General features: G+C 52.6%; 52 protein-coding genes. 18 read left to right on the forward strand and 34 right to left on the reverse strand.

The genetic code is table 11. From position 1 onward, the window contains the following. Positions 1-10: 10 nt before the first annotated feature. The 3 genes from A1332_RS24755 to A1332_RS09945 form a co-directional block, all read right to left on the reverse strand. Positions 11-133 (reverse strand): DUF433 domain-containing protein, encoded by a 123-nt coding sequence (locus A1332_RS24755; RefSeq protein WP_231890258.1) that lies wholly within the window; start codon positions 131-133, stop codon positions 11-13. 156 nt (positions 134-289) lie between these two features. Further along, positions 290-1,711 (reverse strand): Nramp family divalent metal transporter, encoded by a 1,422-nt coding sequence (locus tag A1332_RS09940; RefSeq protein ID WP_231890259.1) that lies wholly within the window; start codon positions 1,709-1,711, stop codon positions 290-292. Between the two features lie 297 nt (positions 1,712-2,008). Further along, the gene (locus A1332_RS09945; RefSeq protein ID WP_064008339.1) at positions 2,009-2,971 is read right to left on the reverse strand and encodes a helix-turn-helix transcriptional regulator; all 963 of its coding nucleotides are present in this window, start codon (positions 2,969-2,971) and stop codon (positions 2,009-2,011) included. A 321-nt stretch (positions 2,972-3,292) separates the two neighbouring features. Here A1332_RS09945 and A1332_RS09950 point away from each other — a divergent pair, with 321 nt between their 5' ends. Then, on the forward strand, positions 3,293-3,751 hold the full coding sequence (locus tag A1332_RS09950) for a hypothetical protein (RefSeq protein WP_064008340.1): 459 nt from the start codon (positions 3,293-3,295) through the stop codon (positions 3,749-3,751). A gap of 12 nt (positions 3,752-3,763) precedes the next feature. After that, positions 3,764-4,324, forward strand: coding sequence for a PEP-CTERM sorting domain-containing protein (locus tag A1332_RS09955; RefSeq protein ID WP_064008341.1), 561 nt, complete (start codon positions 3,764-3,766; stop codon positions 4,322-4,324). A 104-nt stretch (positions 4,325-4,428) separates the two neighbouring features. On the opposite strand, the gene A1332_RS09960 is transcribed toward A1332_RS09955, so the two are convergent. After that, positions 4,429-4,635, reverse strand: coding sequence for a DUF1289 domain-containing protein (locus tag A1332_RS09960; RefSeq protein ID WP_064008342.1), 207 nt, complete (start codon positions 4,633-4,635; stop codon positions 4,429-4,431). Positions 4,636-5,054: 419 nt separating this feature from the next. Here A1332_RS09960 and A1332_RS09965 point away from each other — a divergent pair, with 419 nt between their 5' ends. Beyond that, a complete protein-coding gene (locus A1332_RS09965) occupies positions 5,055-7,451 on the forward strand; it encodes a TonB-dependent receptor plug domain-containing protein (RefSeq protein ID WP_231890260.1) in 2,397 nt (798 codons plus the stop codon). A 55-nt stretch (positions 7,452-7,506) separates the two neighbouring features. On the opposite strand, the gene cysZ is transcribed toward A1332_RS09965, so the two are convergent. Together cysZ and mtnA are read right to left on the reverse strand one after the other, a co-directional pair. Further along, positions 7,507-8,250, reverse strand: coding sequence for a sulfate transporter CysZ (gene cysZ / locus A1332_RS09970; RefSeq protein ID WP_064008344.1), 744 nt, complete (start codon positions 8,248-8,250; stop codon positions 7,507-7,509). Beyond that, positions 8,244-9,281, reverse strand: a complete 1,038-nt coding sequence (gene mtnA, locus A1332_RS09975) for an S-methyl-5-thioribose-1-phosphate isomerase (RefSeq protein ID WP_064008407.1) — start codon at positions 9,279-9,281, stop codon at positions 8,244-8,246. Before mtnA ends, cysZ begins: the two co-directional genes overlap by 7 nt. A gap of 217 nt (positions 9,282-9,498) precedes the next feature. Between mtnA and A1332_RS09980 the strand changes: the two genes are divergently transcribed. From A1332_RS09980 to A1332_RS10005, 6 genes are all read left to right on the forward strand, one after another. Continuing rightward, positions 9,499-10,821 carry a TRZ/ATZ family hydrolase gene (locus A1332_RS09980; protein ID WP_064008408.1) on the forward strand — a complete coding sequence of 441 codons (1,323 nt, stop codon included), beginning with the start codon at positions 9,499-9,501 and terminating at the stop codon, positions 10,819-10,821. 142 nt (positions 10,822-10,963) lie between these two features. Continuing rightward, on the forward strand, positions 10,964-11,671 hold the full coding sequence (gene ubiG, locus A1332_RS09985; protein ID WP_082879629.1) for a bifunctional 2-polyprenyl-6-hydroxyphenol methylase/3-demethylubiquinol 3-O-methyltransferase UbiG: 708 nt from the start codon (positions 10,964-10,966) through the stop codon (positions 11,669-11,671). A gap of 6 nt (positions 11,672-11,677) precedes the next feature. Continuing rightward, a complete protein-coding gene (locus tag A1332_RS09990) occupies positions 11,678-12,349 on the forward strand; it encodes an HAD family hydrolase (protein WP_064008346.1) in 672 nt (223 codons plus the stop codon). Further along, complete coding sequence (locus A1332_RS09995; protein ID WP_064008347.1) at positions 12,340-13,068, forward strand: SDR family NAD(P)-dependent oxidoreductase; 729 nt, start codon at positions 12,340-12,342, stop codon at positions 13,066-13,068. Before A1332_RS09990 ends, A1332_RS09995 begins: the two co-directional genes overlap by 10 nt. A gap of 7 nt (positions 13,069-13,075) precedes the next feature. Next, entirely contained in the window at positions 13,076-13,624 is a 549-nt protein-coding gene (gene sufT / locus A1332_RS10000; protein WP_064008348.1) for a putative Fe-S cluster assembly protein SufT, read from the forward strand. 167 nt (positions 13,625-13,791) lie between these two features. After that, positions 13,792-14,679 carry a GGDEF domain-containing protein gene (locus A1332_RS10005; RefSeq protein WP_064008349.1) on the forward strand — a complete coding sequence of 296 codons (888 nt, stop codon included), beginning with the start codon at positions 13,792-13,794 and terminating at the stop codon, positions 14,677-14,679. A 41-nt stretch (positions 14,680-14,720) separates the two neighbouring features. Here A1332_RS10005 and A1332_RS10010 read toward each other — a convergent pair whose 3' ends face one another. The 11 genes from A1332_RS10010 to A1332_RS10065 all read right to left on the reverse strand — a co-directional run bounded on the left by A1332_RS10010 (position 14,721) and on the right by A1332_RS10065 (position 28,193). After that, positions 14,721-15,419 carry a response regulator gene (locus A1332_RS10010; protein WP_064008350.1) on the reverse strand — a complete coding sequence of 233 codons (699 nt, stop codon included), beginning with the start codon at positions 15,417-15,419 and terminating at the stop codon, positions 14,721-14,723. 24 nt (positions 15,420-15,443) lie between these two features. Continuing rightward, positions 15,444-18,182, reverse strand: coding sequence for a sensor histidine kinase (locus A1332_RS10015; protein WP_064008351.1), 2,739 nt, complete (start codon positions 18,180-18,182; stop codon positions 15,444-15,446). Next, positions 18,179-18,769: a potassium-transporting ATPase subunit KdpC gene (gene kdpC / locus A1332_RS10020; RefSeq protein ID WP_064008352.1), complete on the reverse strand. Its 591-nt coding sequence runs from the start codon at positions 18,767-18,769 to the stop codon at positions 18,179-18,181. Before kdpC ends, A1332_RS10015 begins: the two co-directional genes overlap by 4 nt. A gap of 10 nt (positions 18,770-18,779) precedes the next feature. Next, positions 18,780-20,852, reverse strand: a complete 2,073-nt coding sequence (gene kdpB / locus A1332_RS10025; RefSeq protein ID WP_064008353.1) for a potassium-transporting ATPase subunit KdpB — start codon at positions 20,850-20,852, stop codon at positions 18,780-18,782. 19 nt (positions 20,853-20,871) lie between these two features. Then, positions 20,872-22,680, reverse strand: a complete 1,809-nt coding sequence (kdpA, locus tag A1332_RS10030; protein ID WP_064008354.1) for a potassium-transporting ATPase subunit KdpA — start codon at positions 22,678-22,680, stop codon at positions 20,872-20,874. Next, positions 22,680-22,769, reverse strand: coding sequence for a potassium-transporting ATPase subunit F (locus A1332_RS10035; protein ID WP_064008355.1), 90 nt, complete (start codon positions 22,767-22,769; stop codon positions 22,680-22,682). The genes kdpA and A1332_RS10035 overlap by 1 nt, the downstream gene beginning before the upstream one ends. A gap of 427 nt (positions 22,770-23,196) precedes the next feature. Next, positions 23,197-23,853, reverse strand: coding sequence for a hypothetical protein (locus A1332_RS10040; RefSeq protein WP_064008356.1), 657 nt, complete (start codon positions 23,851-23,853; stop codon positions 23,197-23,199). 190 nt (positions 23,854-24,043) lie between these two features. Next, complete coding sequence (locus A1332_RS10045; RefSeq protein ID WP_064008357.1) at positions 24,044-24,223, reverse strand: hypothetical protein; 180 nt, start codon at positions 24,221-24,223, stop codon at positions 24,044-24,046. Positions 24,224-24,744: 521 nt separating this feature from the next. Next, complete coding sequence (locus tag A1332_RS10055; RefSeq protein WP_064008359.1) at positions 24,745-25,398, reverse strand: hypothetical protein; 654 nt, start codon at positions 25,396-25,398, stop codon at positions 24,745-24,747. A 628-nt stretch (positions 25,399-26,026) separates the two neighbouring features. Then, positions 26,027-27,154, reverse strand: coding sequence for an aminotransferase class V-fold PLP-dependent enzyme (locus tag A1332_RS10060; RefSeq protein WP_064008360.1), 1,128 nt, complete (start codon positions 27,152-27,154; stop codon positions 26,027-26,029). 244 nt (positions 27,155-27,398) lie between these two features. Beyond that, entirely contained in the window at positions 27,399-28,193 is a 795-nt protein-coding gene (locus A1332_RS10065) for a phytanoyl-CoA dioxygenase family protein (protein WP_231890261.1), read from the reverse strand. Here A1332_RS10065 and A1332_RS10070 point away from each other — a divergent pair. Both A1332_RS10070 and A1332_RS10075 read left to right on the forward strand, forming a co-directional pair. After that, entirely contained in the window at positions 28,192-28,512 is a 321-nt protein-coding gene (locus A1332_RS10070; protein ID WP_064008362.1) for a hypothetical protein, read from the forward strand. The genes A1332_RS10065 and A1332_RS10070 overlap by 2 nt on opposite strands. 27 nt (positions 28,513-28,539) lie before the next feature. Continuing rightward, on the forward strand, positions 28,540-30,090 hold the full coding sequence (locus A1332_RS10075) for a cation:proton antiporter family protein (RefSeq protein WP_064008409.1): 1,551 nt from the start codon (positions 28,540-28,542) through the stop codon (positions 30,088-30,090). 129 nt (positions 30,091-30,219) lie between these two features. Here the strand turns inward: A1332_RS10075 and A1332_RS10080 are convergent, their stop codons facing one another. Beyond that, positions 30,220-31,605 carry a DUF3999 family protein gene (locus A1332_RS10080; RefSeq protein WP_082879631.1) on the reverse strand — a complete coding sequence of 462 codons (1,386 nt, stop codon included), beginning with the start codon at positions 31,603-31,605 and terminating at the stop codon, positions 30,220-30,222. Further along, positions 31,602-34,118 carry a DUF2339 domain-containing protein gene (locus A1332_RS10085; protein ID WP_064008363.1) on the reverse strand — a complete coding sequence of 839 codons (2,517 nt, stop codon included), beginning with the start codon at positions 34,116-34,118 and terminating at the stop codon, positions 31,602-31,604. The genes A1332_RS10080 and A1332_RS10085 overlap by 4 nt, the downstream gene beginning before the upstream one ends. 322 nt (positions 34,119-34,440) lie before the next feature. Here A1332_RS10085 and A1332_RS10090 point away from each other — a divergent pair, with 322 nt between their 5' ends. Then, positions 34,441-36,048, forward strand: a complete 1,608-nt coding sequence (locus tag A1332_RS10090; RefSeq protein ID WP_064008364.1) for a methyl-accepting chemotaxis protein — start codon at positions 34,441-34,443, stop codon at positions 36,046-36,048. 46 nt (positions 36,049-36,094) lie between these two features. Here the strand turns inward: A1332_RS10090 and A1332_RS10095 are convergent, their stop codons facing one another. The 4 genes from A1332_RS10095 to A1332_RS10110 form a co-directional block, all read right to left on the reverse strand. Continuing rightward, positions 36,095-37,063 carry a sialate O-acetylesterase gene (locus tag A1332_RS10095; protein WP_064008365.1) on the reverse strand — a complete coding sequence of 323 codons (969 nt, stop codon included), beginning with the start codon at positions 37,061-37,063 and terminating at the stop codon, positions 36,095-36,097. Between the two features lie 16 nt (positions 37,064-37,079). Next, positions 37,080-38,189, reverse strand: a complete 1,110-nt coding sequence (locus tag A1332_RS10100) for an acyltransferase family protein (protein WP_197491433.1) — start codon at positions 38,187-38,189, stop codon at positions 37,080-37,082. An 84-nt stretch (positions 38,190-38,273) separates the two neighbouring features. Next, positions 38,274-39,944: a DNA repair protein RecN gene (gene recN / locus A1332_RS10105; RefSeq protein WP_064008367.1), complete on the reverse strand. Its 1,671-nt coding sequence runs from the start codon at positions 39,942-39,944 to the stop codon at positions 38,274-38,276. Between the two features lie 4 nt (positions 39,945-39,948). After that, a complete protein-coding gene (locus tag A1332_RS10110; protein WP_064008368.1) occupies positions 39,949-40,830 on the reverse strand; it encodes an NAD(+) kinase in 882 nt (293 codons plus the stop codon). A gap of 504 nt (positions 40,831-41,334) precedes the next feature. Between A1332_RS10110 and A1332_RS10120 the strand changes: the two genes are divergently transcribed. Next, positions 41,335-42,096 carry an abortive infection family protein gene (locus A1332_RS10120; protein WP_197491434.1) on the forward strand — a complete coding sequence of 254 codons (762 nt, stop codon included), beginning with the start codon at positions 41,335-41,337 and terminating at the stop codon, positions 42,094-42,096. An 890-nt stretch (positions 42,097-42,986) separates the two neighbouring features. Here the strand turns inward: A1332_RS10120 and A1332_RS10125 are convergent. The 3 genes from A1332_RS10125 to A1332_RS10135 all read right to left on the reverse strand — a co-directional run bounded on the left by A1332_RS10125 (position 42,987) and on the right by A1332_RS10135 (position 47,565). Then, positions 42,987-43,520, reverse strand: coding sequence for a hypothetical protein (locus A1332_RS10125; RefSeq protein WP_064008371.1), 534 nt, complete (start codon positions 43,518-43,520; stop codon positions 42,987-42,989). A 197-nt stretch (positions 43,521-43,717) separates the two neighbouring features. Continuing rightward, positions 43,718-45,214 carry a PepSY domain-containing protein gene (locus A1332_RS10130; protein WP_064008372.1) on the reverse strand — a complete coding sequence of 499 codons (1,497 nt, stop codon included), beginning with the start codon at positions 45,212-45,214 and terminating at the stop codon, positions 43,718-43,720. After that, positions 45,214-47,565 carry a TonB-dependent receptor gene (locus A1332_RS10135; RefSeq protein WP_082879632.1) on the reverse strand — a complete coding sequence of 784 codons (2,352 nt, stop codon included), beginning with the start codon at positions 47,563-47,565 and terminating at the stop codon, positions 45,214-45,216. The genes A1332_RS10130 and A1332_RS10135 overlap by 1 nt, the downstream gene beginning before the upstream one ends. A 321-nt stretch (positions 47,566-47,886) precedes the next feature. Here A1332_RS10135 and A1332_RS10140 point away from each other — a divergent pair, with 321 nt between their 5' ends. Beyond that, positions 47,887-49,281, forward strand: a complete 1,395-nt coding sequence (locus A1332_RS10140; RefSeq protein ID WP_064008373.1) for an OFA family MFS transporter — start codon at positions 47,887-47,889, stop codon at positions 49,279-49,281. Positions 49,282-49,299: 18 nt separating this feature from the next. Beyond that, the gene (locus A1332_RS26290; RefSeq protein ID WP_269454650.1) at positions 49,300-49,428 is read left to right on the forward strand and encodes an MFS transporter small subunit; all 129 of its coding nucleotides are present in this window, start codon (positions 49,300-49,302) and stop codon (positions 49,426-49,428) included. Between the two features lie 3 nt (positions 49,429-49,431). On the opposite strand, the gene A1332_RS10145 is transcribed toward A1332_RS26290, so the two are convergent. Continuing rightward, positions 49,432-50,601 carry a right-handed parallel beta-helix repeat-containing protein gene (locus A1332_RS10145; protein ID WP_064008374.1) on the reverse strand — a complete coding sequence of 390 codons (1,170 nt, stop codon included), beginning with the start codon at positions 50,599-50,601 and terminating at the stop codon, positions 49,432-49,434. Between the two features lie 208 nt (positions 50,602-50,809). Here A1332_RS10145 and A1332_RS10150 point away from each other — a divergent pair, with 208 nt between their 5' ends. Continuing rightward, positions 50,810-51,166 carry a hypothetical protein gene (locus A1332_RS10150; protein ID WP_064008375.1) on the forward strand — a complete coding sequence of 119 codons (357 nt, stop codon included), beginning with the start codon at positions 50,810-50,812 and terminating at the stop codon, positions 51,164-51,166. A 30-nt stretch (positions 51,167-51,196) separates the two neighbouring features. On the opposite strand, the gene A1332_RS10155 is transcribed toward A1332_RS10150, so the two are convergent. After that, positions 51,197-53,227, reverse strand: a complete 2,031-nt coding sequence (locus A1332_RS10155; protein ID WP_064008376.1) for a methyl-accepting chemotaxis protein — start codon at positions 53,225-53,227, stop codon at positions 51,197-51,199. A gap of 328 nt (positions 53,228-53,555) precedes the next feature. Here A1332_RS10155 and A1332_RS10160 point away from each other — a divergent pair, with 328 nt between their 5' ends. Further along, positions 53,556-53,951, forward strand: a complete 396-nt coding sequence (locus tag A1332_RS10160) for a CBS domain-containing protein (RefSeq protein WP_064008377.1) — start codon at positions 53,556-53,558, stop codon at positions 53,949-53,951. A 61-nt stretch (positions 53,952-54,012) separates the two neighbouring features. Here the strand turns inward: A1332_RS10160 and A1332_RS10165 are convergent, their stop codons facing one another. From A1332_RS10165 to greB, 6 genes are all read right to left on the reverse strand, one after another. Then, a complete protein-coding gene (locus tag A1332_RS10165; protein WP_064008378.1) occupies positions 54,013-54,525 on the reverse strand; it encodes a hypothetical protein in 513 nt (170 codons plus the stop codon). 279 nt (positions 54,526-54,804) lie between these two features. After that, positions 54,805-55,371: a hypothetical protein gene (locus tag A1332_RS10170; protein WP_064008379.1), complete on the reverse strand. Its 567-nt coding sequence runs from the start codon at positions 55,369-55,371 to the stop codon at positions 54,805-54,807. 179 nt (positions 55,372-55,550) lie between these two features. Next, the gene (gene dtd, locus A1332_RS10175) at positions 55,551-55,997 is read right to left on the reverse strand and encodes a D-aminoacyl-tRNA deacylase (protein ID WP_064008380.1); all 447 of its coding nucleotides are present in this window, start codon (positions 55,995-55,997) and stop codon (positions 55,551-55,553) included. 14 nt (positions 55,998-56,011) lie between these two features. Beyond that, positions 56,012-56,404: a gamma-glutamylcyclotransferase family protein gene (locus A1332_RS10180; protein ID WP_064008381.1), complete on the reverse strand. Its 393-nt coding sequence runs from the start codon at positions 56,402-56,404 to the stop codon at positions 56,012-56,014. After that, positions 56,401-56,565: a hypothetical protein gene (locus A1332_RS25630; protein ID WP_197491435.1), complete on the reverse strand. Its 165-nt coding sequence runs from the start codon at positions 56,563-56,565 to the stop codon at positions 56,401-56,403. Before A1332_RS25630 ends, A1332_RS10180 begins: the two co-directional genes overlap by 4 nt. Before the next feature lie 6 nt (positions 56,566-56,571). Next, entirely contained in the window at positions 56,572-57,063 is a 492-nt protein-coding gene (greB, locus tag A1332_RS10185; protein ID WP_064008382.1) for a transcription elongation factor GreB, read from the reverse strand. Between the two features lie 57 nt (positions 57,064-57,120). Between greB and A1332_RS10190 the strand changes: the two genes are divergently transcribed. Then, positions 57,121-57,597: an FKBP-type peptidyl-prolyl cis-trans isomerase gene (locus A1332_RS10190; protein ID WP_064008383.1), complete on the forward strand. Its 477-nt coding sequence runs from the start codon at positions 57,121-57,123 to the stop codon at positions 57,595-57,597. Positions 57,598-57,671: the final 74 nt, after the last annotated feature.

Raw genomic sequence — 57,671 nt, forward strand, 5'->3', positions numbered from 1 at the left:
CCAGATTTAGTTATAACTCCACACCCTCGCCTAACATCTGCAAAATATCGCTGACGCGGATGCGCATACCCCGGATACACGGTTTACCGCCGCACTGTAACGGATTGAACGTAATTCTATTGACTAAATCCATACGCTGATTCCTAGTAAGTTCGGATGGTGCAAATGTCACCAAACTATCAATAGTTTTCATTTTAGCAAATTCCCTTTGTGCTTCTCACGAATTTACTCTAGTGGTTTAGAGCTGTTGTGAAGCTGCTACGGATGTTAGACCCTAACCGAATTGCCATCAAAGTTTAAAGCTGGCCTTTAAATACAACACTGCCAGCAGTAAATACACCACAAAACTCAACCCCAACAGCCAGGGCTTACCCTTAGGTCTGGCCCATGCCGGCAGATGCGGCGGCAGCATTTTGTGGTTGATCAAATACAAAGCCACCGGAAACATGATAGTGCCGACAAAGCCGATAATGGCGCTGGTCAGGATCAGCGGGCCGGGAGCGTCGAGTTGCATGGTCAGCGAAGTGATGACGGTCAACAAACCCAGAAAGATGTAATACCAGCGCCGAGCCGGCAAGCGGCGGCTTTTCGGGAACAAGGTCAACACGATGTCGGCCTGGATGCGGCTCACCGCGTCTGCGGTCGCCAGCCAGGTGTCCGTTAAGAAAGCCGCCGCGACCACTAAAAACAATAGACGGCCTATCTCCCCCCAACTCACGGCAAAAAACTGGCTTTGCACCACCGCCAATTCGTATTCCTGCGGCAATAAGCCCTTGGGAAACAACAAGGCATAAGCCAGCAAACAGGTCATCAAGGTGGTCAGCAGGTTGCCGATAATGCCGACCAAAATATCCGCGCTTAAAAAACGTCGCCAAGTTAACCAGTTCTTGGCGCTTTCCGGTTCGTCAGCCGGCAGAAAACCATCACTCAGAACGGCCTCCTCGGAGCCGCCCAAGCCAGTAATGCGGCCCACCAGTCCGGCCATACCGGCACCTTTGTCGCGCAACCAGTAGGAATAAAACAAAATCCAAAAGCCGCCCAGCCCGGCAAATGTAATCGCGGTTAATAGTTTGCTGGCATCGCCGCTGTCCCACGGGCGGGGCATCTCGCCAACCGGGCCGAGCAGGCCCAGGCTAAATGCCGGCAGAGCCTTAAGCACATCGCTTTGCATACAAGCGGATAAAAGCCCCACCACCGTGACGACCGCGACCAGTTTCATGAAGCGTTCTATCAGCGTGTAAACCACGCCGCTGGCCAGAATAGCGGTGACGAACACGGCAATCGAGGCATAGCCCCAAAACAGGCTTTGCCCGCGCTGGGTCCAGCCGGTAGGCCAGTGGGTCAGCTCAGCCATTGCCGTACCTCCGGCCGAGGCAAAGGCACCAAACCACAAGAACGAGACCGTCATCAGCAGCCAAAGAAATATGCCAAAACCCCGATGCAGGCGGATGAAACCGTGGAAGATGCTTTCGCCGGTCAACATCGTGTAGCGGCCGATTTCCAGGTTTAACGGATATTGCAGCAAACAGGCCGGCACCAACAGCCACAGAAACGTCAGACCGTATTTGGCAATCATGTACGGCCACCATATCAACTCGCCGCTACCTTGCGCCAATGCCATCCACACCACGCCTGGCCCCAATGCGGCCCACCAGCCGGGGAAAGCGGGGACATTGTGACGGGGGAGGGAGTGCAAGTCGGTGTTGTTCATATTAAAAAAAGCAAGCCGCTGTTGAAAAAGCCGTCATTTGCGCAAATTTGCCCGGTTTTGGCAAATCCGCTCCTGATTATAAAGGTGCTTAAGCCATATCAAGAATCGTCATCTCGGCATGGATTGCCGAGATCCAGGAGCCAAGGATGGCAAGCGTCGAACACATCCATGTACTCTGGATTCCGGCAATCCATGCCGGAATGACGTTGTTGCTGAAGCAGCTTTATAATCAGGAATCCGCTTAACGATGCACTGATGGTTACAGGTGGGCTCTCGAATTGGGATGGCAGTGTTTTTTCAACGTTTCTTGGAAATTTGTTTGGGTGAGACGCCGAAATATTTACTAAAAGCCAGGCTGAAGTTGCTGGCATGTCTGTAACCTACCAGCTCCGCTACTAGGCTGATAGGTTGCAGAGTTGACGCCAGTGCGCGATAAGCATGCTGCATTCTGATCTCGGTCACGACGCCGTATGGGGTGTTATTAAAATAATGTTGGAACAGATTTTTTAACTTGAATGGGGTGATGCCCAGGGTTTTTGCCAGGTTTTCCAGCGATGGCGGATCTTGGTAATGCAGTACGAGAATCTCGCGGGCCTGATCCGCCATGTGCCTGCTGGCTTGATCGAATCTGGAATAGGCGTATTTTTCAGGTCGGCAGAGTCCGTTAAGTTCGTTAGCCAGTATGGTCATGACATGGCCGTTTAATGTTAGCGGTGCTAAAGGGGCGCTTAGGTCGCATACGAGCAATTGCCGGGCAGCGGTCACGCTTTGATTATGGCTTGGCCGGCAGCTTAAAAGTTGCAAGGCATTTTTCCGGAAGAAACACGCCGATTCATTTTCGCCCAAATAGCGGTCCATCCAGCGCTTCCCAATTGAAAAACGCAATTGCTTTATGGGGTTATTCGCTTGGTACTGGCGTTCGCCGCTACTGCTGTCGAAACTGGTAATCGTGGTATTACCTTCGCTGAAATTCAGCTCATGCCGCTCGCTGTCGATGAAACGGGTGTGACCGCTTATCCCCAGAGTTACTACCAGGCGCGGTTCGCCGAAATCGATTTTGCTGGCTATCGCCAGATCGTGCAGCGGTTGATAGGTCGTTTCTATGTAAGTTAGGGAGGGATCGAGCTGGAAAATCAGCGATCTACCCTCGCCGAGCTGAGCGGGTAAGGATTGATGCCAGCAATGTTGCTGCGGAACGTGCTGCAAAGATAGTTCGTCACTGTTCAGCCTTTTGTATCCCGCCTTTTTTGTGTCGGTCATGTCCTGAAGATTCCTTGGCCTGGAGGGTTTGCCCACCTCGGTTGGGCATACGACTTACTTTTACAATAATTTGTGACATAACACTAACTTTTAGCATAAATCAGTTTGAAATGGCCTGCTTTACCAGACCAATTGAACGGATAGGTCTTCATATCGTGTTGTTTTATATGATTTATTAAATCTGTGGCATAAGGATTGATTGTTGTTTTTTGGGTTGCTTCCCTATTTAAATCTTAGCTGGCGCGGAATCGGATTCTGCAGGAATGGTTAGGGGGTATTCACCAATCACAAAATAACTAACAAGATCTTCAAGAGGACACGATGAAAAACGTTAAATTTCTATTGCTCGCTGCCACGCTGGGACTGTCTAGCCAGGTTCAAGCCGCGCCAGGTTGTAGCGCCGCTAATTTGAACGGCAGCTATGTGCTATATCAAAACAGCGTGGCACTGGCTAATCTGCATACCGGACGCTGCGAAATTACGGTTCTGAACGGCGTAGTTGGCGGTTCTTGCGCATTCACTACCTCGCAAAGCGGGGTGATCACGCCGGGTTTCGCCGGCCCGGTCAGCGGCACCGCAACCATGAACACCGATTGCTCGGCCGTTGCGCAATTAGATTTCTCGCCGGCACCTAACGTCACCGTGCAATCATTCTTTGATTTGCAATTTACCCCGGACAAACAATCGTTCATCGGGCAATGGACCAATAATTTCGGCTTGCTGGGCACTTCCGCCGGTACCCGTTTCTCGCCGTTCCTTCCCTCCACGCCCGCGCAATAAGGTTTGCTTATCATGACAACTAAATCTTTAAAGCTGGCCTTGGCAGTCGCTGCCGCGCTATTGGCACCCGGCGCTAACGCGGCGGTTTACAATTTTGTGCAAACCGGTTTCGACGACGGGGCGACTATTTCCGGTAGTTTTACCGTTAATGATGCCAATAACTCAGGGCAGATTAACGTGGGAAGCGCCAATTTCGGTATGAATTTCAATGAAATATCGGCATTTTCTTTATCGTTCTCGGGTAACTCTATCGTCGCAGCGTTTACTCATAACCTGGCCGATTTGTCGGCGATGGTCTACAACCTGGGCAGCCCTCATCTTGGCGACGAGATTCACGGCGCTCAGCAGGAACTGATCGCCACCAACTACTTCGGCATCACTGGTTTTGATTACTACAGTGGCATGGGCTTTGGCGGTTTCGGCGGCGCGGTATTCGATAAAGCCGCCAATGCGACCTCTTATAGTTACGAATTGGTGTCGGTCACGCCGGCCGCCGTGCCGGTACCTGGCGCGCTCTGGTTGTTTGGATCGGTGCTGGCGGGGTTTGTCGGTATGAAGAAGCGTAAAGCTTGATTGTAAGTTGCGATAAGCCTGGATAGCAAAAACGCCCGTTAAGGGCGTTTTTTTTAGTTATTGACCGGCTCTTGCCGAAGTGGGTCGCGATTAATTCGCAACTGTCAGGCGGGTTTTTGCAGCTTTTTCAGTACGCTTTTGCTGATTTTCGCCACAAAGTCCTCAGGGTTTTCGTAGTCGTGCTCTCGGATAAACTCCACGACCGATGTCACCAATTTTTTGGTGTCGGTAATTTCCTGGTGCGATCTGCCGCAACCTTCGCAGTGAGTGCCTTCGGATGTGCATTGGTCGATACAAGGTTGATATTTCATAGAGTGTTCTCGAAGGTTAATTGCTAAATGATGATTATTGTAAGTTGCGGCAGCGAGTTACCGCAAAACTTAACGCCGACATCGGGTCTTTCGATTCTGATGTTTGGCAAATTGCTGCTGACGCTGTTTTGATAATTATCGTCATTACAAGGTAACAGATTGAAATTCATCAATTATTCAGTTAAATAACATAGTTCAATAACTTGAATTAAATAATTCTAATATTACAATATAGTTCGCTTTAATTTGCTATAGCTAGTTGACCCGCTGAGGCCTTCGTCCGGAGCCGATCTTAAAATGGTTTCATCACTTCAGAGAGTTCCAGCTTTTTTGACGGTTTCAAGGGCGGAAAGGTCTTAATCATCGTTGCTCGGAGCAATAGCAAATTGACGTTATTTTTGACTTTCGAAAGGCGAATTATGAAAAAAATCTGCGCAGACAATCAGCAAAAGGTCCGGCATGCCCACCCTTCAGCAAAAGCAGAACTTGGATTGCTTTGCTTGCTGGGCACTGGCGTGCTTTTCGGGTTTACGACGGTGGTTAACGCCGATGAAGAGATCCCGGAAAATGTGAGCGGCGATGTGGTTTTGGAAAAAATCATCGTCACCGACAAGTTTCCGGGGGTTAAGGCCCTAAACGCTTCAGACATGGAAGCGGATATTGTTACCAGCAAACGCGCGGCGGTTAGCGATACCGCCAAATTATTGGAAGACACGCCGGGGGTGAGTTTATACGGTGCCGGCGGCGTCTCCAGTTTGCCGGTGATCCACGGCTTGAACGACGACCGGGTGAAAATCGACATCAATGGCATGACGCTGACCTCGGCTTGCGCCAACCACATGAATCCGCCACTGTCGTATATCGACCGCAGCAATATCGGCAAGATCACCATATTAACTGGCGTGACGCCGGTCAGCTTGGGCGGCGACAGTATCGGCGGTACGATTTCGGTGCAAACGCCCGATCCGGTGTTTGCCGAGCCGGGCAAGGATATTTTGCTGGACGGCAGCGTGTCGTCGTTTTACCGCAGCAATGGCGACGCGTTTGGCGGCAGCATCGCCGCCGGCGTGGCCACACAAAACGTGCGGCTGGACTATACCGGTTCGCACACCGAAAGCATGAACTACAATGACGGCAACGGCCAGATCGTCAAATCCACCGCTTACGAAAATCAAAACCATTCGGCGGCCTTATCCTTCAAAACCGACAAGCACTTGGTCGTGATCCGCGGCGGTCAGCAGCATATACCGTTCCAGGGCTTTCCGAATCAACGGATGGACTTGACCAATAACGACAGCATCTTCGGCAATATCATGCACAAAGGCAGTTTCGATTGGGGTTCGCTGGAGAGCAAGTTCTATTTCGAAAGCACGCAGCACAGCATGGATATCGGCGAGGACAAGCACAGTCAGTATCTCGATGGCACGGCTAGCGGCGGTACATTTGCGCCGCCCAACGATCAAATGCCGATGGAAACCCGTGGCCGCAACCTGGGTTATAAAATCCAAGCGGAAATTCCGTTCAACAAACGCGACACTTTCCGCGTCGGTAACGAATATCACAGCAACAAAATCAACGACTACTGGCCGGCGGTACACACCAATACCAGCATCGCCGCCAACAATACCGATGCCCGCAGTGCTTACTGGATGATGGCGCCGGAAGCCTATCTGAACATCAACAACGGCGAACGCGACCGGGTGGGATTTTTTGGCGAGTGGGAAGCCAATTGGGATGCGAAGTGGCGCAGTTTGTTAGGTCTACGTTACGACCACACCACGGCCAATACTGGCGCTGTCCAACCCTATAACCCCGATTTAATCAACACCGGTCCGACACGTACGGTGGATAGAGCTGGGGCGATTACGGCGCTCAATGCGGCTAATGCTTTCAACGCCCGCGACCGTGAGCGCAGCAACGACACCTTTGACGTGACAGCATTGGTGCAATTTACGCCAAACGACATGAGCCAATACGAATTGGGTTACGCGCGGAAAAACCGGGCGCCCAATTTATACGAGCGCTATGTCTGGGGCGCGCGCAATATGGATATGGCGATGATAGGCTGGCACGGCGATGGCAACGGCTACGTCGGCAATATGGATTTGACCGAGGAAACCGCGCATACCGTCAGCTTGACCGGCGCATTCCACGAGCCGAAAAACAATCTGTGGGAGTTCAACGTCACGCCATATTTCACCTACGTGAATAACTTTATCGATGCCGACCGCTGCGTCAGTGCCTCGAATGCAGCGGCCAGCGGTTGCAAAGCCACGCCGCAAACCGCTACTAACAGCTTCGTCTATTTGCAATACGCCAATCACGATGCCAGGCTGTGGGGTATGGATGTGTCCGGTCGAGCGCGGATTTATAAAGACCAAACCGTCGGCGAATTTGCGACGCATACCACCATGAGTTACGTGCGCGGCGAGCGCATGGACGGCGGCAATCTGTATCACATGATGCCTTTCAACATGAAACTGAGCCTGGACCACCGTCTGCATGACTGGCAAAGCGCGATAGAAATGCAGTTTGTCGATGGCAAAGACGATGTGCAGGCCATTCGCAACGAAACCGAGACGGCGTCGTATATTCTGTTAAATGCCAGAACCGGCTATGAATGGGGCAAAGTGCGTTTTGATGTGGGCCTGGATAACGTGCTGGATAAGCAGTATTACCATCCCTTGGCGGGCGCGTATTTGGGCGATCGTTATGGTATGAATCCAACTGCGCCAGCCAACGTTACGGTGCCCTGGGGCAGAAACATCGCCGGGATGGGACGTTCGGCGTTCGTGGGCTTGACCATCAAGTTCTAAATACACACAACCCATCAAATACCCCGGTTTAGGCCGGGGTTTTTGTGTCTGGGGATTAGGCCGATTGCGGGTTGGAAGATTGTGCTTCCGCTAAACGGTAGACATAGATCGTCGCACCGATCACCGCTGCCTGACCCATCAACAAGTTGACGATAGGCAAAGTCAGACCCAAACCGGTCAAGCCACCGAAGCTTATCACCCCCCAGCGTGTCTGTTTCATGAATTGTTTCTGCTCAGGAAACGGCATTCCGCGTTCTTCCAGAGGATAAGCCAAAAACTCCATTGCGATACCCCACGCCGCAAACACCGCCCATAGCAACGGTGCGATTAGATTGACCACCGGAATCAAAAACAGCAGCAGTAAAGGCAATACCCGCAGTAACAAATAGCCGACCCGGCGCAATTCCCCGAAAAACACCTTATCCCAAGGCAGATCGGCTTTGACCACGCTGCCGCCGCTAATCAATTGCAGCGTCTTGGCGGCCAACTGGCTGTAATACGGCGCGGCGATCAGATTGGCGAACAGGGTAAAGGTAAAAAAGCCAATTATCAAAAAGCTTACAAAAAACAGCGGCCATAAAATCCATTTCAGCCAGGATAACCAGTCCGGGATAAAGGAATGAATCAAAGCCGATACCGAATGGTAGCCCAGCACAAAAGCGCCGGTGTACAACACCATATTGATGAACAAGGGAATTAATAGATATTTGCGCAATTCGGGATGGGTGAGCATTTTGACCCCTTCCCACAAACAGCCAAGCGCAAATATAGGGTTGTTGCCGCGCGGTAAATTTAACATGCTGCCAAGCTCCTTACCCCGTGTAGACCGGGATCGATAACCACGCCGCGTTCGGTAACGATGGCGCTAATTAAGGCGGCCGGGGTGACGTCGAACACCGGGTTCCACGCGTTCACCAGCGAGCCTTCGTTCAAATAACAGTCCGCCAACAGTTCTTTGGGATTGCGTTCTTCGATTTCAATACTGTCACCAGTTTCCATACTGAAATCGAAAGTGGAAGAGGGCGCTGCCACCATCATTCTTACGCCATGTTGTTTGGCCAACACCGCCAGCGAATACGTGCCGATCTTATTGGCGACGTCGCCGTTGGCGGCGATCCGGTCGGCGCCCACGATGATCCAGTCTAGCTTGCCCGATTTCATCAGCCAAGCCGCCGCCGAATCGGCAATCAGCGTGGCTGGGATGCCGTCCTGCGCTAACTCCCACACCGTCAAGCGCGCGCCTTGCAGCCAGGGCCGGGTTTCATCGGCATAGACGTTTTGCAATTGACCGCGCTTGTGTAAGCTGCGAATCACGCCCAGCGCGGTGCCGTAGCCGCCAGTGGCTAAGGCGCCGGCATTGCAATGGGTTAGCACCGCCTTAGCATTGCCGATCACATCGGCGCCGCGTTCGCCCATGGCGTGGTTGGCGGCGATGTCTTCGGCGTGAATTTGCTCGGCTAATTGAGTCAGCGCCGCGATGGGTTCCGGCAGATTTTGCGCTAAAAGAGCGCGCATTTTATCAAGCGCCCAGAACAGGTTTACTGCGGTCGGCCGGGATGCGGCCAGTTGCTGAATATCTTGTGCTACCGCCGATTGCCAATCGGCATTTGGATAGTGCCGCATAGCTGATAGCACGACACCGTAGGCGGCGGCGATGCCGATGGCTGGGGCGCCGCGCACCCGCATCGAGGCGATGGCTTCGGTGACGCCGGCTGCATCGCTGTATTCGTCGTAGGCTATGGTTCCCGGCAAGACGCGTTGGTCCAGCACTTTTAAGCTGTGTCCGCTCCATTGCAAAGCTTGTACGGAAAGTTTTTGGCTTGGGCTCATGATGATTCCGGTTAATTCGATAAAGTACTTTTTGGTGGTTTGCCCCGCAGCCGCTTGCTCGCCAAGAGCCGGGCCTGCGCGTTCAGCAGCTATTTTAAGTGTTTTATAGATTGTTGTCGGCGTTGTCGAGTGTTTCAGTCCGGCGCGTGGTTTTACTGTGTACTCGAGCTTGGCGGCTAACGCGGTATAATCGCCGATTTGCATGCCAGGAGCGCAGATGCAAGTCGATCTTCTCATTCAAGCCCGCTGGATCATTCCGGTTGAGCCGGTGTCCGCAATCCATGAGCACGCCAGTCTTGCGATAGACGACGGCAGAATTGTCGATTTGTTACCGACCGAGCAGGCAATTGCAAAGTACCAAGCGCGGCATGTCGAAGTGCTGGAGCGGCACGCGCTGATTCCGGGATTGATTAACTGTCATACGCATGCGGCGATGTCCTTGCTGCGCGGCATTGCCGACGACCTGCATCTGATGGACTGGCTGCAAAACCATATCTGGCCGGCCGAGCAAAAATGGGTCAGCGAGGCGTTTGTCAGGGATGGCACCGACTTGGCGATTGCCGAAATGCTGCGCTGCGGCACCACCTGCTTTAACGATATGTATTTTTTTCCGGAAATCGTCGCCCAACAAGCCTTACAACACGGCATGCGCGCCAATATCGGTTTGATCGTATTTGATTTTCCGACCGTTTGGGCGGAAAACGCGGACGCGTATCTGACCAAGGGCTTGGCGCTGCATGAGCAACTCCGGCATGAAACATTGATCAGCACCTCGTTTGCGCCGCACGCGCCGTATACGGTGTCGGACGGGCCGTTACGTAACGTGATTACCTATGCCGATGAGATGAATCTGACCGTGCATATGCATTTGCACGAAACCGCTCACGAAGTCGATGAGCAAAAAAGTAAAAACGGCCAAACCCCGCTACAGCGTTTGCACGAGTTGGGTTTACTGACACCGTCATTTATCGCGGTACACATGACGCAATTGTCTAGTGAAGACATCCGGTTTTACGCGGAGACCGGCGGCCACATCGTGCACTGTCCGGAATCCAATTTGAAGCTGGCCAGCGGATTTTGTCCGGTGGCTGAATGTCTGGCGGCCGGTATCAATGTGGCCTTGGGCACCGACGGCGCCGCCAGCAATAACGATCTGGATATGCTCTCGGAAATGCGTACAGCGGCCTTGCTGGGGAAGGGCGTTGCCGGCGATGCCAGTGCGGTGTCGGCGACGACGGCATTGCAAATGGCGACCATTAACGGCGCCAAGGCTTTAGGTCTGGATGCTGAAATCGGTTCGCTGGTTATCGGTAAAGCCGCGGACGTGGTGGCAATAGATCTAGGCGAACTGGAAACTCAACCCTTGTTCAATCCGCTGGCGCAGATCGTCTATGCCGCCGGTCGGCACCAAGTCACCGATGTGTGGGTAAACGGTAAGCAATTGCTGCGCAAACGCGAGTTGACGTCTTTCGATGTGCCGGCCCTCAGACAAAAAATCAAGCTTTGGCAAGAGCGTTTGCAGGAGCATCCCAATAGCTAGTGGCGTCTATGCCGCCGAATTTGCAGCCTCGATACCGATCATCGCACCAGTCACAGTGATGATTAGTTCGGGGTTGAAAGTTGGCGAATGACGAATAACCTAGTAATAAAGTAAACTATAGCCCTATGAACAGGTTGGCATTATGACAGCGACAGAAAACGTACATCCCCACGAAATTCATAAGTTCGGTTCGCAGGCCGAGCGCTGGTGGGATCCGAACGGCGAGTTTAAAACTTTGCATGACGTGAATCCCCTGCGCTTGCAGTTCATCCAGCAATACGCTGATTTGCAAGGCAAGCGGGTAGTGGATGTCGGCTGTGGCGGTGGGATTCTTACCGAAGGCTTGGCGAAAGCCGGCGCGGATGCCTTGGGTGTGGATTTAAGCGAAGACTTGCTGGATATTGCCGATTTGCATGGCTTGGAAACCGGGGTGAATGCCAGCTACCGGAAGATCAGCGCCGAACAGCTCGCCGAGGAACAGCCGGCCGGTTTCGACCATGTCACGTGCATGGAAATGCTTGAGCACGTACCCGATCCCGCATCCATCATCGCCGCGTGTGCGACGCTGGTTAAGCCCGGCGGCATGGTATTTTTTTCCACCTTGAATCGGGTGCCGAAAGCCTGGCTGCTGGCAATCGTCGCTGCCGAGCACGTGCTAAAAATGGTCCCCAAAGGCACTCACGACTATAAAACGTTTATCAAGCCATCCGAGCTCGGGCAAATGGCCAGAAGCGCGGGGCTTCAACTGCAAGGGATGGTCGGTATTGAATATAGCCCATTTAACAAGCGCTTTAATTTGGGTAAAGATATCGGCGTCAACTATATAGCAGCGTTTCAGCGCCCCGAGTAAGGCAGCATGAGCGGATTTAAACTGGATTGCGTATTGTTCGATCTCGACGGGACCCTGGTCGATACCGCGCCGGATCTGATTGCCTGTTTGAACAAGACGTTGCTTGCCCACGGCTTTTCCGAAGCGCCTGCCGAGACGGTGCGGCCCTTCATTTCCCACGGCGCCTTGCCGATGATCAAGCATTGTGTGAGCGTAGACGACAGTCTGGCGCAACAGATGCTGGCGTTTATGCTGGACACCTACGAACAGAATATCGCCGAACACAGCCGCTTCTTTCAGGGTATCGCCGATAGCTTGGCCGCCATAGAGCAACTCGGTTTGAAGTGGGGTGTAGTCACCAATAAAAAATCCCGTTTTACCGTGCCCTTGATGGATGCGATGCAACTTAGCGAACGGGCGGCCTGCATTATCAGCGGCGATACCACACCCAACAGCAAACCGCATCCGGAACCGATGCTGGCCGCCTGTCGCCAAGCCGGCGTATCGCCGGAAAACTGCGTGTATATCGGTGACGCAATACACGACATCACTGCCGGCAAACGTGCCAATATGAAAACCCTGGCGGCCTTGTACGGCTATTTGCAAAGCGACGACCAACCCCACACCTGGGGTGCAGACGCCTTAATCGAACAACCGCCACAATTGATGGAATGGATACACGCTAATTTATGTCATTAAGCAATAAGGTTTTACTCATCACCGGTGCCGGTGGTGGTCTGGGCGGTACGGCGGCGCTGGCTTTAGCCGGGCAGGGCGCGCAAATCATTCTGCTGGATAAAAGTATTCCCAAGCTGGAAAAAGTCTACGATGCCATTGTCGCTGCCGGCGGTCCCGAGCCGGTGATGTATCCTTTCGATCTGGCCGGTGCCAGCGAAGCGCAATATGAAGAAATGGCCGAGGCCATAGCGCAACGCTACGGTGCTTTGCATGGCGTATTGCATGCGGCGGTGGAATTTAGCGCCTACAGTCCTATCGCCAACTACAAGACTAAGGATTGGGGGCATGCGTTAAACGTCAATCTCAGCGCACCTTTCCTGTTATGCCGGGTGTTGTTGCCCTTGCTGCAACGCAGTGAGCATGCTTCCATCGTATTTATATCCGATTCGTCGGCGCGCAAAGTCCAGGCCTATTCCGGCGCTTACGGCGTAGCGAAAATCGCCCTGGAAGGTTTCGCCGGCATTCTGGCCGCCGAACTGGAAGCAGGACAAAAAATCCGTGTTAATACTCTGGTGCCGGGGCCGGTGGATTCGCCGTTGCGGAAGCGAGCCTATCCTGCTGAAGATAAGGCCGCGTTGCCCAGCATGAACAGCCTGAACCCGCTCTATGTTTACCTATTTAGCGATGCCAGTATCGGCAAGACCGGTCAAATTATTGACGCCCAAACTTTTAAACCTTAAGAATCTTATGGCAGACAGAGAAGTTGTATTTTTAACCCGCGACGTCAACATCGTCACTATTCCGGACGGCAATCACGGTACCTTGAACAAGGGCCAGGAAGTCACGATCCATCAGGCTTTGGGCAGCAATTACACTGTGTTTACCGATTACGGTCATATGGTGCGCATTGCCGGTATCGATGCCGATGCCTTGGGCAAGGAAACCCAGCATTTGCACACCTTGGTGTCGGAAACCGACAGCAAAGCCGTCGAAAAGAATTGTTGGGAAGTGATGAAAACCGTCTATGACCCGGAAATACCAGTCAATATCGTCGATTTGGGTTTGGTTTACCAATGTAGTGCCAGCCCCAATGCCGATGGCGGTAACGATGTGCATGTGCAGATGACCTTGACGGCGCCGGGTTGCGGCATGGGCCCGGTTATCCAAAGCGATGTCGAGAAATGCATTCGCGCCTTGCCTGGCGTCAGTTCGGTTGATGTCGAAGTGGTTTTGGACCCGCCCTGGTCGCGGGAAATGATGTCGGAAGTGGCGCAAGTGCAGTTGGGCTTGTTTTAACAGTCGGCAAAGTTAAACGGCGGCAGATAAGCGGCGGAAAATTGCCGCTTGCGAAGAAAATTTGGTGTTGTTTGTTTTTAAGTGTCTGTATTTTAATATAAAAAAATAATTGGCACGCTCTTGGCTTTATTCCCCTTGAAGTTTGATTCAAGACTCGGGGAACCGTCATGAAAGATAAAGCAGCCGATTTAGCAATAGTCAGTAATAAAACCTTTGAAGCCTCCACAGCGGTTAATTTGCATCACTACGACATTAGTAGTGCTTTGCAGACCACATTGGAATTCAATGAGCTGATCAGCATTTTCTGCAATAAAATTCAAAATACCATCCCGCACAACGGCGTTGAATATATCAACGAAGAGTTCGATTTAGAGTTCAAACGCGGCGTGATGGCCCGTCATTCTTGCAATTATGCCTTGAAAGTCGAAGAGCAACAGCTGGGTGAGTTGAAATTGACCCGCAGCAATCGTTTCAACAAAGACGAGTTGAAAATGCTGGAAAGCCTGTTGTGTTGCCTGATTTACCCATTAAGAAATGCCACCTTGTTTCAACAAGCATTGAAAATGGCGTTTACCGATCCTTTGACCAAAACCAACAACCGCACAGCGTTTAATGACTGTTTGATGCGCGAAATCAAACGCGCGCATCGTAATTCGCAGCATTTGTCGGTGATTTTCGTCGATGTCGATCACTTCAAGCATATCAACGACGATTACGGGCACGGTTGCGGCGATTTGGCGCTGTCTTCATTGGCGGGATGGTTGAAAGACAGCGTGCGCGGCAGCGACGCGGTGTTTCGTTACGGCGGCGAAGAGTTTGTGATTCTGCTGAGCGATACCGACATCGATGGCGCCATGGTGATAGGTGAACGCATCCGCGCGGATATTGAATCGCATACCCTGGCCTATGGCATGGACGTGTTGAATCTGACCGCAAGTTTGGGTGTTGCCGCCTTAAAAGGCAGCGATAGCCCCGAATCCTTGATCAAACGTGCCGACGCCGCGATGTACCAAGCTAAACAACACGGCAGAAACCGGGTAGAAGTTGGATATTGATTCGGTTTTCCGCACCCCGGCAGTCAGGTGGAGATTGTGGCTCAGCCCACTTTAAATCGATACCCCACGCCCGACTCGGTCAGCAGGTATTTGGGCTGAGTCGGATCGTTTTCCAGCTTTTGCCGCAATTGACTCATGTAAATCCGCAAATAATGCGGATTTTCCTGATACGACGGCCCCCAAACTTCCTTCAAAATCTGCTGATGCGTCAAAACTTTGCCGGCGTGCTTGATCAGCACGCATAGCAAGCGATATTGAATCGGCGTCAAATGAATTTCGCTGTCATTCACGCTCACTACCCGATTACGTAAATCCACTTTCAGCGCATCGACGATAAACACATCGTCCTGCGTATGTTCCGTCGGCCGACTCGCATGCCGCAAGGCTACCCGAATCCGCGCCAACAGCTCGCCAAAGCCGAACGGTTTGGTTAAATAATCGTCCGCGCCGGCGTCCAACGCGTCGATTTTTTGTTGTTCGTTGCTACGCGCCGACAGCACGATGATGGGCACGGCCGACCAGCCGCGCACACTCTTGATCACGTCGACGCCGTCCATATCCGGCAAGCCTAAATCCAGGATCAGTAAATCCGGTTTGCGCACACCGGCTTCGATCAGGCCTTGTTTGCCGGTCTCCGCTTCGAATACGGCAAAGTCGTGCGTCGCCAGACTGGTACGCAAAAAGCGCCTGATCGGCGGATCGTCTTCGATGACGACAATGACGGGATGAGTTTTAGCCATGGCCTAAAGCTAGCATAAGTGGGTTCATTCCTCCGCGTCCAAGCTGGGCGGCAGCTCGTCTATCGGTAAAGTGAAGGTAAATATCGCCCCGCCCCCCGGTTTATTTTTGGCACGAATCCGACCGCCATGCACTTCAACAATGGCCCGGCAAATCGCCAGTCCCAAGCCCACGCCGCTTTGTGCCGATTCATGACGTGCTTGGTAAAATTTTTCGAACAATCTATCCTCCAGGCCTTTGGGAATACCGGGGCCATGATCGGCGACCGATATTTCCATCGTCGTGCCCACGTTTTGGGCAAACACTTCAAGTTCGGACTCCGCAGCGGTATAGCGTAAGGCGTTTTCCAATAGATTGATCAGTACCTGTTCTATCATCACCGCATCGACAAACACCATTGCAATGCCCGGCGGCAGGCTGACGCTGACTTTTCGTCCGGCCAGGTGTTTCTGCAAGCGGGTCAGCACGGTGCCTATGATTTCTTCCACAGGATGCCACTGTTTGTTTAATTCCACCACGCCGGCGTCCAGTCTGGCCATGTCCAGAATGTTGTTCACCAAATTGGCCATCCGTTCGGCTTCATCATAGATGGCACGGCTGAGTTCCAGCCTGTGCCCGGATTGTAAATGGCCTTCGTCTTCGACCAGGGCACTGGCCGAGCCGATAATGGTGGCCAGCGGCGTGCGTAAATCATGGGAGATGGCACTGAGCAATGAGTTGCGCAACTGTTCCGCCTCGATTTGCATCTGCGACAGCTTGGCCTGTTCGGCAAACCGTAAACGCGCGACGGCTTGGCCAATCTGCCGCAAAAAGGTTTCCAACAATTTTTGTTGTTCCGGCAAGAACACCCGGCGTAAATTGACCGGTAGCAAGGCCAGTACGCCAATGGCCTTGTGTTCGTCTTGAATCGGAAAATAAATCGCGGCGCTGCCGGGTAAGGTATGGGTGCCGTGCCCCGCCATCTCGTTATGATCATACACCCACTGCGCCACGCTCAAATCCGTGCCGCGCAAAGACTGGGGCAGGCTGTGTTGTTTGGGATAGATCAGACGTCCGGCGGCGTTGGCGAACAGGATGACATTCCTACTGCTGAATTCGGCGTATAGATGTTTAACCGCTGTCGCGACGATTTGCTGTTCGCTTTGCGCCACCGCCAGCTCTTTACTCATCGCGTATAAAGCAGCGGCGCGGCGTTCGCGATGCGCGGCAACCTTGGCCTGCGCGCGCACGTTAACCATCAGATTACTGATCACGATAGCCACCACCAGCATTGCCAGCAGAGTGATCAGATACTGGCTATCAGCTACCGACAGACTGTAGAAAGGCTGTACGAACAGCACGTCGAATACGCCGACGCTGAGCAAGGACGCCAAGACCGACGGCCCGCGCCCGAAGTGGGTGGCGACAAACACCACGCCAAGTAAATACACCATCACAACGTTGGCCAGTTCCACCTTGCCGAACAACATTTTGCCCACTGCCGTGCAGAGCAAGGTCACTGCCACCGCCCACAGATAGCCGCGATAGCGTCGGCGAGTTTTACTGGGGATGCGTTGCCGCAGGCCGGGCAGGGGTGTTTTCTTGAATAAAGACAGCTCGGCTTCCAGTTCCTCCCGCTCGCCCAGTTGCGGGCTACCCAGCAGATAAATATTAATATTGTGGGCATGGCTGATCAGCACATCCACCACGGACCCCAGCAGCCAACGCCGCCAGCCGCGTCGGCTGGGTTTACCCACCACAATCTTGTTGATATTGCGCTCGCGGGCGAAGCGGATAATCGCTTCGCTCATCTCCGGCGCGCTGAGGGTGACGGTCTCGGCACCGAGCTGTTCCGCCAACCGCAATACCCGCAAAATGCCGTCGCGCTTTTCCGCGGGCAAGCGCGCCAATTCCGGGGTTTCCACATACACCACGATCCAGGCTGTGCGCAGACTGGTCGCCAAGCGTTTGCCTGCTCTGACCAGGCGCTCGGCCAGCACGTTCGGGCCGATGCACACCATCAGCCGCTCGTTAACCTGCCAGACTTCGCGGATGGCATTGTCTTCCCGGTAATCCAGCATCTGCGCATCGACGCGGTTGGTGGTTTGCCGTAAAGCCAGTTCGCGCAGGGCAATCAGGTTGCCTTTACGAAAAAAATTCTGAATCGCGTGCTGGGCTTGCTGAGGTAGATAAACCTTGCCTTCCCTTAGCCGCAGCAATAATTCATCTGGCGGTAAATCGACCAGCTCGACTTCGTCGGCATCTTCAAATACCGTGTCCGGGACGGTTTCCCAGATGCGGACGCCGGCAATTTGCCCGACATCGTCATTCAGACTTTCCAGATGTTGCACATTCAGCGCGGTATACACATCAATCCCGGCTTCCAGCAGTTCGCGAATATCTTGCCAGCGTTTCGGGTGGCGCGAGCCAGGGGCGTTGGTGTGCGCCAACTCGTCAACCAGTATGATGGCGGGCCGGCGTTTCAAGGCCGCATCAATATCAAACTCCTGCAGCACGGCGCCTTTGTAATCGATTTTTCGGGTTGGCAGTATTTCCAGGCCCTCCAAGAGTGCCTGGGTTTCGCTACGGCCATGGGTTTCTATCAAGCCGACCACTACATCGAGATTTTCCGCGCGCCGCTCTCTGGCCGCCAGCAACATCGCATAGCTTTTACCGACCCCTGCGGCCGCGCCGAAAAAAATCTTCAGCCGGCCGCGTTTGGCCTTGGCTTTGTCGCGTTCCACGCGTGCCAGCAGTTGGTCGGGATCCAGGCGTTGCTCGTTCATGGCCGAGAAGTTTGCGCAGCTGCGTCCAAGGCCAGATTCAAGCCTAAGACATTCACTCTCGGTTCCCCGAATACTCGCCATTGTCTTGGCTCGATATGCGAATCGACCAAATCCCGAACTTTACTCTCCGGCAACCGGCGTGCTTCGGCCACTCGTTTAATTTGGTAATTGGCTGCCGCAATGCTAATTTGCGGATCCAGGCCACTGGCGGATGCGGTGACCAAATCCACCGGCACCGGCGCATGATTGTCGGGGTCGAGTTGCTGTAATGCCTGAATGCGTTGAGCTACCGCGTCGCGCAAAGCCGGATTGGTCGGGCCGAGATTCGAACCGCCGGAAGCCGTCGCATTGTAAGGATAGGGCGCGGTTGCCGATGGCCGGCCCCAAAAATAGCGGGCCTGGCTAAAGCCTTGACCTATCTGGGTGGAGCCAATCGCTTGGCCTTGCTTATCGCGTATCAGGCTGCCGTTGGCTTGGGCCGGAAAAACGCTTTGCGCCAGCAAAGTTACTAGCGCCGGATAGAAGCCGCCGGTGATGATCGTCATCAATAGCAGTAGTGTTGCAGCAGGTTTGAAGTAGCTCGTCATATTATTCTCCCTAGACCAGATTCATCGTAACCAATACTAAATCAATCGCCTTGATGCCTATGAACGGCACTATTAAGCCACCCACGCCATAGACCAGCAAATTGTTTTGCAGCAGTTTTTCGGCGCCCAATGGCTGATATTTGATGCCTTTCAAAGCCAGCGGGATTAAGGCGATGATGATCAGGGCATTAAAAATGACCGCCGATAAGATCGCGCTGGCCGGGGTTGCCAAGCCCATCACATTCAACACGTTCAACGCCGGATAGGTGGTAGCAAACGCCGCCGGGATAATGGCGAAATATTTTGCCACATCGTTGGCTACGCTAAAGGTGGTCAGCGCCCCGCGCGTCATCAACATCTGCTTGCCGGTTTCGACGATCTCGATCAGTTTGGTGGGGTTGGAATCCAGATCGACCATATTGCCGGCTTCCTTGGCGGCCTGAGTGCCGCTATTCATCGCCACCGCAACGTCGGCTTGTGCCAACGCCGGTGCGTCGTTGGTGCCGTCTCCGGTCATTGCCACTAATCGGCCGTCCGCCTGATGCTGTCTAATCAAGGCCAGCTTGGCTTCCGGGGTGGCTTCGGCTAAAAAGTCATCTACACCGGCTTCGGCAGCAATGGCCGCAGCGGTCAAACGGTTGTCACCGGTGATCATGATGGTTTTGATGCCCATTTGCCGTAGTTCGATAAAGCGCTCCTTGATCCCGCCTTTGACGATGTCTTTCAGTTCGATCACGCCCAGAGCCTGTTTGCCATCCGCCACCACCAGCGGGGTACTGCCGCGTCTGGCGACATCGACCACCATTTGTTTAATCTCGTCGGGAAAGCCGCCGCCTTGCTCGGTCACATACTGCCGAATCGCGTCCTCGGCGCCCTTGCGGATTTGCCGGCCCTGCAGATTGACCCCGCTCATCCGGGTTTGCGCGCTGAAGTGGATAAAGGTGGCGCCCAGGGATTGCACATCGCGCTCACGGAAGCCAAACTTTTGTTTAGCCAATACCACGATGCTGCGGCCCTCCGGGGTTTCGTCGGTCAGCGAGGCCAGTTGCGCGGCATCGGCCAGCTGTTTTTCACTAATGCCCTTGGCTGGTATGAAAGCCGCGGCCTGCCGATTGCCCAAAGTGATGGTGCCGGTTTTGTCCAATAACAGTACATCCACATCGCCGGCAGCTTCCACTGCCCGACCGGACGTAGCAATCACATTTTTCTGCATCATCCTGCCGATACCCGCTACACCGATCGCCGACAATAAGCCGCCTATGGTGGTGGGAATCAAACACACCAGCAAGGCCACGAGCACGGTGATCGAAATTGGGTGGCCCGCGCCGGACGTTTCCACGCTATATAACGAGAAGGGCAGCAAGGTTACTGTTGCCATTAAAAACACCAGCGTCAGCGCCACCAGCAAGATGGTCAAGGCGATCTCATTCGGGGTTTTCTGCCGCTTTGCGCCTTCCACCATGGAAATCATCCTGTCCAGAAAGGTCTCGCCGGGGTTAGCGGAAATCCGTACTACCAGCCAATCGGACAATACCCGGGTGCCGCCGGTAACCGAGCTGAAGTCACCGCCGGATTCGCGGATCACCGGCGCGCTTTCCCCGGTGATGGCGCTTTCGTCTACCGAGGCCACGCCTTCGATGACATCGCCATCACCGGGTACAAAATCCCCGGCTTCGATCAGAACAACATCGCCTTTCACCAGGCTGGAGCCGGCGATTTTCGAATAATCGCTGCCATAACGCGGTTCATCGAGCTTCTTGGCAGCAATATCGCGTTTGGCGGTGCGCAAGAAGGCGGCCTGCGCTTTGCTGCGGCCTTCCGCTGCCGCTTCGGCGAAATTGGCGAACAGCACGGTAAACCATAACCAGACCGTGATGGTTAAAATAAAACTGGCAGATTCCTCGCTCGCGCCGGCCAAGGCTTCTAACCACAAACCTGTTGTTAGCAAGCTGCCCAGATAGACTACAAACATCACCGGATTTTTCCATTGTTGTTGCGGTGTTAATTTTTTAAAGGCTTCCCAGGCCGCTTGCTTGAGCAGGTCGGAGTCGAATAAGGAAGTAGTGAGCGCTTTGTGATTCATAAACTTACCTGCAAGGAAATCAAGGATGAGCGAGCATGTGTAACTGCTCGACGATAGGACCCAAGGCCAGCGCCGGCACAAAGGTCAGCGCGCCGACCATTAGCACCGTGATAATCAGCAACACCGCGAACAAAGGTGTATGGGTTGGCAAGGTGCCGGGGCCGACGGGTACATGTTTTTTGGCGGCCAGCGAGCCGGCGATAGCTAATACCGGAATCATCAGTCCATAACGCGATACCAGCATCGCCAGGCCAAGCAGGTAGTTATAAAACGGCACATTGGCCGATAAGCCGGCGAAGGCGCTACCGTTGTTATTGCCTGCGGAAGACAGGGCATACAACACTTCACTAAACCCGTGGGCACCAGGATTGAGGATGGATGCCTTGCCGGCCTCGGTCATCACAGCCAATGCCGTGCCGCCCAACACCAATAGCGGGGGAATCAGAATAATCACCGCCGCCATCTGCATTTCAAAGGCTTCAATCTTTTTGCCTAGATATTCCGGGGTGCGGCCTATCATCAAACCAGCGATAAACACCGCCACCAGCGCGAACACAATCATGCCGTACAGGCCCGAACCGACGCCGCCGAATATCACTTCGCCCAGCTGTATCAACCACATCGGCATCATGCCGCCAATCGGGGTGAACGAATCGTGCATGGCGTTCACCGAGCCGTTGGAAGCGGCGGTGGTCGCTACCGCCCATAGCGCGGAATTGACGATACCGAACCGAGCTTCCTTGCCTTCCATATTGCCGCCGGGTTGTTGGTTAGAAGCGGTTTGATCGATACCCAAGCCTGTTAGTGCCGGATTGCCGTGTTGTTCGGCGGGCACGGTGACGAAAATCAAAGCCACAAACACCAGCGTCATCGCCGCCAACAGCGTCCAGCCTTGCCGGCTATCGCCGACCAAAAACCCAAAGGTATGGCAGAGCGCGGCCGGAATTAACAGGATGGCGAGCATTTCCAAAAAATTGCTCAGCGGTGTGGGGTTTTCGTAGGGATGCGCCGAGTTAGCATTGAAAAAACCGCCGCCGTTGGTGCCGAGCTGCTTAATGGCGATTTGTGAAGCAGCCGGTCCCAAGGCCAAGCTTTGTTCCTGGCTTTGTTGCGTTTGGGTGAGGGGTTGACCTTGCGCATCCAGCACGGTGTGTCCGTCTGCGTCGACGGCTGGCGTGGTGTAAGTCAGCGGTTCCTGGAGCTTAACGGTGGCGTAGGGATCAAAGGTCTGCACCACGCCTTGTCCCACCAGGGCGATGGCCAGCAGCAATGATAGCGGCAGCAGGATATACAAAGTGGTACGGGTCATATCCACCCAGAAATTGCCGATGCTGCTGGTGTTGCGCCGGCTGAAACCGCGTATCAATGCCACCAGCACCGCCATGCCGCTGGCCGCAGACAAAAAGTTCTGCACGGTTAAACCCAGCATTTGCGTGAGATAACTCATGCTGGCTTCGCCGGCATAGCCTTGCCAATTGGTATTGGTGGCAAAACTAATGGCGGTATTTAAAGCCGAGTCGCTGGCTAGCGCCGGCAAGGCCTGCGGATTTAGCGGCAATAGGTCTTGGCAAGTTTGCAAGCCATAAACGACCAGCAGACCTAGCAAGTTAAAGACCAGCAAAGCACCCGCGTATTGCTGCCAGCGCATGTCTTGCTTGTCTTGGATGCCGCACAGTCTATACAGCCCGCGCTCAAGCCCGGCAAACCAGGTGTTGGCCACGATGGATTCGTCTTGATACACCCTTGCCATGTAAACGCCTAGCGGCTTGCTGAGCACCAGCAGCGCAGTGAGGTAAATCAGGATTTGCAAAAAGCCGGCTTCGTTCATCAGAATTTCTCCGGATAGAACAAAGCGGCGACCAGATAGATAAACACCAGCAGCGCCAAGCCGCCGCTCAATAGATACAGTCCACTCATAACTATCTCCTACAAGATTGTGCAAGTATTCTTTCGAATTAGCGAGTACGCGGATCAGGCCGAGTTGGTGGTCGATGCGTCGCAGATCGCCTGGGACACAATCTACAGAGTGGCAGATAAAAAAGTCGTAAAAATTCTTGGGCTGTTCGTTAAGAAAACATAAAGCTCAATGGAATTTGTCGCTCAAGATTATTTTTATGTTTGGAAACTCGCGACTGCTTTGGCCAAGCTAATCCGAGATTTATGCGGCTGGCCGGCTTTGACTAGCTATTGTCAGAGGTGGTTCGTGGCCAAGGTAACGGTATTGCACCGAATGTTAACCGCTGCCAATGGGCGCAATATGCTTTTGCCTATTGTCGCCCATTGGATTTGGCCTTACGGCCTTGGAATAAGTACAATTTGATAAGTCAGATAAATAAGGTGGAGGTTAACGGATTCTGCGTAGTGTCTTGGCAATATTGCGTCGACTAATGAATCCCAATCCACCCATCAGCATCCATGCCGCGCCGGGAAGTGGCACTGACGAAATAGGCGACGCAATGCCCAGTTTGATATTGTCAACCTGAGCATACGTCGAGCTAAAAATAATTTTATTCAGGTTTTTGAAGGAATCGTTGAAGTAAAGCGTTTCCAGTGTATTTGTGGTCGCGTCAAGCAAGAATGACTGACTGACGAAGCTTCCGGCTTGCGGGTAGCCATAGACAGAGAATTGCCTGCCGCTGCTTATAGTCCAAAACGAAGCTGCGTCCATACTGAGCAAGTCAAACGTACCGCCATCCTGTTTTTCCAGTAAAAAGGCGCTACCATGATTTGTGACTACCCCGGAATATAAGCCGACACTACCGGTCCAATAAGGGCTGGAAGGCATGATCGCGTAAATGGTTCCACCACTTAACTGGAATGACACCCCGGCCAGCGTGGTCAATTTGAAACCGTCTTCCAGATAAGGTTTGGCTACTGAAATCACGGGGTTACTGGGATGTAAAGGAACACTGTTGAAATCTAGTGTGGTGACGGCGGCATTGCCTGAGTTTGCAAAACCGGCAAATAACATTGCGAAAGCACAAAACCGTGTTTCTTTCATTCAATTCTCCTAATTAATTGAGGTGTGGGTTTCATAAAGGCTTCAGTCTAACGAAACCGATTTTTTGTAGACACTGCACAAAGGGGTAAGGAAAAGGAGATTTTTTAATTTTTAGATATTTCCATGACTTGCCGCCCGAATGAGGAACGGGCGCAATCTTTATCAAGCGGGGTACAACAATATGGAGGGCTCAGCACTTGCCGGGCGGCTTCGCAGATTTCGGCGTTTTTTCACCAAGCAGGCGGATCCAAAACCACAATTCGAACAGACCACCCACAATAAACGCGAGATTGCCGGCCCCGGAGTATCCAGCAAAATATAACGCCAAAGCAAGGATCAAGATGATGACTGTAACCACATGATTTTGCATATGCCTTTCACTCCCGTACTCAATTTACTCATTATCTATCCCCAGCAGATTATTCTATCTCGGGCAAAATTCGCCAACTTAACGGTCACCAGACATCACTGGTATCCCGTTCGGGTCTATCGACAACTCAGGTTGAAGGCTCTTCGAGCAACAAGGCGAGCGATTCAAATTGATTTTGAGCGAGACTATGATGCGGAAAAGTCGAATTTCATTCACGCTAAGCCGGTCAAGCGCGCTTATGTGAATTTACCTCAGCATTGGTTCTATTCAAGTGCAAACAACTTGCGGGTAATACAGCGGTGATAGAGATTGGAGTTTGTTGATCGACGCTGAAGCCTCCGGTGCTTCGTTCCCAGTGCGAGGAAACGAAGAAAATGCGCCGAATGTTTTAAGGCCGACATGCGGCGCAATGCGGCTACGCCTCTTGAAGCCTGCTTTGCCGAGATAACGACTCCCGTAACTTCATGGATTTTTGCAAGTTCTTTAGAGGCACTTGCCAAGTGGGATTGCTCTTTACGGTCTTAAACAACTGGGGAGTTTTTACGCCAGAGAAGGCTGCATAGCCCCATAACGAACAAATAGATACTCCCTGGAAGTGGGACGGTGCCTATCGGTACTGCTGAACGTGTCCAATAACCACCATAGGAAGATGTGTCCACCGAGGTTGTTGTGGTTCGCTCTGAATTGCTCCAATGGTCTGTATCGGTTGTAATTACGGCATCCCAGCTTGGGTTGTTCTGAACATTAAAGATGCTTTGAATGGAGTAATACGAATCTCCACTGGGGCTAATGTAGTTGTCATTAGCTATTATTTTCCAGTCTTTTATGTCACCGGATGCGTCGATATCAAATGACACATTTAGTACTTTATGGAATCGGTTTCCATAAATCTCTGGATCGAGCCGAAAATCATCAATTGTCCTAGTACCATCCGTAATCCTAAAGCCATTAAATGGTGAAGTATCTGTCGTTAGATCGATATTTTTATCAAAATGGCCTGTATTAGAAATCAGAGCATCATTAATTTGAAAGTTAATCTGGACTTGGTACTTTCCATAATAAAATGGATTTCCAGTATAGGAGTAGTCAATAAGCTGAGCTGAGACTAGTGAGCTGTAAAAACTCAGCAGAATGACCACGGATGTTGGAAATAATAGTTCGGCTGGATTTTTCATAAATACTCCTCGGGCTAAAACGTAAGCAGTATCGATAATTAATGCATAAAGGTTCAATCGGTAGAAATACCTAATCAAGGCCAAGCAATACTCATATCTAAGGACGCATTAGTGGTAGTGGAATGCGCCGAATTTCTGGAAGCCAACCTGCGGTGCATTCGGCTAAGCCTATTGACGCCTGACGACTGGGCCTAACTGATAGATTGGGAAAATGCCTTGCACCTAAAAGCTGTATCAGTTCGCCATAGCTTTTTGAAGGTTGACGTCTGAATTTTAGCCCATCAAATAACGCCGACCACACTTCGAATGGCCGCGACCGGGCAGACACCGAAGTCGTTGGTGTATAAAACTATCCGGAAGGCATTCCCGGCCAGTCTGGCGGTACCTCCAATTCTTCCAGCTTTACCGCCGAACCTGCTGGCGTTGCCTTCCCGATTCCCGAAGGTGCGCTCGCCATATTGGGATACATGTTCCAGGGATTGTCATATACCGCCGGGACTTTTTACGATGCCCTCGCGGTGGCTGGTAGCGCGCACCGATGCTTCGGAAGTCTCTGCAACGCGATTGGCTATGACTTGCGCCCCGTCTTACTCCCAAAGGCTATCAATAAGATCATTGCTGCAAATGCCTATTTAGGAATGGCCGTAGCCAGCTCCAACGCCCGATCCAGTTCCGCCAATGTGTTGTAAAAATGCGGGGAGAATCTTATGCCACCGCCGCGCAGCGCGCAGACCACGCCATTTTTCTGTAAGTGTTTATAGAGCACGTCGTTGTCTATGCGCCGGTGTTTGAAGTTGACGATGCCGGATTTCAAACGGCTGTGTCGCTCAGACAGCAAAATCAGTTCGTCGTTGGCGTTGATGGCGTCGCGCAGGTAGTCGCTGCGTTCCAGAACCAGGGCTTCGACTGTTGCCATGCCGGTTTCCAGCAGCAAAGATAAGCTGGCGGACAAGGCGTGTATCCCCTGCATATTCGGACTGCCGCATTCGAAGCGTCGGGCGCCGGGGTGAATCTCCCAAGGTAGGTTTTCGTAGTTATGCGTGTCTTTCATCATATGCCAGCCGTATTGGCTGAGCTTGAGCCGGTCGCGGGTCGCCGGGTTGGTGTAAAACACCCCCAGGCCTTCCGGGCCGAATAGCCATTTATGGCCGTCGGCCATCACGAAGTCGGCGTGATAGGCTTGCACGTCGAACTGCACCGCGCCCAGACTTTGAATGGCATCGATGCAAAACAAAATGCCGCGCTGCCGACAAAAGTCGCCGATGCGTTCCAGGTCCATACGCAAGCCGGAAGCGAATTGAATGGAACTTATAGTCAGCAAACGGGTGGCGCTGTCCACCAGCGCAAACAAGGCGTCTTCAGGCGTGTCGGCGCTGTGCAAATCGGCTTCTCTAAATGCCACGCCGCGTTCGGCCAAGGCTTGCCAGGGCAGGCGGTTGGAGGGAAATTCCTGGTTGCTGGAGACAATGTTGTCGCCGGCCTGCCAGGGTAAGCCAAAAGCCACGAAAGACAACGCTTCCGAGGTGTTTTTCACCAGTGCGATGTCGTTGGCCGAAGGTGCATTGAGCAAGGTCTGCAATTGGCGGCGGATTTCATTTTCCTTTTTCAACCAATCCAGATAGTAATGCGAGCCGAATTGGCAGTTTTGTTCGGCAAATTGAATCACCGCCGCGCTGGTGCGTTTCGGCCAAGGGGCCACTGCAGCGTGGTTGAGGTAGATCAAGTCGTCGATTAGGGGGAATTCCGGATGTCTCATAAGTTTTACCGCGCCGCAATTTGAAGTGCGATCAGTATAATTTATCGACTGTTTCCCGGCTTGGCCGTTTTAGGCCTGATCGTGATCGGGACGAAGGCTATGTTTTTAGGTACCAACGCGAACGAAGCCAAAGGGAACCTGCAAAAAATCCCCTCATCCCAAGCTTCTCGAGGCGGGATAAGGTGTTTTCAATGCTTGGAAGTCCCTAAAAATAACTAAATCGCTTGGTTTGACGTTTGCAAAGTCAGGACTGTCTGGGTTGTATCAGCATCGTGCGCGCCAGTCTGTACCATTGCTTATTCTCTATGGTATCCAGTTCGGCGGATGTCGGCAGATTGTCGGTATCAAGATATTGCGCGGTGTAGCGGTGCGGCCTGCCGACGCAAAGATCCAGGGCTTTTCTGCAAGGATTTAGCTGGTAATTACCCCGGTGCAGCATTTGCGCGTCAAAAATCAAAATATCTCCCGGCTCCAGGCCGATTAGTACTGAGTTCGGCAGTGACTCGCTGTTGGTATGGCCGTTAAGTTCCAGTCTGACATTTCTTTCCAGTTCGGTATCCCAGCGTTGGTGGGTGCCGGGTATCAATTCGATGCCGGTTTCCGGTAACAGCGGTATCCGAATATGCAAAGCCAGGATATTGGGCTGCTCGGCTTGCAAATCGGCGTCGTCAATCGGGCTGTATTGCATATCCCGGTGCCAATAGGGCTGGCGGCTATTTTGGTGGGGGTTGAAGAAAAGCTGGGTGTTGTGGAAATAAATCTCCTCGCCAAATAGATCGGCTAACAGTGTCGTAAGCTGTTTGGCACTAAGGAGTTGAAAGAAGCGCAGTCTTTCGGCGTGATGTTGTTCGAAATAACGCGGATGGGTCAGCGAATGCATGTTGACCAGCCTTTGTTCGATGTAACTGCTATGGTTTTCTTTTAGCCATTGCCCATGAATTCGATCGACGATTTTGCTCAAGGCATCGACTTCCGAGGGGCTGAAAAGCGCTTTGACGACTAGATATCCTTGCTGCCGGTAGGTTTCCGCTGATTCCATGTTTTTACCGTTCATTGCTGAGAATGATTTAATCGCGGCAATCTACTTTGAGGTTTATGCCGATAAGCCATTCGCCGGTTTTTGGCTACAAATTGCATTGATTACCTATTTTATATCGCCGGCAATTCGATATTTCAATTGGGTTGTCAGTCTAGCCGGCGGTCTTCAGCGCTATCAACTGGTTAGCGTCAGCCGACAGTGCTGTGCTGGTTCAGCCTATTCGGCCAGAGAAATAAACCCAAAGGGCAGCGTCTATCCGCCGCAGCCGGAAAAAATGACCGGAAGGCTTTTAAAACAGGTTACGATCCTAATATATTAAACGGCGTTTTTATTTTGGTTGATGGATATGATGGAATTAATCTGGATTGGCACGGCATATATCGCTGGTTTGGTGGCCAGCCGCCTGTCTTTTCCGCCGCTGGTTGGTTACCTGGTGGCCGGTTATGTATTGCATGCTCTGGACATTGCGGTGCTCCCCGATCTTCACCATTTGGCTGAGATCGGTATCGAATTACTACTGTTTTCGGTCGGTTTGAAGCTCAAGCCCAGTTCGCTGATTCGCCGCGAGGTGCTTAGCGTCGGCGGCTCGCATTTGTTGTTAATGGCGATGACTTCCGCTTTGGTATTTTTTTGGCTGGACGAGCATATGACCGGCGGCTTGGTGCTGGGTATCAGTTTGGCGTTCTCCAGCACGGTGTTGGCTCTTAAGGTGCTGGAAGATAACGGCGAGTTGTCCTCGCTGCACGGCCGGGATGTGATGAGTATCCTGATCTTGCAGGACATCGTGGCGATCGGGCTGCTGGCGCTGGCCGAAGGCAAGCAGCCGACGCCTTGGGCCCTGGCTTTATTGTTATTACCGCTGTTGCGGCCGATTGCACATCGGGTGTTATCGGTCAGCCGCTCCTCTGAACTGAAGCTGTTGCTGGGCGTGACGCTGGCATTGGCGGGTGGCGTCGCAGCGGAAAGCGTAGGCATTGCCGCCGATATTGGCGCCTTGTTAACCGGCGTCATGTTGGCTAATCATCCCAGGATAAAGGAGTTAAGCGATAGGCTGTGGGGCTTGAAAGAGCTGTTTTTGGTCGCGTTTTTCTTGCAGATCGGCGTCAGCGATTTACCGAATCGCGAGCAGATCATAGATGCCTTGCAATTGCTGGCTTTGTTGCCGCTGCAAGGTGCACTGTTCTTTGGTTTATTTGTGGTGGCCGGACTCAGGGCGCGCACCGCATTCGTCTCGTCTTTGGCCTTGATGACCTACAGCGAGTTTGCGCTGATTACCACCGGTGCGGTGGTAAAAGCCCAACTATTGCCGGCGGAATGGAACGCCATTATCAGTCTGGCGGTGGCCGGTTCGTTGGCGATTGCCGCGCCGTTAAACCGTTATTCGCATAGGCTGTTCTCCTGGGCCGAGCCGGTATTGGTGCGCCTCGAACGAAAGTCCGACCATCCGGACCGCTTACCGGATTCATTCGGCGCCGCCGAATGGCTGGTGATAGGCATGGGACGGACCGGTGGGGTGGTGTATAAAACCTTGTGTCAGCAGGAGCAGCGCGTGGTTGGTTTGGATGCCGACCCTACTGTGTTGGAATATCATCTTGCCGCTGGTCGGCGAGTGGTCTACGGCGATGCCGAAGATACCGAATTATGGACCGGTTTACCCTTACATAAAGTCAAAGGCATTTTCCTCACCGTACCGGCTTTTGAAGTGCGCCTGACTGCCGTGGCCCAGCTTAGAAAGCGCGGTTTCACCGGGCAAATCAGCAGTATTTGTTATCACGGTGTGGAAGAGCAGCAATTATTAAGTATGGGGGCCAATGTTGTGATTCATCCTTTGATTGAGGCCGGTAACCGCCTGGCGCGTCTGATGTTGGAGAGTGACGAAGCAAGCCGGCTGAAATAAGCCAAAATAGAACCCTCTCCCCATGGGAGAGGGCAGGGTGAGGGATGTAAATAATTGATTTTAATACCCTCATCCCAACCTTCTCCCGAAGGGAGAAGGGGTTTTTTAATTTTCAGAAGTCCCGTGTGCTTATTCCGGCTTGCCGGAATCGGGCATATCGCCCAGCCGCTTGCCGACTTTAAATAAACTCCACGCCAGCACCAGCACCATCAAGCTGATCGCCAAACCGAGGAATAGGTGGCTATTCAATAGCTTGGCAAAATCGAACTTTTCCTCTTCAGGCGCCAGCGCGGTTTCCGGGCCCAAGCCGGCGAGCGTGCTTTGATAGCCTCGGCGCAGCAGCTCCTGGATCGGTGCGACATCGTAGCGCGGGGCCTCGACGTGATCGGCGCCATACTGCAAGCGATAACTTACGCCGGCTTGCGGCAGAAACAACAATTGATAACCAAGCCCGCTGCCGGTAATGGTGTTGATATGCAAGATAGGATTATCTTGATTGCGGATCAGGATACGGTAATGCGCCTGGCGTTGTTCCGGGAAGGAAATACCGGTTTGGTCGCGGTTGATGTCTTGATAATGCAAGGCTTCCAGCGTGGCGCTGCCGATGGTCTGCATTTGGGTGGTTATGCCTTGTTGAAGCGGGATTTGTACTTCCGCGCCCCGGCTGAAATTCGGCGTCATGATTTGCAGGTTAAAGCCGGTCAGCGGTTGCCGCAGGGTTTCGATGTCGACCACACTGGTTTTATGTTCCGCATCCTGGCTGATTTTGAAGCTGCTGACCGGGTAATCGAAGGCTTGATAGTCCGCCGCCAGCGTTTCGCTGTTGAGATGCCATAGGTCGATGCGCTCGACATGTAGCGCTTCGGTTTGCAATTGTGTTGACTCTTCGCGCTGCACTTCCTCGTTACCGCGTAGCGTGCGGGTCAATTCCAATAGTTCGGCAACGCGGGTTTGATTGGCTTTGGCGACGACGATTTTGAACTGGCGGAAGCTGTTGGCGGGTAAGGAGACGTCGCGGTTGCCGACGCTCATGTAGCGCGAGTAATCGTAAATCAGCGATTTATCTACCAATAGCTGCCAGTTTTCGCCGTCGTTGGAACCGTGGATTTGCAAGGCGTATTCAAAATCGTGTTGGCTGGTGACCAGACTCAAGCCGTCGGCGTTGGCCGCGTTTTTGTCCAGCTTTACGGTGATTACGAAGCCTTCGTCGCCGAATTTTTGCAAGTCCACCGTTTCGCTACGGGCCGGTTGGCGGCGGCTTACGGTTTTTTGGCCGGCGATTTTTTGCAGCAAATACGGGGTTTCGATGCCGTTTTGATCGGTCAGGCGCAGGTCGCGAAAATCGGCGGCGCTGTTGGCGTAAACCGCGCTGTCCAGCGGCACGGCCAGCAAGCTTTGTTGCGAGCTATCGGGCGTTAGCACGGGCCTGCTAAACCGGTAAGCGGGTGCTTCGTTGGCCTGCGCCTGAGCAAACAACAGGCAACCCAATACTGCAAATTTGGCGATCATGATCATGTTTTTTGGTCGGTATTGCCGATAAAAGTTTGTTGATAACGCATGTAAAAAAACGCGCCGCCCAGCGCCAGCATGCCCAGCACGATAAAGGCGACGATCCGGTAAATTTGTTCTAGTCGGGCGAGATCGATAAAAAACACCTTCCAGGCCACTAGCGCAAACAGCGCCAGACCGACCAGGCGCAAGCTGGAGATTTGCCGCTTGATGCCGTTAAACACCAGCGTCAACGCAAATATCGACCACAAGATCGACACACCGCCGGAGCGTAAACCCGGCACATATTGATACAGCAGCGAGTTAATTTCCAGGCTTAAAAAGGTAAACAGCAAGACCAGGGCCGCGCCGCCCAGCCAGTGGCGGATGTTGCCGGTGTCGGCTGTACTGTCCGATAAGCGGCGCAAGGCAAACAGCAAAAAGCCTATGGTCGCGGCAAAATCCAGCAAGCGCATCAAGGCCAGTTCGAACGAATAGCCGCCGCCGTAACGCAGGGTCCAAACGCTGTCGCCGACCGCGATATGGCCCAAAGTCAAATCCCAGGACGGCAGATCGAACAGCAGCATTTTAACGAACACGCCGATCAGGAACAGCCGCATCGCTTGTAGCAGCCAGTACCCGGCGCCGGCTACGTAGCGGGATAAAAGCAGCCAGCACAGCGCCAGCCAAATCAACGTCAATACCGGTAATTGCAAGGGCGGATAAAGATAGGCAAAGCTGCGGAACAACTCCAATTGCAGCACGATAAACAACAGGCCGCCGCCGACCAGCAGGATGATTTGCAGCAGCAGATTGTCTTTTAGCCATAGCGGTACATCGTTTCCGGCAGCGCAAGCCAGCGGTGAAGCAGGCGCCGGCTTTTCGATCAGCGTATAGGCCAATGCCAGCGACAATATCGGGATGCCGAAGCTGATTACCCGTTCCAGCAAGCCCAGCAAGAAGGTGCCGAACGATTGCTGGCTATCCATTTGCATGCCGTATTGGCCGGGCAAGTCGATGAAACAAAAACGCACCAGCACCAGGGCATACAGCAGATACGCCACTTGCTTTAAAAACGCGCTCCTTAGTTTGCCCGCCATCCATAGCATCACCAGGGCTTGTAGAGACCAACTGACAGTAATCCATTGATTGGACAACAGCAAGGGCAGGGTGATGGTCACAAAAAACGCCGCCAAACCAATGAAGCTGATCAACAGCTCTTTATCCGCCACCTTCCGCGCCAGACAGTAATAGACATGGCCGACATAAAATGCCGCTAGCGCCACGGTCAATAATGCAGTCCAGATTTGGCCGTAAGCGTCGTCGATCAAATGGTAAGCGGTGCCGAAGTAGATCGCGGCGTTGACGATCAAGCCGATTAAATCCAGCAGAGTCGATTTGGTTTGGTTGACCAGGCAAAACAAAAACACCGTGGTGGAATACAGCACAAAAAAGCCGGTCAAGAACGGCAATACCTGCCAAAAATACTCGACCTGATAATTCTGCATCGAGCCGAAGAACAACAGGTAATTAAAGAAAAAGCTCAGGAAATTTAATAAATGCCATTGCTTGTACCAGTTGATCGCCAGGATGCCGGTGCCCAGCAGTAACATGTAACTAAACAAACCGGGGAAATTGACCTGACCGGTGGAGAGCATGATGGGCGTGCAATAGCCGCCGATGATCGCAAAGATAGCGACCAACATGGAGTCCAGCTTGATCGCCAAAAACGCGGCGCAGGCGGTGACCAGTATCATCAGCGCGAAGGTGGGGTACACCTCAAGCAGATGGTAAAAACTATGCGCGGCGAACACGCTGAAATACAACACCGCGATACCGCCGCCCAGCAAACCCTGGCTGAACAAATGGTAGTTGCCGCCGACCAAGCGCACGCCGCCGATGATCATGCCCACACCGGCCAGCACCGATAGCGCCACCCGCGCCTGCTCGCCGAGCATGCCGTTATCGATGGAATATTTCAGGAAAAAGCCGATGCCGGTGACCAGAATCAACACGCCGATACGCAACAACCAATTGCTGGCGACCGCATATTCCATTGCCACGCCTTCCGGCCGATGGCCTTCGCCGACGATGATCCAGTTCCAGATTTCTTTGAGAATTTTCTGTGCGGCCAGCTCGAAACGGCTGGGCTCGGCGGGCTGCCAGCTAGCTTGATTCCAGGGATTTTCCTGGAGTGGCTCTACAGCAGGGCTTGGCGCTATTTCGGGTGTTGCCGGAGCCGGTTCGGCAGGGAGCTGGCTGGCGGTAATATCGAAAAGCACCTGTTCCGTTGCCGGCGTTTGCACTTCGAATAGCGCGGGTTGCGGCGGCGTTTCGGTAGTCGCAGTCGGCGCTTGTGGCCTCGCCAGCTCGCGCAGCAGTTTGCGGTCTTCGCGCAGCGCCGCTTCTATCTTACGCAAGGTTTGATTAATTTCATCCTGATTACGTTTTTGGCGGCCCATTAAAACGGCCAACATCGCGATCATTACGATGGGTACCAAAATCAGGATAAACGCGATAAAACCTAAAAAATCGTCCACGGCAACTCTCCAAGGCTGGGCAAACGGCGGGTTATTTGGGTATTGAGCAGGCTTTTCAGGTTACGGCCACGTTTTCTGCACAAAACCGGCGACGCGCTAGGTTAAGCGTCAATTTGCAAAAGTAGTCGTATTCGTGAGCGGCGTCACTATTCAGGATAACCGCTTGTTACTCTGATTGCTATATGTGGCCCGTGCGGCAAGGATTTGTTCTATGCTTGATGCATGGATTACAAGGGTAAGCTTAGGATTACATATAGATTTACCAGGAGCTGCCGACAACCCAAGATGTATAACCACACACTCCAATGCATTGGCTGATCTCATGAATAAGAACTCCACAATCCAATCCAAAATATTGCTGAGCATAGCCAGTGTGTTTTTATTGCTGATGTTTGTCAGTACGCTGTTTATGGCGGAAAGGCAAAAAGACATGATACAAACGCTGGCGACCGATAAAGCCCGGGATATTGCGAATAGTTATTTCGACGGCGTGAATACGCTGATGCTGACCGGCGCGATGGCGCAGGGTGAAGTATTGCGGGAAAAAGCCCTTTCGCATGCCAATGTCACGGAAGTGCGTTTAATTCGTGGCAAGGAGATTGCCGATTTTTACGGTCCCGGCAAAGCCGAGCAAAGAGCCGTTGATAATCTGGATGATCGAGCGCTGGCGGGTGAAAGCATCATTCAACCGGGTAACGACAAAAACGGACGCCTGATCACCGTGCTGGAGCCGGTTAAGGCTAGCGCCAATTTTCGCGGCACCAACTGCCTGACTTGTCATGCGGTGAGCGAGGGGACGGTGTTGGGTGCGGTGCGGGTGAGTTTTTCACTGGCAAATCTCGATGCGCAGATCAATCGCGATTTGGTGGTTGCGTCGGCTATCTCCTTGGTGATGTTTGCCGGCGGTCTGTTGCTGGTGAACATGTTGATGCGCAAGATTGTGGTCAATCCATTAGTGGCCATGCGCGATACGGTTAACGCCATTGCCGGACAGTCGGATTTACGGCAACGATTGCAAGTCGATTCCGGCGATGAAATCGGCCAGGTCAGCGTATCCTTCAATACCATGCTGGCTAATTTTGCCGGTAGCTTGGGGCAAGTGTCTTCTGTTAGCCAACAATTGGCGTCGGCGACCAACCAAATATCCGGAGTAGCCAGGCAAACCTCGCAAGCGGCCACGCAACAACGTAGCGAAACCGAGACGGTGATTCAAGCGATTCACGAACTGGAGAATTCTGTGCAGGACGTGCGCGGTGGTGCTACCGGTGCGGCTCAAGCTTCCGTGGAAGCCGATCAGGAGGCCGCGCAAGGCGCGGCGACGACTAAAAATGCCATCAATGGTATCAACGAACTGGTGAATGAAATCGACCGCGCCGCCGAAGTCATCAAGCGTCTGGATCAGAAAAGTAACGGTGTCGGCGCAGTGTTGGATGTGATCAAAGGCTTGGCCGAGCAAACCAACTTGTTAGCCTTGAACGCCGCCATCGAAGCCGCCAGGGCCGGCGAGCAAGGGCGCGGGTTTGCGGTGGTGGCCGACGAAGTTCGCACCTTGGCAACCCGTTCGCATAAGGCAACCGAGGAAATTCAAAGCATCATCGATCAATTGCAACGCGAAGCCAAAGACGCGGTGATGGTGATGAACAACGCCAAAAACAGCGCCGAGCAGCGCCGCGAACAAGTGCAAAGCGCCGACCAGGGTTTAAGCGCGATTGCCGAACGGGTCACACAGATTCGCCAATTGAACTCGCGGATGTCGCAAGCCGCCGACAATCAAAGCCGTGTTGCACAGCACGTGGGGCAAAGTATCACCAATATCGGCCAACTCACCGAGCGCACGGCTCAGGATGCCGCGCAGACTAATGCCGCCAGTAACGAGTTGGTGAAATTGGCCGTGCAATTGAATGAGTTGGTTAGTCAGTTTAAGCGATAGTCTTGCAAGATAGATTCAACGTGCCTTACTGATTGATGCGTGACATTTATCGGTGAGCACATTTCTCGGTCAATTGCCTATGTGTATCAGCAAGTCTCAGCCCGTGTTCAACGAGTCCAGCGGGCGTTAAGTGTGTCGAGTCTGCTTTTTGCAGACCGAGCATGGATGATCTGGCGACACATTCTTCCTGGTCTGCGAGAAACTGTTGTGCTGCCTGGACTTGCGGATTCATTTGCATGCTGGGATGCGCTTCGTCGGCGCCGAGTATGATGGGAACGCTATCACCTATGACTTCCTTGCGGAGGTGGCGAATAATTGAGTTCAGCCTGTCAAGGTAAAGTTTGGCGTTTTCGAGGGTTATTGCGTCATTCTCGCCTTGTATCCAAAACAGTCCACGGATCCGCACTGGCTCACCGCTCCCAGCTAATTTGGATATGGCGGATCTTAGATGTTTCACAAAATCGTCATATAAGCCATTTTGATTTGGCCCTAACCAGTCTTCAGCGAGGCTGGTCGATTCTTTGGAATACTTGAAAATTGCCGGGTTGAACCCTTGATCAGCCATCGATCTGGCAAAGCTGATTTCAGGGCCAAAATGCCCCTTGGGAAACCTTTTCCATTGTGGGCCTAAAAACGTCCACTCTTGGGAAGGTAAGGGCGGTGATGGACATTCAAAAACTCTGTTCAAACGCAACCGGAAATTACGCCAAGATTTTCCTAACGATGCAATGATTGACGTATTTGATTCGCTTGGGTGTTGAGTTTCCGCTTCAGCTTTTTCCGCTAGTTGGCGTTTGGAAACCGGTTGTATGTAATAAAAATCTATAGACAAGTCTTTAACGAACGAATCACAAGGAAATTTCTCAGCATTGCCCGCGTATCCTTGCATATTGCTCTGACCGACCATAACGAATAAATCAATATCGGCATTGGCAATACTTGGGAAACAACAAAGGATGAAGTAAAGCTTGAGTACGCCGAATCTCAAACTGCTTTTCCTATTGAGGATTCCCATTCTGCCCTCACCTAAACTAAATTTTACTGCTCGCTGCCCGCCGCGGACTCAAATAACGAAGTAACAGTTTTTGAGACGGGCGCTCAAAATAGTTAAATACCAAGTGTGCGGCCATCATGACAATAGCGGTGTAACAAACCAAACCTTCGCCCGAATTTAAAGCGATTGGTATCTTGAATCGAAATCCCCAAATTAAAATCAGCAGTGGAAAATGTATTAAATAAACCGCGTAAGAAATATCGCCCAGCCAGGTAAGGGGGCGAATTGACAAAATTCGGCCGACGATTTTCCCTCTGGAACACGCTATCACTAGTGTTGGCATCACTAAAGCCACGATCACGAATTGGGCTGGCATCAACGAGTTGACAGGCGTAGAGGAGAGAAAATAAATTAAAAAAACCGCATTGACGAGTGCTGCTAAGTCCCACCGCCCGTTAACTTGGGGTTGGAAATACATGACGATTTTGGCTGCTATAACGCCTACAAAAAAACCAAAACCCACGCGAAGTAGGCCGGTGTCCAGAAATCCGAAGGATAAGTGCAAATCTGTCAGCGATGGCTGACTAATGGCAAGCAGAACAACGGATCCAGCGGCTATTAAGATAGAGCAAGGCAATAGCAGTCTTGCCGAAAGCATTAAACCGAAAAATAGCAGGTTGACTACCCATTCCACGGAAATCGACCAAGAGGGGCCGTTGAACGAAAAGCCGGATTGCAAGCCGACCTGTTGAATCAAAAGCACGTTCAGTAAAAAATGATATGAGTCATTGATTTTGTACACGAATGGCTTGCCGTAAGCTTCCGCGAAAAAGTATTGCTCTATCGCAACCAACAACAGGGTGAGCCATTGCAAAGGGAACAACCGTGCCACGCGCCTTATCACCAGGCCACTGTAGCTGTGGTTATTAGAGTAGACCTGCGTCAACAAAAAACCCGATAGTACGAAAAACAGTTCGACCAGAAAATGAGAGCCGTTATAGACCGGCAACAATACAAGCAAGTCTGGGCCCGCGTTGTAATAATAGTGATAGTGGAATACGGCTACGCTGATTGCAGCCAGTCCACGCAAGGCGTCTAGTCCGGGGATGCGACCCTCTTTCGTGAAACCTAATCTTTCACCAGCCATCTGACCTTCCGTTTGCATATAGGGATTAAAAAATAATCTTTGTTGAGAAACTCTCTGAGATGCATAGGCCTAAAACCGGTTGGATCACGAGGATAGAGCCAACATCTCCCGCGCATGCGCCAAAGTGTTTTCGGTGATGGTGATGCCGCCCAGCATTCTGGCCACTTCGTTGACACGTTCCTCATCGCTCAAGCGGCGAACCGTCGAGGACGTCACCGCCGCTTTCTGATTTTTGGCGACAAACAAATGCTGATGCGCTTGTGAGGCGACTTGCGGTAAGTGGGTGACGCACAACACCTGCCGGTTCAAACTCAAGCGCCGTAGCTTTTGGCCGACGATTTCGGCAATGCCGCCGCCGATGCCGGAATCGACCTCGTCAAAAATCATGGTCGGTGTGGTTTTGTCGGTACTGGTAGTCACTTGTATCGCCAAACTAATCCGCGACAACTCACCGCCGGACGCCACTTTCGCCAGCGGCTTGGCGGGCAGGCCTGGGTTGGTACTCACTAAAAATTCAATGCTGTCCACACCGTTGCGCTGCGGTTCGACATCCTCCAATGAGCGCAGGTTGACGATGAATTCGCCGTGCGGCATGCCCAATTCCTTGATGGCGTTGGAAATGCGCTGTTGCAACTCCGCGCCGGCTTGACAGCGGCTTGCGGACAATTCGCCTGCCAGCTTGCGGTATTGGCTTAATAGCCGCTCGCAATCGGCATTGAGGCTTTCGATACGCTCGCTGCTATGGCTGAGGTTATCCAGCTCTGTAGCAAAGCGCGCGGCCAGTTCCGGCAATTCTTCCGGCTGGATTTTATGCTTGCGGCTTAGCGATTGAATCACGCCGATCTGATTTTCCAGCCAAGTCAGTTGTTGCGGGTCGGCTTCCTGATTTTCCAGGAAACGGCGCAATTGTTGGGTGGCCTCGCCAATCTGGATTTCCGCGTCGCTCAATAATTCGGAAACGCCATTCAACTCGCCAGCATATTGCGCCAACTCGTTGATGGCATGAATCACATGGCCCAGCATGTCCGTGACCGATTGCTGATCGTTGTCGTACAAAATATCCAGCTGCTGTTGGCCGACGCCGAGGATTTTGCCCAAGTTGGCCAGCTTGTGATGCTCGTCGGCCAAGGCTTGGTAATCGAAATTTTCCAAATCCAATTGCTGCAACTCGTCGAGTTGGTAACGCAGCAATTCTTCACGTTCGGCCTGGTCGCTGCCGGCTTTTAATAATTGCTGTAGTTGTTTATGTGCCTGTTTCCAGCTTTGGTAACAGCTATTCAAGTTATCCAACAAGGTCTGATTGCCGGCGAAACCGTCCAGCAACCGGCGTTGTTCTTCGCTGTCCAGCAGCGTCAGATGGGCGTGTTGGCCGTGGATTTCCACCAATTGCCGGCTCAAGCCTTGCAAGGTTTGCAGATTGACCGGGCGGTTGTTGATATAAGCCTTGGAACGGCCGTCGTCGCTGATGGTGCGGCGGATCATGCACTGGCCGTCGTCGTCCAGTTCGTTATCGATCAACCATTGTTTAACCAGCGGCGCTTTGGCTAAATCGAATTCGATGTTCACTTCGGCGCGCTTGCTGCCGGGCCGCACATAGCCGGAATCGGCGCGGTCGCCCAAGGCCAGGCCCAAGGCGGTCAGTAGAATCGATTTGCCGGCGCCGGTTTCGCCGGTCAGCACCGACATGCCTGGGTCCAGGTCCAGGTCCAAGGCGTCGACGACGGCGAGGTCGATAATGTTCAGGTTTAACAGCATGGCCTTAGGCGGGGTAGCCGCTCCAGTTAAGTTTGCTTCTTAAAGTATGGAAAAAATCGTGATCTGCGGGATGCAAAATTTTAATCGGTTTGGCCGCTTTTTTAATGACGATTTTGTCGTTGATCCGCACGTCCGGAATCTCCATATGATCGCAGGTCACCAGCGCATTGATCTGTTTGGTCTGGCTGAAACGGATCTCGATGACGACATTGTCGTCGATGACGATAGGGCGATTGGATAAGGTATGCGGGTTTAATGGCACCAACACCAGGGCATTTAGCGCCGGATGCAGAATCGGGCCGCCGGCCGACAAGGAATACGCGGTCGAGCCGGTCGGGGTAGCGACGATCAGGCCGTCCGAACGCTGGGTATTCAGATAAACGCCGTCGATGCTGGTGACGATCTCGATCATGCTCGGCGTTACCCAGCGATGCACCACCACCTCGTTGACGGCGGTTTGCTGATGGATGATTTCGTGGTCGCGGATGATATGGGTGCTGAGTAATTGGCGCTGCTCGCTCTTGAATTCCCCGGCCAATATCTTATCCAGGCGGCTGGACAACTGTTCCGGTGAAATATCCACCAAAAAGCCCAGCCTGCCAAGGTTAACGCCCAACAGCGGCGTCTCGAAATCCGCGGCAGCGCGGGCTGCGGCCAGAAAGGTGCCGTCGCCGCCCACGGCGATAATCAAGTCGCACAGTTCCGGCAGGCGCTCGATATGTGCGCCCTTTATGTCGGCGTTTTCGATCAATTCCGCGCTTTGGCTATCTACGAAGATGTCGTGACCACGGGTTTTTAGGTAACGGAAAAGTTCGTTCAGCGTCGCGGCAATACCGGGATCGCCGCACTTGCCGATGATACCGATACGCTGGAAGGGGGTTGGCATGGTTGGGGTGTTGTTTTTGAGTAAGTTCGATTATAGGGGATTGTGTTTTTATTCGGTAGCGTTGAATTGTTTTGTGTCGCTGGCGCGACGGCTGTTTTTTTATGCCGGGTCTCGGCCCGACAGCCGAGTGACTTTTCTTTGTTTGGCCAAAGAAAGTCACCAAAAGAAACGCCACCAGGATGCCGCTTGTTCCCTGCGCTCCGAAGCTTTCGCCGGGGGTTGACGAAAGGGGCTTCCTGCCCCTCCGCCGACGCACCGCATCCATACGGTGCCCCTCCGGGCTGATCTCGATAAAAGCTCCGGTGCTCGGCGCGGCATGCGGGATTCACTCATCCCACTATCGAAGATATGCCAAAATTAGGCGATTTCTTTATTCGTCCACGAAGCTCATTTACAGCCAAACAAATTGCACGCTGAAATGTTCTTCAAGCTAGAAAGTTATATAAATTAGCAGAAAAAGAATGTCACCCGATTCAGGAAGTTATACTGAAACCATCTAATCATTTGTTATTTTTTTTAACCATGCGCGAGTTACACGAACAAGCCCTATCACTTCAGAACCTGCTTATTTCGCATGCCACTGGCAATGCCGAAGACGATGGCGAGTTTCTGCGGCTCAGGCAGGTTGTTCTTTCGCAGCCGTCGATTGATGCAGTTGTTCCGAGGTTCGTCAAAACTTGCCGTAACCTCGCTCAGTTTTGGCAGTTCATCAAGGTTGAGTACGGCACGTATGCTGAACGGCGGCAGTTCATCTGGAACGAATTCAGGCCAATGCTTGAAGTTCTTGAGCGCAGCGGACTTGCCCCATCGGATGGAGTAGTTTCATTTGCTATTGAAAAATTTGATTCGTCAAATGTTCAGGCCGCATGGTCGAAGGCACTTGACCGAAGGTCGACCGACCCAGAAGGTGCCATTACTGCAGCCCGTTCGCTGCTTGAGTCAGTTTGCAAACATATCCTTGATGATGTCAATGTCGAGTACGGGGACGCACCTGATCTCACCAGACTTTATAGACTGACTGCTGAGCAACTCAAGCTTGCTCCGTCGCAACACACAGAGCAAGTGTTCAAGCAGATTCTTGGCGGTTGTACTGCTGTAGTGGAAGGGTTGGGCGCGTTAAGGAATCGGCTCAGTGACTCACATGGCAAAGGAAAGGTTGCAGCAAAGCCCGCATCTCGACATGCTGAGTTGGCTGTCAATCTAGCAGGAGCACTTGCCTTATATTTGCTTGCAACACATTCAGCACGAAATGAAGCAGAAACCTAGCCCTTCAGTGGCATAAGGTGGGCATTGTCTTTGTGCCCTCACGGATTCAATTCGTGGGCAGAAAAGCATTAGTCGCCTACGTTGGCGATGCCAGAATATAAACAAGGTCTATTTTAACGTTCGGTATGGTTCTCTCCCGTATGCCGCGCCGAGCACCGGAGCTTTTGAACGGATCAGCCCGTAGGGGCGCCGCAGGGATGCGGCGCGTTGCATGCAGGGGCTGGGAAGCCCCTTCAGGCAACCCCGTTCAAAAGCGAGGAGCGCAGGAAACAAGCGGTGTTCGGGTGGCTTTTTCTTTGGATACTTTCTTTTGGCCAAACAAAAGAAAGTATCGCGGCTGTCGGTCCGCGAACCGACATTAAAACAACCCGTCGCGCCAGCGACACAACTACAAGCCAATGCCCAACTATCAAGAAATCCTAAAATTCTGGTTCGAAGAAACACCCCCAAACTCTGGTGGTCAGTCGCGTAGGATGGGCACGGCTTTTATGCCCAAGCGGAATCAAACGGTGGGCAGAAAAGCTTTGCCCACCCTACGCCTACGCCTGTGCTATCAGAAAATAAACCAGGTTTCTTTGAAATTGTGGACGGATTTTCTCCCGTATGCCACGCCGAGCACCGGCGCTTTTGAACGGACAAATCGGCAGGATTGCCGATTTGTATGCGCAGTACTCGAAAGGCGAGGTATACGGATGTATCGAGTGAGCAGTCCTTGGAGCGTCGCAGGGCGAAAACCAGGGATGGCTTTCGTAGTGAAAGTATCTCGGCTGTCGGTCCGAGACCCGACATAAAAATCAGCCGTCGCGCCGGCGACACAATCAATCAGTGGAACTTTTGTACCCTGAACGGCGGAAAAGAAGCTTGTACGTTTCGCGACAATAATGCCAAGCTCAGTTTTGCGTCGGCTCAGACTTGGCCGGGGCCGGGTTGGCGCTTCGTTTTGCCGTGAATTCAATAGGCACATGCGCCGAATAACCGCCTTCGGTTTGCATCACGAATGTAATTTCATCGCCGACCATTTTGCCTTGATAACGATGGATAGCCTCTTGTATGGGGCCTGAACCCAGCGATTCCGGGGTTTTGGTAATAAAGCGCAAGCTATCTCCCCTGATCTCGCCTTCCAAGATGCCGTTTAGGCTGCCGGTAAATGTCGCGCTGCCATATAGCTGCGTATCGCTGCCGGCGAACTTGAAACTCTCTTGATAATTGGCGTTGGGCCAGTCATAGCTGACTTGGGCTTGCCATAGTCCGTTGATTGCCGGCCGCTGCTCGGCGCCGTTCAACAGATCCATCAGGTTGCGGGTGGCATTGGTAAATGTCGAAAGACCGATAACCAGTGTGCTGACTGCGATCAACAATGACAGCACCGGGTTGTTTCTGATCCGGGTATTGATTTTGTCCAGGCGGGTTCTTGAGTCGTTCATGGTTTTAGTATCCGCGGCATTGGGCGTTTCGGTAGAGGGGAATACGCTGGCTAGGTTAACGTTTTAGCTGCTACAGAATAAGCGTTTTGGCTGAGGTTTTCTAACTGTTAACGTTTAAGGCGGTGATGCTTCTATAGTGTTCATCACCAAGGGCTGGTTTCCCGCCTGCCCGGGATCTATGTTAATTATGGGTTGGCTTAATGAGTAGACAGCTTTCGCTTCACGCGCTGCCAGCCGATCACTATGCCGCTTACGCTAATCAACAGGCCGCCGGCGCTAAACGCTAGCAACAAAATATCCCAGATAGGCCGATTGTTCAGCAACGGCAGCCAGTCCCAACTGTGCAGAAAGGCAAACAGCCAACGGCTGAGGCGTCTACCGGCATCGAGTGTACTGAAGTTGCCGGTGTAGGGATCCAGATGCAGCCAGGTGCTGGCCGGGTCGGTAAACTCCAGACGCAGGATCGGCAAGCGTTTGTCGATGTGTCCGGTCATGGTGTGCGCGGCGCGGCTGTAGTAGTAAAAATCGTATTCGCTTAACACGCGTTGCCCGACGACTTTACTTTGACCCATAAGCCGTTCCGCTGCGTTTTGCAGCTCCGGCCAGCCTAATTTCTCGAAAACCCGGCCATTAGCCTGTGCCGTCAGGATGCGGCTGCGGCCCAGGCCGTCAAAGGCGATGTAATAGCCCTGACTGTTTAGTAAGCGCCATTCTATTTCCCGCGCTTGAAAGCCTGCTTCTTGAAAGCGCGCCAAGGCCTCCGCTACGGATAATGGGAAATAGTGCGGCGAAATTTCTCCGCCCATGTAGGTCTGGAGGTTGGGTTTGGCGGCGGTGGAGTCGAATATTTTCCAAGGATTCATGGAAAATAATCCGCTCAATATCCAGGTGAAAGCGATCACACCGAATCCTAAACCCAACAAATGATGCCAACGCATCCAGCCGTTGCGGTATGGGGTTTTCGCACCGTGCTTGTAATAGCCCTTAAACCGCCAACGCAGTAGGCCAACCGCGATGCCAAGCAGGCTCAATATCGAACCGGCCAGCGCGGTGTAAATGATGATGTCGGCAGCGTAGTGGTCGAGTGCGCCGCCGCGAAACGGGTACAACCAGTGAATCCAGGCGCCCAGCCAGTTCCAGATGCGTTCGTTGTGATTGGCATCGCGTACCACTTCGCCGGTAGTGTTGGAAATATAAAGCAGCGTGCCTTGCTCGTCGTCCATTTGCACGCGGTGTAGCGGGCGATATTCGTCCAACGCTTTGGAATGCGTCCAGGCATCTTCATTGATACTGTCCAGATAATGGCCGCCGGCTGTCGTCAGAAAACTCGCGGCTGATGCCAGCGCCTGGGCCGGCGTGACGTGATCGATACGGTTCCCGGTTTCGGCATCGACGGCGATTTTCATTTTGCCGTAAGCAAATATATAACGCGGCGCGCCAGCCACGCTGGTCAAGCGCACGCTATCCGGGCTTTTGGCTTGGCCAGTAGCGGCCAGTGCTTGCGCCAGGCTGATATGGCAGCGCTCCGCGGCCAAACCAGGCAAGCCGCCGAGTTTTTCCATCGGTGTAAGTTTGGGGTAGCCGATATACATCATCACTACCCCGGATACGAACCACATAGCCATAAACAGGCATAGCACTATACCGATCCAGCGATGGCTCAGGTATAGATAGCGCTTGAGCCTGGTGAGCATTAAAAGTCTACTTTCAATTCCATCATGAAGGTACGTGGCGCCGCGACAAAGAATAGTGGGGCGTTACCGCCATTACCCCATTCGACGTATTGTTCGTCGGACAGGTTTTTAACCCGCGCGGTGACCGTGGCCTTTGGATTAAATTTCCAGGACAGTTGGGTATCGAATACCGCATAGGCCGGGGCTTTGATCAGGTTGGCGGTATCCACGAAGCGGTCGCCGACATAGCGTGAGCCGAAATTCCATTGCCAATCGGCATCGAAATCCCAGGTCAGCCAGGCGTTGGCCACCCATTTGGCGACGTTGGTGGGTCGATTGCCTTTTCTGGACACCGTGCTGGTGCCGACGGTTTGCAGGAATTTGTCGTATTGGGCATCGACATAGGCCATGTTGCCTTGTACGCTCCATTCATCGGTGAGTTGCACGCCGATATTGGCTTCCACGCCGCCGGAGGATTGTGCACCTATGGGTAACTGCCGATTACGGTCCGTTGGATCGGTCATCGATAGGTTTTTGCGTTCGATGTAATAACCTGCCAGCGTTGCCGAGCCTCTGCCGTCCCAGAAATCGAATTTGGTGCCCACCTCCGCCTGCCGGCCCGTGGTGAGATCGAAGTCTTGCAGCGCAGCGAAGGTGCCGGTGGTCAAAATGCCGGACGGCGGATCGGCTGCGGTGCTGTATTGGGCATACACATTAAAGGTGGAAGTGATGTCATACATCAACGCCGCCCGCCAGGTCACAGCAGTCCAGCGCCGACCGAAAGCGGCAGGGTTGGTGGCGGTCGGCGGCACGAACGAGGTACGTAGATTTTTTGCATCCAGACGAATATCGTCAACCCGCACGCCGGTGATCAGATTAAGATCGGGCACCAGGGTCAGGCGGTTTTCGGCATAGCCGGCCACGGTATACAGCTCGTTGCGGGCGTTGGAGATTGGTCCGGTGGCTAAAGGGTTGTCGTAGTAGGTGCCGGTGCTGAAATTATATGGATCGACGACACTCACAGTGCCAGACGAGCTTTCCATGCTGGGGGCGCGAGTTTGTTTGTTGTAGGCGATATCGACGCCGGCGGATATTTTGGAGGGTAGGCTAAACCAATTGGTGCTGTGCACGATTTCGAAACGGTTGCCGACCAAGGCTTGGTCGTGATTCACTGCAAACGACAGGTTGCGGGTGATCCGGGAGTTGGTGCTGTTCCAATCGTAACCTTCAACGTTCAGGTATTGGCGATCCGCTTTGTAATAATAAAAGGTGTTTTTGAATTGGGTGTTATCGGATAGCTGATAATCGACAATATCGCGTAACCAGAACACCTGCTGATCGAATACCGAGCCGGTGGCGTTATAGTTTTTAAAGCGGGTGCCAGGGTCTGTCTGGCCTTCCATAGGCCCTAAGCCCTCGCTGCCCCAAGGGACGATTCTGCCGTTCACAACCGGATTGAGTACCGGCGTGCCCCAGTAAGAGTCCCGGTCTTCCATCTGATGCTCAAAGGCGATGGTATGCGACAGTTTGGAGGTGATGTCGCTCAACAAGGAAAACGACATCACGCCGGAATCGGCTTCCGTGTTGTCGATATAACCCTCGGACCCCAAATAGCTGATGTCGGCTTGCAGCCAGTTATCGGTATTGCCCAGTTGGCCATTGAAACCATAGGAAGCTCGGCGGTTTAAATACTCACCAAGTGAGACCAATCCGTGGTGTTCATCCGGACCGCGATGCGCGATTTTGCTGACATAGTTGACCGAGCCGCCTACCGCACCTTGACCGTATAAGAATGTAGACGGTCCGCCCAACACCTCCACTCTGTCGGTAATCCAGCTGTCGATGGGCCGAGCGGCAACCACATCGTATTGCACGGTAATGCCGTTAAATAACTGGGTGATTTGCGCGCCGGTAAAGCCGCGCATCGACACAGAACCTGCCGAGCCGGGTTGTGAAGACACCAGAATACCCGGTGCTTTTTCCAAGGCTTCCTGCGTAGTCTGTGCGCCGCGTTTTTCGAAAGTAGCTCTATCAATGATGGTGATCGAAGCCGGCGTCTCGCGGGGCGTCAGACCCAAGCGGCTGCCGGTGGCGGCTTCGGTATCGAGCTGCGGTTTTTGGTTGGGCGGATTTAGCGGCACCGAGCCGGCTACGGTTACGGTGTCCAGCGTAGTGGCTGAGTCGCTGGTTTGTGTTTGGCTAACGGCTTTGGTGGTTTTGTTTTTGCTGCTTGTTTCGCCAGCCTTTAGATCGTCGATTGGCGATGGCTCAGCGGCGTGAGCGATGCCGTGCAGCGTCAAAAGCAACGCGGCGACGCCGGCCAGTTGGCTGGTTTGCGTAACTGGAAAATCCTGTAACTTGGTTTTTTTCATTGTTTATAGTCAGGTATTTAAAAGTGATAAGGCTTTTCCGAGTCAGCAAGTAGTGTGCCCATATCCGAAGCACTGGAATGGCAGGGAGCGCGGTAGCTAGGGTACTAATTTTTTAATTAAACTATGTTTGGTAAGTGAGGTGGTTTGCGGCATATGGCTTAATTCGCAAGCTTGAAGCTAATTCGGTGAGTGAGTGTGGGGAATGAGGCTTGGCCGATATTGGATTTAAAGCCTGCCGGCCGGCAATGCTAAAATGTCGCTCAGGCCGGCGCTGTGGTAAAACGCCAATATCTAAAATTTAGCTAAACCTCGGATTCAAGCATGTCGGGATTTTTTTCCAAACAACATAGCGTCGCTCAGCCCGGCTATAGCCGTTGGTTGGTGCCGCCGGCGGCTCTGTCGGTGCATTTGTGCATCGGCCAAGCCTACGCATTTAGTGTGTTTAACGATCCGTTGACGCGAGTGATAGGTGTCGCTAGTTCCGCGCCGGACGATTGGAAGCTGACTACCTTGGGCTGGATCTTCAGCTTGGCGATTGTGTTTTTAGGTTTGTCGGCGGCATTCGGCGGTAAATGGCTGGAAAAAGTCGGGCCACGCTTGACCATGTTCGTCGCGGCTTGCTGCTTTGGCGGCGGCTTTTTGATCTCCGCGCTGGGTGTGCACCTGCACGAAATCTGGTTGATTTATCTGGGTTACGGGGTCATCGGCGGTATCGGTTTGGGTTTGGGCTATGTGTCGCCGGTATCGACTTTGATCAAATGGTTTCCGGATCGGCGCGGTATGGCGACCGGGATGGCCATCATGGGTTTCGGCGGCGGCGCGATGATAGGCGCGCCCTTGTCGGTGCTGCTGATGGATCATTTCAAATCGGCCGAATCGGTCGGGGTCGTGCAAACTTTTCTGGTGATGGGCGGGCTGTATTTTTGTTCGATGCTGATAGGCGCGCTGACCATCCGTATCCCCCCGCCGAATTGGCAACCGGCGGGATGGACGCCGCCGCTGGTGCAAAACAAAATGATCACCGACAAGCATGTGCATATCGACCAAGCCCTGAAAACCCCGCAATTTTATTTGCTGTGGCTGGTGTTGTGCCTGAATGTGACGGCCGGCATTGGCGTGTTGGGGCAGGCCTCGGTGATGATACAAGAGATGTTTAAAGGTTCGGTAACGCCGGCTTCGGCGGCCGGTTTCGTCGGTTTGCTGAGCTTGTTTAACATGGGTGGGCGGTTTTTCTGGTCGTCGGCTTCGGATTACCTAGGCCGTAAAAACACCTACTTTATTTTTTTCGCAGTCGGCGCTGGCTTGTATTCCACGATACCCACCATGGGTATGACCGGCAATATGGCGTTGTTCGTGCTCTTGTACGCCTTGATCATGAGCATGTACGGCGGCGGTTTTTCGACGATTCCGGCTTATTTGGCGGATATTTTCGGCACCCGTTTCGTTGGCGGCATACACGGCCGCTTGCTGACGGCCTGGTCCACCGCCGGGGTGTTGGGGCCGGTGTTGGTCAATTACATCCGCGAATATCAAATAAGCCAGGGCGTAGCAAAGGCCGATGCCTACAACGTGACCATGTACATCATGGCCGGACTATTGGTGGTGGGCTTTATCGCCAATCTGTCGATCCGCCCGGTACATGAGAAACATCATATGAAACACGGCGATTTCGACGAGCTGGATGGTATTTATCCGGCCGATGATGCCGATCATTAAGCAAGGCAGGGGCAATCCATGAATAACTCTGAATCGAGTAAATCTTCCAGCCCCTGGCTGTTGGCTGTATTTTGGCTTTATGTGCTGATTCCGCTCAGTTGGGGCGTGTGGTCTACGTTGAAAAAAGCCTTGGCCTTGTTCGGCTGAGGTTTAATCCGGCTGTTTGGTGATAAATTCGTAGGCACCCACATCAAGCGCTCCTTGTTGCCGGCGTTTTTCGCTGCCGTACGGATGACGGTAAACAAATTGCGGATCAAGTGGAAACCCGTTGGCGGCAAATCCGGGCGAGATGCCTTGATCGATTGCCGGGGCGTCTGACTTCAGGCGGTAATCGTAACTTGCCGGATCGCTTAACACATTTGTCGTAGCCCTTAGGTCGTGGTTTTCCAGGTTGGGACCAAGCAGTTCGGTGGCTTCGCCTATCAACAGATTGTTGATTAACATCGCTGTCGCAATACTGTGATTATTCAGAAACGAGCCGCCGGGGTGGTCGTTGACGAAGGTGTTGTTTATTAGATACAGCTGTTGATTCGGCTGGGTTTGATTGTGTTCGGCGGCAAATGCCAGCATCGCCGTATTTTCGGTGTTTGCACCTTGATGAAACAGATTGCCGATCAGATAGCCAACGCCGCCATCGGGTAAATCCACCAGATAGCTGGAGCCGTTACGCTCGTCGGTTATGCGATTGTAAAGAATATAGTTTTCCCTGGCCCGCGATTTGACGTTATGGCCGGTACTGGCATCGTGGACATAAGAGTTCCGCAGGGTAAAACGGCGGATATTGCCGATGTAGATGTTATGGCCCAGTTTGCCGTAGCGCGGATAATCGACGGTATTGTCGTTAAACTCCGAATATTCAATCAGAATCGCGCTGTTTGCATTGAAGCCGGTCAAGATGCCCATCTGGTTGTGATGGAAATGACAGTTCTTCATAGTCAGATTAGTACCCTCGAATCGAATGCCGGCAGCATTCAGAGCCGGCGCGGTGGCGCCTGAGAGTTCGATATTCTCAACGACGATGTCGTTGCCTTTTAATACCCAAATAGCTTTGTCTTCCGCTGATTTGCCGAGCGCATCCAGATGGGCGGCGCCTCCCACACCGCGTAGGGTCAGGCCATGCTGCGGCCAGCTGCCGACATCGCCCTGATATAGCCCGGCATCGATGCTGACTATATCGCCGTCTTTGGCCAGTTTCGCAGCAGCGCTAGGCAGTTTAAGCGCGCGCTGCGGGCCGACTTGCCATTCGGTGCTGTGCGCAGGGAGGGCCAGCAGCAAACTAAAAACACCTATCAAACACCCCGAAAAAATCAAGCGATGCATGCCGGCTCCTGGTGTGGACACCTCTAAAGTTGATTAAACCTAAGCTGTATATTCTGTCCGGTCGCGTGGCCCGTTACAAATGTGCAGGACTGAACTTGAAATATTTAAAGTAATACTTGACCCAGATGAGAGTATTATCCTGCCATCAGGCATATTTGCCAGACCTACGACTTGATTATAAGAATAGCTAGACGCTACTGGAGGACACATGGCTTCACTTGATATGCAAGGGGCTTACGATTTGAGCAATGCCAAAATCAACGAACTAATCACCGAAAGCGCCGAGGGCAATTACGCCTTGGGCATCATCAATCAGAAAACCAATAAATTTGTCGTCAAATACGTCGGCCGTTCGGAAACCGATTTGAATGCCCGCTTGAAACAACATGTGGGCAGGTATCCCAAATTTAAGTTTAGTTATGCCGCATCGCCCAAGGCCGCGTTCGAAAAAGTTTGCCGAAACTACCATGATTTCGGCGGCTCGAAAAAACTGCTGAATCACGTACACCCGACGCGGCCAGCGGATGTCGATTGGAAGTGCCCTTGCTGCAACGCGTTCGATTGAGCTTTTGCGCCGAGTATTTTCAAACCGTGGCTAATATGTCGCGGAGTTGTTGAAAAAGGCGAAACAGGCTTTTAAGCTCTGTGCTGTTTCCGGTGGCATGAATTCGTTGAATTTGACACCGTAGTGGTGTTCGCCATCCACGGGTTTGTGCCAGACTAGGGTGCATGTAAGCTCCAGCGGCAGTTGGGATTCGTATTGCTGAATATTGTCGTACGGAATGCGCAGCTGAATAGTAATGGAGCTGTTTAGCGGGCAGGGCAGTGCCACTGGCAGGCGCAGACAGGCGCCGGACATGCTGAAATCGGCGGTGACCCCGTCAAGCACCAAATCGTTGATTTCGATATGCGCCAGCAAATAGTGGCTGCTGCGTGGGAATTTGCGATGTTCGTTGGCGGCGGGCTTGGCGGTCCACTGCGCATCGAAACTGAAGTGCTCGAGCATGGTGCGCATTTTTTCGGTGACCACGTAGAGATCGTCGCTGATAGTTCGGGTGATGTGCACCTTGGATTCGTTTTGGCCCAACGCCTCGAACAAGGCTTGTACTCTGGCTTGTAACTGGTTGACATTGTCCAGTTGGTGTTGAGCGACCGTGGAAATTTGTTGCGCGGTACCCGCATTTTCTTCTATCTGACCAACAATCTCGTTTATGACTATGCTGGTGGTTTCGGCTTTTTCCATACCTTGTTTGGTGGTCTGGATGATAGAGCCCATCGCGAGCGTGTTTTCTTCGATGATTTTGGTTAATTCGCCAATAATGCTGGCGATTTCGGCGGTAGCGCTGGAGGCGTTTTGTGCCAGTTTTCGCACTTCATCGGCTACCACCGCAAAGCCTCTGCCGTATTCCCCGGCTCTGGCCGCTTCGATGGCGGCGTTTAAGGCCAATAGATTGGTTTGCTCGGTGATGTTACGGATGGTGGTAGTAATATCCTGAATTTGTCGATTGGCTTGGCGTAGCGCCAGGGTTTTCGCTTCCGCGCTTTCCACTTCTTTCACAACCCGGCGCATTTCATCCAGATTTTCGTTAACGGCGACGATGCCTTTTTGCGCGGTGTTTTGCGTTTCCTGGGTGCGGTGGCGGATTTCTACGGAAAAGCGTTCGACTTCTTCGGTGGTGTTACGTAATTGTTCCGTAGCGGTTTTGACGTCGGAAGATCGAGCCTGTTCCGAGCGGTTGGCATTGGAAATGCCGCCGGAGATATTGGATATTTGGTAGGAAGACTGGCCGATTTGCTTGCTAACCGCGTTGATCTCGCGCATATGACTGGTCAGTTCCTGGCCCATCAGCTTCATAATCGCCAAGAGACTGCTGGTATCGTTTTTCTCGGTGGCGACGTTGATGTCTAGCTGGCCCTTGGCGATACTGCCGGCAATTTTCGACGCATAGCTGGGTTCGCCGCCCAGTACGGTAAATAATTTTCGCATCAGCCAGACATTGGCGGACACGATCAATAACAAAGCCAGGCCGGCAACCGTGGCGCTGACCGTAAACATTTGGCTTTGCATCTGGTTTTGCTGCTGCGAGGCGGCGTTGGCTTGTTGTTCCAAGGTGCCGGCTAGCTGATTGAGTTTGTTGGCCAGAATTTCCGAGGCCGCATCGAAGCCATTCTCCGGAGCTTTCATGATCAGGTTGCCGGCTTCCCGACCTTGCTGAAAATAAGCATCTGCCATGCGTTCGCCGGTGGCGTAAAGCTCACTCACGGCGTTATCGGCGTCTTTAATCGCCAGTTTCATGTCCGGCATCATCGTCAGTAAACTCGTCAGTTCCGCATGAGCGGCGTTTTTTTCCGCCAAGGCTTCGCTGTAATCGTCTTCACCTACCGCTGACGCATCAGTAAGAAATTGCTGGATTTGCACCACGTGATAGCGAACATTTTTAAAAGCCAGGGTAGCGTTTATCAGACGCTGTTTTTCGGCTTCCGCTGTTTGTAGTTTGTCGTGGCTGATCCAAACAAATAGATTACCGACCACCAGTAGTAGAGCTACCGTGGCAGTCAATACGGTCAATAGCTTGCGTAAGGAAAAATCCTGGGGGCCGGAGTGATTACTAAGGGGATCAAGCATAAGCGGTATCCATTTTCAGTAGAAACGTCAATGTGCGGTTTGACAAGTTTAGACTGATACGCAAGTTGTACAGTCATTTTGTCGCTTATTCGCCCGACCCTTGAAAGTTGTGTTCCCGCGCGGGTGGGAACACAACATTCAAGGGTCGGGTAAGCACTCCCGCGTTCTTGGAAATAGCCGTTGCTTCCATGTTGCCGGGAATAATAAAGCTAGCTAGTGCGGGGAATATTTATAATAATCGCATAGGGCAGAAGTTAGCTGATCGCTGAACCGGTCGCTTGCATGGCTGTCCAAACGTAGAATAAAAAATAATAACAGGAGGTACACCATGCTAGCCAAAATAGCTGTAGTCGATTATATGTCGACCAAAATCGTTACCGTTACCCCCGATACCGAAATTTCTCAGGCGGTTAAAATCTTACTGGACCACAAAGTGACTAGCGTGCCGGTTGTGGACCAGCAAGGTAAGTTGGTGGGGATATTTTCCGAAAAAGACGGCATGAAGGTGTTTGTTGAATCCGCTTACAACCAAAGCATGGCCGGAAAAGTCGGGGAGTTCATGAGCAAAGACCCGCAATTTGTTAATGCCGATGCCAGTCTCGTGGATGTTGCCAGCAAATTTCAGGAATCGCCGACCAGGAGTTTTCCGGTTTTTCAGAACGATCAGTTTGTCGGCATGATTAGCCGGGTCGACGTGTTAAGAGCGTTGTTAGCCATTCGTTAGATGTTTTAGTTCAAGGACAGACAGCCATTCCCCGCGAGTCGTTGTCTGTGCCTTGTCCAGCTTATTGCCGCACGCCGGCGGACACATAGGTACCCATGATGGTATCGGTGCAAGTCGCGGTAATCTTCGCGCCGTTTGGCGTTACCGTACCGGTACAATTACCCTTCGATACCCAGCCGTTTTGGTACTGTGCAGTGTAATCGTAAGTCAGGGTTTGATTGATCAGATTACCGCTACCCTTTGATGTGTAGCCTATGCCTTGCGCTAGTATCCCCCACCCCTGGAATTCAAAACTGTCGCTCTGTTGGTCGATGTGGGTGCCGCCTGCAGTCGGCGCGGCGGGGTTATACCAGTCGCCGCTGATGTCGATGACCGGCAAAGACTCGACAACTGCGGGTTTTGTCTTGTCAATCGGTGGATAAATTGCCGTCGCGATTTGCTGAGTCGGGGGCGATTCGGCGGTCTTTTGTTGTCCAGTCAATTTATCCCAGTTAGTGATGATGGCGACGCTGATAGAGCCGATTACACCAATGATCGCGGCGGCGATAGCGGGATTTTGATTGGATTCGGCCATGAGGTCCTCTATTGCTGAATAAAATTGTCTGACGGCCTGTTGTGGCCTAATTTGAGAATTTAGCGCAGATATTAGCCATTCGGCAATCTAAAAGATGCACTTGTCGGCTGTTGAATAAGTTGGCGGCGGTTGGCGGCTAGTCTAGCCGTCCGGAGAAGCGTGGTATTGGACTTTTTGAGGAGCTAGGGTAAGCCCGAAGAGCGGGATTTGTTTGATCGGGCTTAACTGCGGATGGTGTAGTCGCCGCAGTTAAACCCGAATCTGATCTGAGATTACAAACTACTTATCACATTTATGTGCGGAACCGCAGCAGTCGGCCATGTCGCCGCCGTGTTTTTTGCAATGATCCGCGCTGCAATCATGGGCTGCGCCACCTTGATGATGGGCGCAATGTTGGCTGCTGCAATTGGCGGCAGCGGCGGCTTCGTGATGCGCACAATGCTCGGTGCCGCATTGGTGGGCGCTGGCATTGGCATCTTGCGCGCAATGTTGGGCGCAGACTTTATCCTTAGCACCTGGGTGATCGGCGCAATGTTTCGCGCAATCGTGTTCGGCCGCGGCTTTATCGGCGCAATGTTTCAGGCAGGCTTTGCCTTTTTTACCTTTGTGTTTGGCGCAATGCTCAACGCAATTGTGCGCTGCGGCATCGGCTTTATGTTTAGCGCAATGTTCCGGGGACATGGCGGGTGCCGCTGGTGCCGGGGCGGCGGTTTCAGCTGGTGCGGCGGTTACGGGCGCCACTACCGCTGGCTCAGCAGTTGCTTCGACCGGTTTTGCGGATTCGCAGCCTGTCAGGGTCAGCAAAGCCGGCAAGGTTAAGGCGATTAGCAAATGTTGAATTTTCATATGTATTTCTCGTTTGGTGATTAAGGTGGCGCAATTGTAGGGGCAAGATACACGTTAGGCAAATAAATTGTGTTATTTAACACAGTTTATTTGTGTCTCTGAAAGTTTGGTATGGGGTGTTTGCTTGCGATGGATCAGCGAGGAGGCAGGAGAATCGATGCCAAAATTTGGTTGCCGAGCTATTTTTCCTGGCAACGTAACGTAAAAGTTACCGGGCCGTCGTTGATCAATGCTACTTTCATATCTGCGCCGAACTCGCCGAACTGGCAGGTCGGGTAGATATCCAACGCACGATTTTGCAAATACGCGAATAATTCCCGGCCCAATTCCGGCGGGGCCGCCGAAGCAAAGCTAGGCCGGTTGCCGGTATCGGTATTGGCTGCCAGGGTAAATTGCGGTACCAGCAGCAGGCCGCCCTCAATATCGCGCAAACTGAGATTCATTTTGTCATCTGCATCCGCAAAGATGCGGTAATTCAAAATCCGCTCCAGCAAACGGTCGGCTTGCTTGGGTGTATCGGCTTTCTCGACTGCTACCAAGGCCATGATACCGGTGCCGATAACGCCGATGTCGCTCCCGTCTACCGTGACTTTGGCTTGGGTCACGCGCTGGATGATGCTGATCATGAGTGTTCCTGCAATTAGTTTAGGTAGTCGCCGTCGTCGATACGTATCAATCCGTCCAGCGGCCGATTGTAAAGATAGGTCCAAGCCGAAACGGTTTGCCCATCCGGCAAACTTACCTGTAGTTCACGGCGGATGTATTCGTGCGGCTGCGGGAAATGCGCGGCGCATTCTTCGTAAATATCCAGTGCCGACAGCGTTTGTTCGGGGTTTTGCATTAGATACAGTTCGCCTTTGACCAGCTTTGTCCCGCCAGTAATAGCGCCCGGATAAGCCTCAATTTCGTAAAGCTCTCCGGGCATGGACGCGTCGCTGAGGTAATCACAAGCTTCGAGAAATGCGTGTTGGCTTTGACTTTGACGGTTTCGGCGCAGTGTGCCGTAGACAAACAGGTATTGCGGTTTTGTCATGAATAAATGCGGTCGACCAATTCCTTGAACCAGCGTGGACGGAACGCCACGATATACAGCATGGTCAAGCCCATTAGCGGAATCGGACCGATTTCGACAATAGTCAGCAGCAGGATGATCACGAACCATTTCAAACGTGTAAACGAGGCTTGCGTGCTCATAGGTTTTCAGTAACGGATTGCGGTAATGTAATAACGCGTTTCCTGCTCGGCGTGACGGACAGTTATTTCGTCATCCAGATTTTTCTTCAATAATGCCTTAGCCAGCGGCGAATCCAGGCTGATCAAGCCGCCCGTGGTATCGATTTCATCTGCGCCGACGATGCGATAAGTGATTTCGTCGCCGTCCATGGTTTCCAAGGTCACCCAGGCGCCGAAAAACACCTGATCACGATTGCTCGGCTTTTCGGACACCACCGTCAACGACGGCAAACGTTTTTGCAGGTAATGAATGCGCCGGTCGATTTCCCGCAGTTCTTTTTTCCGGTAGATATACTCTGCGTTTTCGCTGCGATCGCCTTCCGCTGCGGCCGCTGACAAGGCTATGGTCACATCTTTGCGCCGTTCCCAGAGCTGTTTCAGCTCGGTTTCCAGGGTGCGATAGCCTTCGGCGGTGATGTACGGCGAAGATTTGGGGCGGGGCGGTCGCCAGCGTGACATGTTTTTTCGGGGAAAAGGTTATATGATGTCGGCTTTTTTCATCCAGCGAAGACGCTTATGCAAATCACAGACAAAACAGCTGTTTCCATCCATTATACCTTAACCAACCAAGACGGTGAGCAGCTGGACAGTTCCAGAGGCGAAGAGCCCTTGTTATATTTGCATGGCGCGGGCAACATCATTGCCGGACTGGAAGCGGCGTTAAACGGCAAGCAAGCCGGCGACAAATTCAACGTCACCATCGCCGCCGATCAGGCTTACGGTGAAGTCTCCGAAGAGATGATCCAGGTGGTCTCCAAAAAAATGTTCGACGGTATGGATATCGATATCGGCATGCAGTTTCATGCAGACGTTAGCCACGGCCCGGGCATTATCACCATCGTCGAGATTGACGGCGACGATGTTACCATCGACGGCAACCATCCTTTAGCCGGCGAAGATTTGACCTTTGATGTAGAAGTTATCGACGTCAGACCTGCGACAGCCGATGAAGTGGCCCATGGGCATATCCATGGCTCAGGTTGCCATCACTAGCAGCTGCCCCTTAGCTGCAAGTCAGTAAGCGATAAATGCGCGGCTTTTATCGCTTACATTTCTAATGCATTTCG

Origin of the sequence: Methylomonas methanica, assembly GCF_001644035.1 — a bacterium.
In the GTDB taxonomy this organism is placed as follows: Bacteria; Pseudomonadota; Gammaproteobacteria; order Methylococcales; family Methylomonadaceae; genus Methylomonas; species Methylomonas methanica_A.

Bases quoted from the DNA above. Each gene is read 5' to 3' on its own strand.
- A1332_RS10040 (WP_064008356.1), bottom strand. From the start codon at position 23,853: ATGAAAGAAACACGGTTTTGTGCTTTCGCAATGTTATTTGCCGGTTTT.
- A1332_RS10080 (WP_082879631.1), bottom strand. From the start codon at position 31,605: ATGATCATGATCGCCAAATTTGCAGTATTGGGTTGCCTGTTGTTTGCT.
- A1332_RS10055 (WP_064008359.1), bottom strand. From the start codon at position 25,398: ATGAAAAATCCAGCCGAACTATTATTTCCAACATCCGTGGTCATTCTG.
- A1332_RS10145 (WP_064008374.1), bottom strand. From the start codon at position 50,601: ATGCATCGCTTGATTTTTTCGGGGTGTTTGATAGGTGTTTTTAGTTTG.
- A1332_RS10075 (WP_064008409.1), top strand. From the start codon at position 28,540: ATGATGGAATTAATCTGGATTGGCACGGCATATATCGCTGGTTTGGTG.
- A1332_RS09945 (WP_064008339.1), bottom strand. From the start codon at position 2,971: ATGACCGACACAAAAAAGGCGGGATACAAAAGGCTGAACAGTGACGAA.
- A1332_RS10160 (WP_064008377.1), top strand. From the start codon at position 53,556: ATGCTAGCCAAAATAGCTGTAGTCGATTATATGTCGACCAAAATCGTT.
- A1332_RS10170 (WP_064008379.1), bottom strand. From the start codon at position 55,371: ATGAAAATTCAACATTTGCTAATCGCCTTAACCTTGCCGGCTTTGCTG.
- A1332_RS10010 (WP_064008350.1), bottom strand. From the start codon at position 15,419: ATGGCTAAAACTCATCCCGTCATTGTCGTCATCGAAGACGATCCGCCG.
- A1332_RS09980 (WP_064008408.1), top strand. From the start codon at position 9,499: ATGCAAGTCGATCTTCTCATTCAAGCCCGCTGGATCATTCCGGTTGAG.
- A1332_RS10005 (WP_064008349.1), top strand. From the start codon at position 13,792: ATGAAAGATAAAGCAGCCGATTTAGCAATAGTCAGTAATAAAACCTTT.
- A1332_RS10140 (WP_064008373.1), top strand. From the start codon at position 47,887: ATGTCGGGATTTTTTTCCAAACAACATAGCGTCGCTCAGCCCGGCTAT.
- A1332_RS10045 (WP_064008357.1), bottom strand. From the start codon at position 24,223: ATGCAAAATCATGTGGTTACAGTCATCATCTTGATCCTTGCTTTGGCG.
- A1332_RS10190 (WP_064008383.1), top strand. From the start codon at position 57,121: ATGCAAATCACAGACAAAACAGCTGTTTCCATCCATTATACCTTAACC.
- greB (WP_064008382.1), bottom strand. From the start codon at position 57,063: ATGTCACGCTGGCGACCGCCCCGCCCCAAATCTTCGCCGTACATCACC.
- kdpB (WP_064008353.1), bottom strand. From the start codon at position 20,852: ATGAATCACAAAGCGCTCACTACTTCCTTATTCGACTCCGACCTGCTC.
- A1332_RS09940 (WP_231890259.1), bottom strand. From the start codon at position 1,711: ATGAACAACACCGACTTGCACTCCCTCCCCCGTCACAATGTCCCCGCT.
- A1332_RS10130 (WP_064008372.1), bottom strand. From the start codon at position 45,214: ATGCTCACCAGGCTCAAGCGCTATCTATACCTGAGCCATCGCTGGATC.
- A1332_RS09965 (WP_231890260.1), top strand. From the start codon at position 5,055: ATGAAAAAAATCTGCGCAGACAATCAGCAAAAGGTCCGGCATGCCCAC.
- ubiG (WP_082879629.1), top strand. From the start codon at position 10,964: ATGACAGCGACAGAAAACGTACATCCCCACGAAATTCATAAGTTCGGT.
- recN (WP_064008367.1), bottom strand. From the start codon at position 39,944: ATGCTGTTAAACCTGAACATTATCGACCTCGCCGTCGTCGACGCCTTG.
- A1332_RS10165 (WP_064008378.1), bottom strand. From the start codon at position 54,525: ATGGCCGAATCCAATCAAAATCCCGCTATCGCCGCCGCGATCATTGGT.
- A1332_RS10035 (WP_064008355.1), bottom strand. From the start codon at position 22,769: ATGAGTGGACTGTATCTATTGAGCGGCGGCTTGGCGCTGCTGGTGTTT.
- A1332_RS10095 (WP_064008365.1), bottom strand. From the start codon at position 37,063: ATGGGAATCCTCAATAGGAAAAGCAGTTTGAGATTCGGCGTACTCAAG.
- A1332_RS09950 (WP_064008340.1), top strand. From the start codon at position 3,293: ATGAAAAACGTTAAATTTCTATTGCTCGCTGCCACGCTGGGACTGTCT.
- A1332_RS10090 (WP_064008364.1), top strand. From the start codon at position 34,441: ATGAATAAGAACTCCACAATCCAATCCAAAATATTGCTGAGCATAGCC.
- A1332_RS24755 (WP_231890258.1), bottom strand. From the start codon at position 133: ATGGATTTAGTCAATAGAATTACGTTCAATCCGTTACAGTGCGGCGGT.
- A1332_RS26290 (WP_269454650.1), top strand. From the start codon at position 49,300: ATGAATAACTCTGAATCGAGTAAATCTTCCAGCCCCTGGCTGTTGGCT.
- A1332_RS09990 (WP_064008346.1), top strand. From the start codon at position 11,678: ATGAGCGGATTTAAACTGGATTGCGTATTGTTCGATCTCGACGGGACC.
- kdpA (WP_064008354.1), bottom strand. From the start codon at position 22,680: ATGAACGAAGCCGGCTTTTTGCAAATCCTGATTTACCTCACTGCGCTG.
- kdpC (WP_064008352.1), bottom strand. From the start codon at position 18,769: ATGACGAGCTACTTCAAACCTGCTGCAACACTACTGCTATTGATGACG.
- A1332_RS09955 (WP_064008341.1), top strand. From the start codon at position 3,764: ATGACAACTAAATCTTTAAAGCTGGCCTTGGCAGTCGCTGCCGCGCTA.
- A1332_RS10015 (WP_064008351.1), bottom strand. From the start codon at position 18,182: ATGAACGAGCAACGCCTGGATCCCGACCAACTGCTGGCACGCGTGGAA.
- A1332_RS10100 (WP_197491433.1), bottom strand. From the start codon at position 38,189: ATGGCTGGTGAAAGATTAGGTTTCACGAAAGAGGGTCGCATCCCCGGA.
- A1332_RS10060 (WP_064008360.1), bottom strand. From the start codon at position 27,154: ATGAGACATCCGGAATTCCCCCTAATCGACGACTTGATCTACCTCAAC.
- A1332_RS10110 (WP_064008368.1), bottom strand. From the start codon at position 40,830: ATGCCAACCCCCTTCCAGCGTATCGGTATCATCGGCAAGTGCGGCGAT.
- mtnA (WP_064008407.1), bottom strand. From the start codon at position 9,281: ATGAGCCCAAGCCAAAAACTTTCCGTACAAGCTTTGCAATGGAGCGGA.
- A1332_RS10125 (WP_064008371.1), bottom strand. From the start codon at position 43,520: ATGAACGACTCAAGAACCCGCCTGGACAAAATCAATACCCGGATCAGA.
- dtd (WP_064008380.1), bottom strand. From the start codon at position 55,997: ATGATCAGCATCATCCAGCGCGTGACCCAAGCCAAAGTCACGGTAGAC.
- A1332_RS10065 (WP_231890261.1), bottom strand. From the start codon at position 28,193: ATGGAATCAGCGGAAACCTACCGGCAGCAAGGATATCTAGTCGTCAAA.
- A1332_RS25630 (WP_197491435.1), bottom strand. From the start codon at position 56,565: ATGAGCACGCAAGCCTCGTTTACACGTTTGAAATGGTTCGTGATCATC.
- A1332_RS10150 (WP_064008375.1), top strand. From the start codon at position 50,810: ATGGCTTCACTTGATATGCAAGGGGCTTACGATTTGAGCAATGCCAAA.
- A1332_RS09995 (WP_064008347.1), top strand. From the start codon at position 12,340: ATGTCATTAAGCAATAAGGTTTTACTCATCACCGGTGCCGGTGGTGGT.
- A1332_RS09960 (WP_064008342.1), bottom strand. From the start codon at position 4,635: ATGAAATATCAACCTTGTATCGACCAATGCACATCCGAAGGCACTCAC.
- A1332_RS10070 (WP_064008362.1), top strand. From the start codon at position 28,192: ATGTTTTTACCGTTCATTGCTGAGAATGATTTAATCGCGGCAATCTAC.
- sufT (WP_064008348.1), top strand. From the start codon at position 13,076: ATGGCAGACAGAGAAGTTGTATTTTTAACCCGCGACGTCAACATCGTC.
- cysZ (WP_064008344.1), bottom strand. From the start codon at position 8,250: ATGTTAAATTTACCGCGCGGCAACAACCCTATATTTGCGCTTGGCTGT.
- A1332_RS10135 (WP_082879632.1), bottom strand. From the start codon at position 47,565: ATGAAAAAAACCAAGTTACAGGATTTTCCAGTTACGCAAACCAGCCAA.
- A1332_RS10180 (WP_064008381.1), bottom strand. From the start codon at position 56,404: ATGACAAAACCGCAATACCTGTTTGTCTACGGCACACTGCGCCGAAAC.
- A1332_RS10155 (WP_064008376.1), bottom strand. From the start codon at position 53,227: ATGCTTGATCCCCTTAGTAATCACTCCGGCCCCCAGGATTTTTCCTTA.